Source organism: Pseudomonas sp. SIMBA_067 (assembly GCF_046534675.1).
Taxonomy (GTDB): Bacteria; Pseudomonadota; Gammaproteobacteria; order Pseudomonadales; family Pseudomonadaceae; genus Aquipseudomonas; species Aquipseudomonas putida.
In genome coordinates, this window is the sequence record NZ_JAWRYH010000003.1 from 57,179 (window position 1) to 114,646 (window position 57,468).

General features: G+C 62.5%; 51 protein-coding genes (2 of these 51 only partly in view). 35 read left to right on the forward strand and 16 right to left on the reverse strand.

What is annotated here, in order from left to right:
* Both SB765_RS08705 and pdeM read left to right on the forward strand, forming a co-directional pair.
* Nucleotides 1-421: the end of a ligase-associated DNA damage response DEXH box helicase gene (locus SB765_RS08705; RefSeq protein WP_410931201.1), read on the forward strand. Its footprint begins 2,033 nt before the window's first position; the window shows 421 of its 2,454 coding nt (coding positions 2,034-2,454); the start codon falls outside the window, past its left edge; it ends in the stop codon at nt 419-421.
* The gene (pdeM, locus tag SB765_RS08710; RefSeq protein ID WP_410910957.1) at nt 418-1,068 is read left to right on the forward strand and encodes a ligase-associated DNA damage response endonuclease PdeM; all 651 of its coding nucleotides are present in this window, start codon (nt 418-420) and stop codon (nt 1,066-1,068) included. The genes SB765_RS08705 and pdeM overlap by 4 nt, the downstream gene beginning before the upstream one ends.
* Nucleotides 1,069-1,074: 6 nt before the next feature.
* On the opposite strand, the gene SB765_RS08715 is transcribed toward pdeM, so the two are convergent.
* Both SB765_RS08715 and dcd read right to left on the reverse strand, forming a co-directional pair.
* The gene (locus SB765_RS08715; RefSeq protein ID WP_016498226.1) at nt 1,075-1,302 is read right to left on the reverse strand and encodes a hypothetical protein; all 228 of its coding nucleotides are present in this window, start codon (nt 1,300-1,302) and stop codon (nt 1,075-1,077) included.
* Between the two features lie 94 nt (nt 1,303-1,396).
* Nucleotides 1,397-1,963 (reverse strand): dCTP deaminase, encoded by a 567-nt coding sequence (gene dcd, locus SB765_RS08720; RefSeq protein WP_003258001.1) that lies wholly within the window; start codon nt 1,961-1,963, stop codon nt 1,397-1,399.
* Between the two features lie 328 nt (nt 1,964-2,291).
* Between dcd and SB765_RS08725 the strand changes: the two genes are divergently transcribed.
* On the forward strand, nt 2,292-2,501 hold the full coding sequence (locus SB765_RS08725) for a cold-shock protein (protein ID WP_012273869.1): 210 nt from the start codon (nt 2,292-2,294) through the stop codon (nt 2,499-2,501).
* A 185-nt stretch (nt 2,502-2,686) separates the two neighbouring features.
* Here SB765_RS08725 and apbC read toward each other — a convergent pair whose 3' ends face one another.
* Nucleotides 2,687-3,781: an iron-sulfur cluster carrier protein ApbC gene (gene apbC / locus SB765_RS08730; RefSeq protein ID WP_341796616.1), complete on the reverse strand. Its 1,095-nt coding sequence runs from the start codon at nt 3,779-3,781 to the stop codon at nt 2,687-2,689.
* Nucleotides 3,782-3,939: 158 nt separating this feature from the next.
* On the opposite strand from apbC, the gene metG reads away from it, so the two are divergent.
* The 7 genes from metG to SB765_RS08765 all read left to right on the forward strand — a co-directional run bounded on the left by metG (nt 3,940) and on the right by SB765_RS08765 (nt 9,627).
* On the forward strand, nt 3,940-5,979 hold the full coding sequence (metG, locus tag SB765_RS08735) for a methionine--tRNA ligase (RefSeq protein WP_410931202.1): 2,040 nt from the start codon (nt 3,940-3,942) through the stop codon (nt 5,977-5,979).
* Between the two features lie 88 nt (nt 5,980-6,067).
* Nucleotides 6,068-6,616 (forward strand): Rnf-Nqr domain containing protein, encoded by a 549-nt coding sequence (locus SB765_RS08740; protein WP_341796617.1) that lies wholly within the window; start codon nt 6,068-6,070, stop codon nt 6,614-6,616.
* Nucleotides 6,613-7,587, forward strand: a complete 975-nt coding sequence (locus SB765_RS08745) for an RnfABCDGE type electron transport complex subunit D (RefSeq protein WP_410931203.1) — start codon at nt 6,613-6,615, stop codon at nt 7,585-7,587. Before SB765_RS08740 ends, SB765_RS08745 begins: the two co-directional genes overlap by 4 nt.
* Nucleotides 7,584-8,186: an RnfABCDGE type electron transport complex subunit G gene (locus SB765_RS08750; RefSeq protein WP_410931204.1), complete on the forward strand. Its 603-nt coding sequence runs from the start codon at nt 7,584-7,586 to the stop codon at nt 8,184-8,186. The genes SB765_RS08745 and SB765_RS08750 overlap by 4 nt, the downstream gene beginning before the upstream one ends.
* Nucleotides 8,179-8,703, forward strand: coding sequence for an Rnf-Nqr domain containing protein (locus SB765_RS08755; RefSeq protein ID WP_410931205.1), 525 nt, complete (start codon nt 8,179-8,181; stop codon nt 8,701-8,703). The genes SB765_RS08750 and SB765_RS08755 overlap by 8 nt, the downstream gene beginning before the upstream one ends.
* Nucleotides 8,704-8,707: 4 nt before the next feature.
* Nucleotides 8,708-9,346, forward strand: a complete 639-nt coding sequence (gene nth, locus SB765_RS08760) for an endonuclease III (RefSeq protein WP_410931206.1) — start codon at nt 8,708-8,710, stop codon at nt 9,344-9,346.
* Nucleotides 9,347-9,450: 104 nt separating this feature from the next.
* Nucleotides 9,451-9,627, forward strand: coding sequence for a PA3496 family putative envelope integrity protein (locus tag SB765_RS08765; RefSeq protein ID WP_016498218.1), 177 nt, complete (start codon nt 9,451-9,453; stop codon nt 9,625-9,627).
* A 55-nt stretch (nt 9,628-9,682) separates the two neighbouring features.
* On the opposite strand, the gene SB765_RS08770 is transcribed toward SB765_RS08765, so the two are convergent.
* The gene (locus SB765_RS08770) at nt 9,683-10,306 is read right to left on the reverse strand and encodes a response regulator transcription factor (protein ID WP_016488774.1); all 624 of its coding nucleotides are present in this window, start codon (nt 10,304-10,306) and stop codon (nt 9,683-9,685) included.
* Between the two features lie 371 nt (nt 10,307-10,677).
* Between SB765_RS08770 and SB765_RS08775 the strand changes: the two genes are divergently transcribed.
* Complete coding sequence (locus SB765_RS08775) at nt 10,678-11,160, forward strand: hypothetical protein (protein WP_341796620.1); 483 nt, start codon at nt 10,678-10,680, stop codon at nt 11,158-11,160.
* A gap of 71 nt (nt 11,161-11,231) precedes the next feature.
* On the opposite strand, the gene SB765_RS08780 is transcribed toward SB765_RS08775, so the two are convergent.
* Nucleotides 11,232-12,449 carry an argininosuccinate synthase gene (locus SB765_RS08780; RefSeq protein ID WP_341796621.1) on the reverse strand — a complete coding sequence of 406 codons (1,218 nt, stop codon included), beginning with the start codon at nt 12,447-12,449 and terminating at the stop codon, nt 11,232-11,234.
* Between the two features lie 416 nt (nt 12,450-12,865).
* Nucleotides 12,866-13,825, reverse strand: coding sequence for a flagellar protein MotY (locus SB765_RS08785; RefSeq protein WP_410931207.1), 960 nt, complete (start codon nt 13,823-13,825; stop codon nt 12,866-12,868).
* Nucleotides 13,826-13,955: 130 nt separating this feature from the next.
* Here SB765_RS08785 and pyrC point away from each other — a divergent pair, with 130 nt between their 5' ends.
* Complete coding sequence (pyrC, locus tag SB765_RS08790) at nt 13,956-15,002, forward strand: dihydroorotase (protein WP_341796623.1); 1,047 nt, start codon at nt 13,956-13,958, stop codon at nt 15,000-15,002.
* A gap of 23 nt (nt 15,003-15,025) precedes the next feature.
* The gene (rnt, locus tag SB765_RS08795; protein WP_217435874.1) at nt 15,026-15,673 is read left to right on the forward strand and encodes a ribonuclease T; all 648 of its coding nucleotides are present in this window, start codon (nt 15,026-15,028) and stop codon (nt 15,671-15,673) included.
* Nucleotides 15,674-15,851: 178 nt separating this feature from the next.
* Here rnt and SB765_RS08800 read toward each other — a convergent pair whose 3' ends face one another.
* On the reverse strand, nt 15,852-16,454 hold the full coding sequence (locus tag SB765_RS08800) for a peroxiredoxin (RefSeq protein WP_012273884.1): 603 nt from the start codon (nt 16,452-16,454) through the stop codon (nt 15,852-15,854).
* 224 nt (nt 16,455-16,678) lie between these two features.
* Between SB765_RS08800 and SB765_RS08805 the strand changes: the two genes are divergently transcribed.
* Nucleotides 16,679-16,897, forward strand: coding sequence for a bacterioferritin-associated ferredoxin (locus SB765_RS08805; RefSeq protein ID WP_016488781.1), 219 nt, complete (start codon nt 16,679-16,681; stop codon nt 16,895-16,897).
* A 201-nt stretch (nt 16,898-17,098) separates the two neighbouring features.
* Nucleotides 17,099-17,572: a bacterioferritin gene (gene bfr / locus SB765_RS08810; protein ID WP_016498212.1), complete on the forward strand. Its 474-nt coding sequence runs from the start codon at nt 17,099-17,101 to the stop codon at nt 17,570-17,572.
* 57 nt (nt 17,573-17,629) lie between these two features.
* Here the strand turns inward: bfr and grxD are convergent, their stop codons facing one another.
* Both grxD and SB765_RS08820 read right to left on the reverse strand, forming a co-directional pair.
* Nucleotides 17,630-17,965 carry a Grx4 family monothiol glutaredoxin gene (gene grxD, locus SB765_RS08815; RefSeq protein ID WP_016498211.1) on the reverse strand — a complete coding sequence of 112 codons (336 nt, stop codon included), beginning with the start codon at nt 17,963-17,965 and terminating at the stop codon, nt 17,630-17,632.
* A gap of 91 nt (nt 17,966-18,056) precedes the next feature.
* Nucleotides 18,057-20,165 (reverse strand): molybdopterin-dependent oxidoreductase, encoded by a 2,109-nt coding sequence (locus SB765_RS08820; protein WP_410931288.1) that lies wholly within the window; start codon nt 20,163-20,165, stop codon nt 18,057-18,059.
* Nucleotides 20,166-20,539: 374 nt separating this feature from the next.
* On the opposite strand from SB765_RS08820, the gene argF reads away from it, so the two are divergent.
* Nucleotides 20,540-21,460: an ornithine carbamoyltransferase gene (gene argF, locus SB765_RS08825; protein ID WP_016498209.1), complete on the forward strand. Its 921-nt coding sequence runs from the start codon at nt 20,540-20,542 to the stop codon at nt 21,458-21,460.
* Nucleotides 21,457-22,566: an ABC transporter ATP-binding protein gene (locus SB765_RS08830; protein WP_016498208.1), complete on the forward strand. Its 1,110-nt coding sequence runs from the start codon at nt 21,457-21,459 to the stop codon at nt 22,564-22,566. Before argF ends, SB765_RS08830 begins: the two co-directional genes overlap by 4 nt.
* Before the next feature lie 48 nt (nt 22,567-22,614).
* Here the strand turns inward: SB765_RS08830 and ybaK are convergent, their stop codons facing one another.
* On the reverse strand, nt 22,615-23,085 hold the full coding sequence (gene ybaK, locus SB765_RS08835) for a Cys-tRNA(Pro) deacylase (protein ID WP_012273891.1): 471 nt from the start codon (nt 23,083-23,085) through the stop codon (nt 22,615-22,617).
* A 303-nt stretch (nt 23,086-23,388) separates the two neighbouring features.
* Between ybaK and SB765_RS08840 the strand changes: the two genes are divergently transcribed.
* From SB765_RS08840 to glpD, 4 genes are all read left to right on the forward strand, one after another.
* Complete coding sequence (locus SB765_RS08840) at nt 23,389-24,240, forward strand: MIP/aquaporin family protein (RefSeq protein WP_016498207.1); 852 nt, start codon at nt 23,389-23,391, stop codon at nt 24,238-24,240.
* Between the two features lie 51 nt (nt 24,241-24,291).
* The gene (glpK, locus tag SB765_RS08845) at nt 24,292-25,791 is read left to right on the forward strand and encodes a glycerol kinase GlpK (protein WP_341796625.1); all 1,500 of its coding nucleotides are present in this window, start codon (nt 24,292-24,294) and stop codon (nt 25,789-25,791) included.
* A 101-nt stretch (nt 25,792-25,892) separates the two neighbouring features.
* Nucleotides 25,893-26,648 carry a DNA-binding transcriptional repressor GlpR gene (gene glpR, locus SB765_RS08850; RefSeq protein ID WP_410931208.1) on the forward strand — a complete coding sequence of 252 codons (756 nt, stop codon included), beginning with the start codon at nt 25,893-25,895 and terminating at the stop codon, nt 26,646-26,648.
* Between the two features lie 199 nt (nt 26,649-26,847).
* Nucleotides 26,848-28,386 (forward strand): glycerol-3-phosphate dehydrogenase, encoded by a 1,539-nt coding sequence (gene glpD / locus SB765_RS08855; RefSeq protein WP_410910949.1) that lies wholly within the window; start codon nt 26,848-26,850, stop codon nt 28,384-28,386.
* A 27-nt stretch (nt 28,387-28,413) separates the two neighbouring features.
* Here the strand turns inward: glpD and SB765_RS08860 are convergent, their stop codons facing one another.
* A complete protein-coding gene (locus SB765_RS08860; RefSeq protein WP_410931209.1) occupies nt 28,414-32,736 on the reverse strand; it encodes an NEL-type E3 ubiquitin ligase domain-containing protein in 4,323 nt (1,440 codons plus the stop codon).
* Between the two features lie 335 nt (nt 32,737-33,071).
* Between SB765_RS08860 and SB765_RS08865 the strand changes: the two genes are divergently transcribed.
* The 7 genes from SB765_RS08865 (at nt 33,072) to SB765_RS08895 (ending at nt 39,941) form a co-directional block, all read left to right on the forward strand.
* Nucleotides 33,072-33,989: a glutamate/aspartate ABC transporter substrate-binding protein gene (locus tag SB765_RS08865; protein WP_049276558.1), complete on the forward strand. Its 918-nt coding sequence runs from the start codon at nt 33,072-33,074 to the stop codon at nt 33,987-33,989.
* 142 nt (nt 33,990-34,131) lie between these two features.
* On the forward strand, nt 34,132-34,878 hold the full coding sequence (locus SB765_RS08870) for an amino acid ABC transporter permease (RefSeq protein WP_016488794.1): 747 nt from the start codon (nt 34,132-34,134) through the stop codon (nt 34,876-34,878).
* On the forward strand, nt 34,879-35,550 hold the full coding sequence (locus SB765_RS08875) for an amino acid ABC transporter permease (protein WP_284364132.1): 672 nt from the start codon (nt 34,879-34,881) through the stop codon (nt 35,548-35,550).
* Complete coding sequence (locus SB765_RS08880; protein WP_016498201.1) at nt 35,547-36,281, forward strand: amino acid ABC transporter ATP-binding protein; 735 nt, start codon at nt 35,547-35,549, stop codon at nt 36,279-36,281. Before SB765_RS08875 ends, SB765_RS08880 begins: the two co-directional genes overlap by 4 nt.
* 69 nt (nt 36,282-36,350) lie before the next feature.
* The gene (locus SB765_RS08885; protein WP_341796628.1) at nt 36,351-38,255 is read left to right on the forward strand and encodes an ATP-binding protein; all 1,905 of its coding nucleotides are present in this window, start codon (nt 36,351-36,353) and stop codon (nt 38,253-38,255) included.
* Nucleotides 38,252-39,580, forward strand: coding sequence for a sigma-54-dependent transcriptional regulator (locus tag SB765_RS08890; protein ID WP_016498199.1), 1,329 nt, complete (start codon nt 38,252-38,254; stop codon nt 39,578-39,580). The genes SB765_RS08885 and SB765_RS08890 overlap by 4 nt, the downstream gene beginning before the upstream one ends.
* 25 nt (nt 39,581-39,605) lie before the next feature.
* Complete coding sequence (locus SB765_RS08895; RefSeq protein WP_410910945.1) at nt 39,606-39,941, forward strand: GlpM family protein; 336 nt, start codon at nt 39,606-39,608, stop codon at nt 39,939-39,941.
* 55 nt (nt 39,942-39,996) lie between these two features.
* Here SB765_RS08895 and SB765_RS08900 read toward each other — a convergent pair whose 3' ends face one another.
* Nucleotides 39,997-40,992, reverse strand: a complete 996-nt coding sequence (locus SB765_RS08900) for an alpha/beta fold hydrolase (protein ID WP_410931210.1) — start codon at nt 40,990-40,992, stop codon at nt 39,997-39,999.
* Between the two features lie 196 nt (nt 40,993-41,188).
* Here SB765_RS08900 and metR point away from each other — a divergent pair, with 196 nt between their 5' ends.
* Nucleotides 41,189-42,106, forward strand: a complete 918-nt coding sequence (gene metR, locus SB765_RS08905; RefSeq protein WP_410931211.1) for a transcriptional regulator MetR — start codon at nt 41,189-41,191, stop codon at nt 42,104-42,106.
* Here the strand turns inward: metR and SB765_RS08910 are convergent.
* Nucleotides 42,090-42,503: an NUDIX hydrolase gene (locus SB765_RS08910; RefSeq protein WP_049274817.1), complete on the reverse strand. Its 414-nt coding sequence runs from the start codon at nt 42,501-42,503 to the stop codon at nt 42,090-42,092. The two genes, metR and SB765_RS08910, sit on opposite strands and share 17 nt — an antisense overlap.
* 126 nt (nt 42,504-42,629) lie before the next feature.
* Between SB765_RS08910 and SB765_RS08915 the strand changes: the two genes are divergently transcribed.
* Nucleotides 42,630-46,910 (forward strand): DEAD/DEAH box helicase, encoded by a 4,281-nt coding sequence (locus tag SB765_RS08915; protein WP_410910942.1) that lies wholly within the window; start codon nt 42,630-42,632, stop codon nt 46,908-46,910.
* Between the two features lie 273 nt (nt 46,911-47,183).
* Nucleotides 47,184-48,803 carry an FMN-binding glutamate synthase family protein gene (locus SB765_RS08920; protein ID WP_341796632.1) on the forward strand — a complete coding sequence of 540 codons (1,620 nt, stop codon included), beginning with the start codon at nt 47,184-47,186 and terminating at the stop codon, nt 48,801-48,803.
* A gap of 40 nt (nt 48,804-48,843) precedes the next feature.
* Here SB765_RS08920 and SB765_RS08925 read toward each other — a convergent pair whose 3' ends face one another.
* The gene (locus SB765_RS08925; RefSeq protein ID WP_016498193.1) at nt 48,844-50,262 is read right to left on the reverse strand and encodes an amino acid permease; all 1,419 of its coding nucleotides are present in this window, start codon (nt 50,260-50,262) and stop codon (nt 48,844-48,846) included.
* Nucleotides 50,263-50,653: 391 nt separating this feature from the next.
* On the opposite strand from SB765_RS08925, the gene SB765_RS08930 reads away from it, so the two are divergent.
* From SB765_RS08930 to SB765_RS08940, 3 genes are all read left to right on the forward strand, one after another.
* Nucleotides 50,654-53,803, forward strand: coding sequence for a transglycosylase domain-containing protein (locus SB765_RS08930; protein ID WP_410931212.1), 3,150 nt, complete (start codon nt 50,654-50,656; stop codon nt 53,801-53,803).
* A gap of 89 nt (nt 53,804-53,892) precedes the next feature.
* Complete coding sequence (locus tag SB765_RS08935) at nt 53,893-54,438, forward strand: PadR family transcriptional regulator (RefSeq protein WP_410931213.1); 546 nt, start codon at nt 53,893-53,895, stop codon at nt 54,436-54,438.
* Nucleotides 54,431-55,192 carry a siderophore-interacting protein gene (locus SB765_RS08940; RefSeq protein WP_341796635.1) on the forward strand — a complete coding sequence of 254 codons (762 nt, stop codon included), beginning with the start codon at nt 54,431-54,433 and terminating at the stop codon, nt 55,190-55,192. The genes SB765_RS08935 and SB765_RS08940 overlap by 8 nt, the downstream gene beginning before the upstream one ends.
* A 119-nt stretch (nt 55,193-55,311) precedes the next feature.
* Here SB765_RS08940 and SB765_RS08945 read toward each other — a convergent pair whose 3' ends face one another.
* Nucleotides 55,312-55,947, reverse strand: a complete 636-nt coding sequence (locus SB765_RS08945; RefSeq protein ID WP_410931214.1) for a Pr6Pr family membrane protein — start codon at nt 55,945-55,947, stop codon at nt 55,312-55,314.
* A 1-nt stretch (nt 55,948) separates the two neighbouring features.
* Nucleotides 55,949-56,170 carry a VF530 family DNA-binding protein gene (locus SB765_RS08950; RefSeq protein WP_016498188.1) on the reverse strand — a complete coding sequence of 74 codons (222 nt, stop codon included), beginning with the start codon at nt 56,168-56,170 and terminating at the stop codon, nt 55,949-55,951.
* Nucleotides 56,171-56,334: 164 nt separating this feature from the next.
* Here SB765_RS08950 and SB765_RS08955 point away from each other — a divergent pair, with 164 nt between their 5' ends.
* A protein-coding gene (locus SB765_RS08955) for a TonB-dependent receptor (RefSeq protein WP_410931215.1) crosses the window boundary here: on the forward strand, nt 56,335-57,468 show its 5' portion. Its footprint extends 915 nt past the window's final position; 1,134 of the gene's 2,049 nt are visible here — the first part of the coding sequence; the start codon lies at nt 56,335-56,337; the stop codon falls past the right edge of the window.

Sequence of the window (57,468 nt, forward strand, 5' to 3'; positions counted from 1 at the left end):
GGAAGATGTGCTGGCCAGCCTGAATGCGGGAGAAATGGCGTTGCGGCGCTTTCGTGAGATCGCCCAGATTGCCGGACTGGTGTTTGGCGGGTACCCGGCGGCGCAAAAAAGCACCCGACAGATCCAGGCGTCCAGTGGGCTGTTCTACGAGGTTTTCCGCAAGCATGACGCCGGGAATCTGCTGCTGGGTCAGGCGCGGGATGAGGTGCTGAGCGAGGAGCTGGAAATCGAACGGCTGCATCGGCATTTGCTGAAAATGAACGGCCTGCAACTGGATTTGCGTATGTTGAAACGGCCAGGGCCGTTGGCGTTTGCCTTGCTGGTGGAGGGCATGCGCGAGACCCTGAGCACCGAAAAACTGGCGGACCGCATTGCCCGGATGGTCGCCGAGCTTGAACGCGCGGCAGGCGGGCCAGAATGACCCATCAGCCCATCGAGCACTGCGGTCAGACGCTTTGGCTGCTTGCCGACAAGGCCATCTACTGGCCTGCTCGCCGGGCCTTGCTGGTTGCCGACCTGCACATCGGCAAGGCCGCCAGCTATCGCGCCCTGCATCAACCAGTACCGCGCGGCACCACCGCAGCGACCCTCGCCCGCCTAGACGCCCTGCTGGCAGCGCACGACTGCGAGCAACTCATCGTCCTTGGCGACTTTCTCCATGCGCGCACCGCCCGCGCACCCGCAACGCTGGCCAGGCTTCAGGTGTGGCGGGAGCGGCATGAGCACCTGCATATCGTGCTGATACGCGGCAACCACGATCGCAACGCTGGCGATCCACCCGCCTCGCTGCGCATTGAAGTACAGGACGAACCCTGGATACTGGAGCCGTTTGCGCTACAGCACGAGCCCCGGCCCCACACGATGCACCCGGTGCTGGCAGGCCATGTACACCCGGCATTCGTCCTGCGCGGGAAGGCCCGTCAGCGCGTGCGATTGCCATGCTTCCTGATCGATGAAGGCGTCAGCCTGCTACCGGCATTCGGAGAATTCACCGGCGGCTGGACAATTGCACCCTGCGCAACCGGCCGGATATACCTGGCCGGCGCAGGGCGGGTCTGGGCGCTGTAACGGTGCTCAGGCTACAGGCGCTGGCGGCGGCTCGTCCGGCAACGTTGGCTCACCCGGCTCCATGGGTTGCGTTTCACCCGGTTCCGGTGGCTGTGGCGTATCGGGATCAGGCTGATGGGGCACGCCCCCCGCCTGCATCGGCAGCGGGTGCGCCAGCAGTGACCAGGGCAACAACCCGATGTGGTTTGGCTGCAGGCCTGCCAGCTTGGCACTGATTGCGGGATGGAGTTTCATTGGCGGCTCCTGACGAAGGCCGATGCACATCATGCGCACCGGCATTACTGCGTTGGAGTGCCAAAGGCACGGGGAATTCCCCGCGTTTGTCGGGTCAGGTACGTGGCAGGGTAACGCCGCGCTGGCCCTGGTATTTGCCGCCACGGTCCTTGTAGGACACTTCGCACTCTTCGTCAGACTGCAGGAACAGCATCTGTGCCACGCCTTCGTTGGCGTAAATTTTTGCCGGTAGCGTGGTGGTGTTGGAGAACTCCAGCGTCACATGGCCTTCCCACTCTGGCTCAAGCGGGGTGACGTTGACAATGATGCCGCAACGGGCATAGGTGCTCTTGCCCAGGCAGATGGTCAGCACGTCACGCGGAATGCGGAAGTACTCGACGGTGCGGGCCAGGGCGAAGGAGTTCGGCGGGATGATGCACACGTCGCTCTTGATATCGACGAAGCTGCCGGCATCGAAGTTCTTGGGGTCGACGGTGGCCGAGTTGATGTTGGTGAAAACCTTGAATTCGTCGGCGCAGCGCACGTCGTAGCCGTAGCTGGAGACACCGAAGGAAATGACCCGGCTGTCCTGTTCGCCGCGCACCTGGCGCTCGACGAACGGTTCGATCATGCCGTGTTCCTGCGCCATGCGGCGAATCCACTTGTCCGATTTGATGCTCATGGCGGGGGTGTCCTGAAGAGTTGCGTGGTAAAAATCGTGATCCGCATCTTACCGGTCCCGGCGCCCAGGTTAAAGTTCTATGCCGCATCCCGCGCCAAGCGGAGGCTGCAGCCACCGTCGATCCGAATTTGCCTAATGCATCCTCAGACCATTGGCAGGTTGCGGAAAGTGGGGTAAGGTGGCGCCACTGTGCTGCACGTGACACCGAGAATCTCTAGTTTGATGCACGATCCTGATCGGCCCATCGCTGAATTTTCTGCTCTCTTTGCGCTCAGTCCCGGGCAGGGTTTTTCCTGACCGTTCTTAAATTGTCCAAGGAGACAGAAAAATGTCCAACCGTCAAAACGGTACCGTTAAGTGGTTCAACGATGAAAAAGGCTACGGCTTCATCACCCCTCAGTCGGGCGACGACCTGTTCGTGCACTTCAAAGCCATCCAAGCTGACGGCTTCAAAACCCTGAAAGAAGGCCAGGCTGTTACTTTCGTCGCTACCCGCGGCCAGAAAGGCATGCAGGCTGAAGAAGTTCAGATCGCCTAAGTCGATCTCGCTTCCTGGCTTTCAAAAAAACCCGCCTTCTGGCGGGTTTTTTTATGCCTGTGTAGGAGCGACCTTGTGTCGCGAAGGGGGGCGAAGCACCCCCCAAGATATGTGATCCAACCAAATACTGCTGGGGCCGCTTTGCGGCCCTTTCGCGACACAAGGCCGCTCCCACAGGAAATGCGTCAGTCTTCGCTGATGGTAATGCTCGGCATCGCCGGTGCCGCCGCTTCTTGCAAGACGATCCGTGCACCCACCTGGCGGGCCAGTTCCTGATAGACCATGGCAATCTGGCTTTCCGGCTCGGCAATCGCCGTGGGCTTGCCGCTGTCGGCCTGCTCGCGGATCAGCATCGACAACGGCAACGATGCCAGCAGGTCGACGCCATACTGGCTCGCCAGCTTCTCACCACCGCCTTCGCCGAACAGATGCTCGGCATGACCACAGTTGGAACAGATATGCACGGCCATGTTCTCGACCACGCCGAGCACCGGGATGTTGACCTTGCGGAACATCTCCACACCTTTCTTGGCATCCAGCAATGCCAGATCCTGCGGGGTGGTAACGATCACAGAGCCGGCCACCGGCACCTTCTGCGCCAGGGTCAGCTGGATATCGCCGGTACCCGGCGGCATGTCGATCACCAGGTAATCCAGGTCGTCCCATGCGGTTTGGGTCACCAGTTGCAGCAGCGCACCAGAGACCATCGGGCCTCGCCAGACCATCGGCGTATTGTCGTCGGTGAGGAACGCCATGGACATGACTTCCACACCATGGGCCTTGATCGGCACAAACCACTTCTGGTCACGGATCTGTGGGCGGGTGCCTTCAGCAATACCGAACATCACGCCCTGGCTTGGGCCGTAGATGTCGGCATCGAGAATACCCACGCGCGCGCCTTCGCGGGCCAGCGCCAAGGCCAGGTTGGCCGCGGTGGTCGACTTGCCTACCCCACCCTTGCCCGAGGCCACGGCAATGATGTTCTTGACGTTGGCCATGGCCGGTACCTGGGCCTGGGCCTTGTGCGCGGCCACCTGGCAATCGATCGACACCTGGGCGCTGCTGACGCCCTCGAGGTTGCCGATGGCGGTCTGCAGCACCTGGGCCCAGCCGCTCTTGAACAGCCCGGCGGCATACCCCAACTGCAATTGCACGCTGACCTGCGCGCCCTGGATATCAATGGCGCGCACGCAACCGGCGCTGACCGGGTCCTGGTTCAGGTAGGGGTCGGTGTACTGGCGAAGCACGCCTTCGACGGCGGCACGGGTGACGGCACTCATGGAGACTCCCATTGGCAAACTTGATGTAGAACAGGCGCCTATCCTAACCCGTCAATCGTCAGCAGATGCGCATGCGGGGTGAAATATCTTCGCCGGCCCTTTATAGTGGCCGATCACCCTCATTTTTACCCCGTAGCCAGATAAGTAGCCGAGCCACCATGTCCGAGCCACGTCAGATTCTCGTCACCAGCGCCCTGCCCTATGCCAATGGATCCATCCATCTTGGCCATATGCTCGAGTACATCCAGACAGACATGTGGGTCCGCTTCCAGAAAATGCGCGGCAACCAGTGCATCTATGTCTGCGCCGACGACGCCCACGGCTCGGCCATCATGCTGCGTGCCGAAAAAGAAGGCATCACGCCGGAACAGCTGATCGCCAACGTCCAGGCCGAGCACAGCGGCGACTTCGCAGACTTCCTGGTGGAGTTCGACAACTTCCACTCCACCCACAGCGAAGAAAACCGCGAACTGTCGAGCATGATCTACACGCGCCTGCGTGAAGCCGGGCACATCGCCACCCGTTCGGTGACCCAGTATTTCGACCCGGAAAAGGGCATGTTCCTGGCCGACCGCTTCATCAAGGGTACCTGCCCCAAGTGCGCGGCCGAAGACCAGTACGGCGACAACTGTGAAAAATGCGGCGCCACCTACGCGCCTACCGAGCTGAAGAACCCAAAGTCGGCGATTTCCGGTGCCACCCCGGTACTGCGTGATTCGCAGCACTTCTTCTTCAAGCTGCCCGACTTCCAGGCCATGCTGCAGCAGTGGACCCGCAGCGGCACCCTGCAGGATGCGGTGGCCAACAAGCTGGCCGAATGGCTGGATTCCGGCCTGCAGGAGTGGGATATCTCCCGTGACGCGCCGTACTTCGGCTTCGAGATCCCGGGCGAACCGGGCAAGTACTTCTACGTGTGGCTGGACGCGCCAATCGGCTACATGGCCAGCTTCAAGAACCTGTGCGCACGCCGTCCCGAGCTGGACTTCGACGCCTTCTGGAAGGAAGACTCAAAGGCCGAGCTGTACCACTTCATCGGCAAGGACATCGTCAACTTCCACGCCCTGTTCTGGCCCGCCATGCTCGAAGGCGCCGGCTTCCGCAAGCCGACCGCGGTCAACGTGCACGGCTACCTGACCGTCAATGGCGCCAAGATGTCCAAGTCGCGCGGCACCTTCATCAAGGCCCGCACCTACCTTGACCACCTGCAGCCGGAATACCTGCGTTACTACTACGCAGCCAAGCTGGGCCGTGGTGTCGACGACCTGGACCTGAACCTGGAAGACTTCGTGCAGAAGGTCAACTCCGACCTGGTGGGCAAGGTAGTCAACATCGCCAGCCGCTGCGCCGGGTTCATCCACAAAGGCAATGAAGGCGTGATGGTGGCCGGCGATGCCGCACCGGAGCTGACCGAGGCCTTCCTGGCCGCTGCCCCGTCTATCGCCGAAGCCTACGAAGGCCGCGACTTCGGCCGCGCCATGCGCGAGATCATGGCGTTGGCCGACCGCGCCAACGCCTGGATCGCCGACAAGGCACCGTGGTCGCTGGCCAAGCAGGAAGGCAAGCAGGATGAAGTGCAGGCCATCTGCGCCCAGGGCATCAACCTGTTCCGTCAGCTGGTGATCTTCCTCAAGCCCGTGCTGCCCGTGCTGGCCGCCGACGCCGAGGCCTTCCTCAACGTTGCCCCGCTGGCCTGGAACGACCACCTGTCGCGCCTGGAAAACCACCAGCTGAACCCGTTCAAGGCACTGATGAGCCGCATCGAACCGGCCAAGGTCGAAGCCATGGTCGCAGCCAGCAAGGAAGACCTGCTGGCCGCCGAAGCCAAGGCCCCGGCCGGCAATGGCGAGCTGACCAAGGACCCGCTTTCGGCAGAAATCGAGTTCGACACATTCGCTGCCGTTGACCTGCGCGTGGCACTGATCGTCAAGGCCGAAGCCGTATCCGGCGCCGACAAGCTGCTGCAACTGACCCTGGATATCGGTGACGAGCGCCGCAACGTGTTCTCCGGCATCAAGTCGGCTTACCCCGACCCGTCCAAGCTGGAAGGCCGCCTGACCATGATGGTTGCCAACCTCAAGCCACGGAAGATGCGCTTTGGCGTGTCCGAGGGCATGGTCATGGCCGCCGGCCCTGGCGGTGAAGAAATCTACCTGCTGAGCCCGGACAGCGGCGCCAAGCCAGGCCAGCGCATCAAGTAACGCCCCTGCCCCGGCCCTCGTGCCGGGGCAGTTCCTTCTGCGCCTTGCTTGCCGGACAACCACCCTGATTCCCGGCTATCGTCATCTCATGAGCGACTACATCCTGGTCCTGATCAGCGCGGCGCTGGTCAATCACCTGTGCCTGCTAAAACCGTCAGCCCCCAGGCTGCACTTGCATGTGCACGGCCTGGCCTGCGCGCTGTGCATTGCGCTGGGCGTGATCGGTGCCCAGTTGCTGGTGCGAGGGGTGCTTGCCCCGTTGCACATCCAAGACCTTGCCCTGTTCGTGCTATTGCCCTGGCTGGCATTGCTGGCATGGGGTGTGCCGTGGCTGCTGGCCAAATGGCGCCCGACCTGGCCCGTGACGGGGTTGCCAGGCCTACTCTTGAGCAATGCCGTAGCGCTTGGGCTGGCGCTACAGCAGGCCAGCGACGACAGCACGTGGCCCGCCATTCTGCTGCAAGCCTTGCTGGCCGGTGGTGGCTTCTGGCTGGCGCTGGTCTTGTTCACTGACCTGCGCCAGCGCAGTGCCCATGCCGATATCCCCGGCGTGCTGCGCGGCCTGCCTATCGAATTGATCGGTGCCGGGGTAATGGCCATGGCATTTTCCGGCTTCAATGGGTTGTTTGCACAATGAACACCAGCCCCGACCCGCGACTACGCACCAGCATGGGCCTGGTCTTGCTGGCCTGCATACCTGGCCTGCTGACACTGCTGTGGCTGCACGGCTGGGGTTTGCTGGTAAACCTGTTGCTCTGCGCCAGTGCCGCCATACTGTGCGAAACCCTGCTGCTTGCAATGCGCGGGCAACCGCCGAAGCCGGCGCTGAGCGATGGCAGCGCACTGGTGACAGCCATCTTGCTGGCGTGCGCCCTGCCCACCCTCACCCCTTGGTGGTTACCTGTGGTCGCCACCAGCGTTGCCATCGGCATCGGCAAGCAAGCGTTTGGCGGTGTCGGGCGCAACCTGTTCAACCCGGCCATGGTAGGTTATGCCTTCGTATTGCTGAGCTTCCCGTTGCAGATGAACCATTGGCCAGGGCCTGCACCTGGCCTGCTGGAAAGCCTGCAGCAGGTGTTTACAGGTGGTCAGCACATTGATGCCTGGGCTCGGCCTACGCTGCTCGACGGCCTGCGCCACAATCGCAGCCTGACCATTGACGAGCTGTTCGCCAGTCATCCGGGCTTCGGCAGTATTGGCGGCAGGGGCAGTGAATGGGCCAACCTGGCGTTCCTGCTTGGCGGCCTGTTCCTGCTGCAGCGCAAGGTGATCAGCTGGCACGCGCCTGCGGGCTTGCTGGCAGGGCTATTCGTGTTCAGCCTGTTGGGCTGGAACGGTTCGGGGTCGGACTCCAACGGCTCCCCCTTGCTGCACCTGTTCTCTGGGTCAACCATGCTGGCGGCGTTCTTCATTGCTACCGAGCCCGTCTCCGGCCCCAAGAATGAATGGGCCAGGTTGTGCTTCGGCCTGGGAGCCGGGCTGCTGATCTACCTGATTCGCACCTGGGGCAACTACCCGGATGGCACGGCATTCGCCATCTTGCTGATGAACCTCATGGCACCGAGCCTTGAGCGCCTGGCCCTGCAGCGCCAGCAGGCCCCCCGATGAACCGCCTTGCGCGTGACGCAGGCCTGCTGCTGCTGACCGGGGCACTGGCTGTGTCTGCCACGCTGACCTGGCGACATTGGACCAGTACCGCCATCGTCAGCGCCGAGAAGCGACTGCAAAGCCGCCAGCGGCTGGCGGTGCTGCCTGAAGGCAGTTACGACAACCAGCCACTGGACAGCCCCCTGCCAAGGCCCGCCGCCCAGCGGCCAAACAGCCGGATCCTGGCAGCTTACCGGGCCACCCGAGCCGGCGAGCCCACCGCAATCATCCTGATCACCCAGGCCCAAGGTTATGTCGGGCCGATCGTGCTGAGCATCGCCATCGCCGCCGACGGCCGGCTGATCGGTAGCCAAGTGGTCGAGCAACAGGAAAGCCCGGGGTTGGGCGCACGCCTGGGAGACCCACAGGTGCACTGGCTGGAGCAGTTTGACAACCGTCAGTTGGGCGACCACTGGGCGCTGAAGCGGGACCAGGGCGACTTTGACCAACTGGCCGGCGCAACCGTGACCTCACGGGCCGTGATCACGGCACTACAGGAGGCCCTGAGCTACTTCGATGAGCAGCGCAGCACGCTGCTGGAGGTCACCCCGCATGAATAGCGTCTACTGGCTGGCAGCAAGCCTTGTGCCCATGCTCGGTGCCACCGTAACGCTGCGCGAGGGCGCCGCCATCGGCGTGTGCGCGATCGTGATGGTTAGCCTGCACCAGGTGTTGCTGGCACCCTTGCGCCAGCGGCTGGCCAACTGGGCGTACGTGCTGGCGAGCCTGTTGCTGTTGGCCGCCCTGGCAAGCTGCCTGCAACTGGCCTTGCGTGCGTGGCTGCTGCCACTGGCCATAGCCCTGGGCCACTATCCAGCGCTGCTTTGCCTGCCATGCCTGGCTTACGACCACCTGTTGCCTGATCAGGGCCGCTGGCGCCTGCTCGTCAGGCACCTTGGCGCTGTGCTTGGCATCTGCATGCTGCTCGGCGCCAGCCGCCAAGGGTTGGCTGAGCTGACCGGCCTGCACCTGGCCAGCCTGGCCCCCGGCGCGCTGCTACTGCTCGGACTGCTGCTGGCCTTGTACAATCGCCTGCGTCCGGGCCCTGCCCACCCACGTCGTCAAGGAAAGCTCTGATTTCATGAATGCCGCCAAACGCCTGGAGATCTTTCGCAGGCTGCACGAAGACAACCCCGACCCCAAGACAGAACTGGCCTACACCACCCCGTTCGAACTGCTGGTCGCCGTGACGTTGTCTGCGCAATCCACTGACGTCGGCGTCAACAAGGCCACCGCCCGCCTGTTCCCCGTCGCCAACACCCCCGAGGCCATCCATGCCCTGGGCGTTGAAGGCCTGAGCGAATACATCAAGACCATCGGCCTTTACAACAGCAAGGCCAAAAACGTCATCGAAGCCTGCCGGATGCTGATAGAGCAGCACGGCAGCGAGGTGCCGCAAACCCGCGAAGCGTTGGAGGCACTGCCCGGCGTGGGCCGCAAGACCGCCAACGTGGTGCTTAACACTGCCTTTCGCCAGCCGACCATGGCGGTGGATACCCATATATTCCGGGTCAGCAACCGCACGGGCATCGCGCCAGGCAAGACGGTGCTGGAGGTGGAGAAGAAACTGGTCAAGTTCGTGCCAAAGGATTACCTGCTCGACGCCCATCACTGGTTGATCCTGCATGGGCGCTATGTGTGCCAGGCCCGCAAGCCAAGGTGTGGCAGTTGCCGGATCGAAGACTTGTGCGAATACAACCACAAGACCAGTGACGATTGAGCCGATAGCTCAAAACCACTCGCGGCGATTGAAAAAATCTTTTTTACCAGCGTCTGCTTTCTGGTTATAAGGACGGCCAATGGCCCCTTGGCTTGGAGCGACTCATGAGCACCGATAAAGACGACCTGTCGATCGAAGATGATTTTGTTGCCACAGAGGATGAAGCGGAACCCCAGGTGGAAAGCGCCAAGACCAACCTGAGCAAACGCCGCACCATCGACAACATGCTGGAAGAACGGCGCCTGCAAAAGCAACTGGCCGATTTCGACTACGACCTGTAGCGCTGCTCGGGAGCCCTGGCAAAGCCTCCTGACGGGAGGCTTTGCGGCCTGGCAGTCAGTTAAGACCTTGCCGCTGCGCCAGTTCGATGAGGTCAACCAGCGACCGCGCATTGAGCTTGAGCAACAGCCGGGACTTGTAGGTACTGACCGTCTTGTTGCTGAGGAACATGCTGTCGGCAATTTCCTTGTTCGAGCGCCCCCGCGCCAACTGCTGCAACACGGTCATCTCGCGCGCTGAAAGACGGTTGACCATATCCGTCTCGCTCCCCCCTCCCCTGCCACGCGACGCATGCAAGGCCTGGTTGGGGAAGTAGCTATACCCTGACAACACGGCCTTGATGGCGCTGAGCAATTCGGTGAGTTCCTGCTGCTTGCACACGTAACCCGATGCCCCCGCCTGCATGCAGCGCATCGAGAAGTTGCCGGGGGCCTGCGACGTCAGTACCAGGACTTTGCTCCCCGGGCTGAACGTTGCCATGCGCGCGATCACCTCCAGGCCATCAAGCCTGGGGATGCCAATATCCAGTACCACGATATCCGGCAGGTGTTGCCGTGTGAGTTGCAGTGCAGCCACCCCGTTGTCGGTTTCCGCCACCACGTCATACCCATGCCGCTCCATCAGCATGCGCACGGCCAGGCGTATGACCGGATGATCATCCACGATAAGCACTTTATTCATGCGATATCCATTGATTCATTGTTTTTGCTTTGGCACGCCACGATAACCGACAGGGCGTCCGATGGCGCGGCGAATTCCCAGCGAAACTGATGAGCAGATGAAACTTACAAAACTTACGGAAATTTCCTACAAATAATTACTGCAGTTGTAATAACTAAATTCTTTATCACCAAACTGACGGTATCACCCGCCCGCAATTTCGCACCAGTTGAAAAACTGACGCCCACTTGAAGAAATCTCCAACTCAAACACGCTGAAAAATCAAGGCAACCAGGCTATTCGGCGATGAGTTCTCACCCGGAAACCAGTCCAGTCTTTAGTTGAGTTCAACGGTCAGGTATAGATGGGCAAAACCGCTGGAGACGGCCCAAATGACCCAAGCACAACCTGTCGCCCCGCTGACGATCATTGCCATCTTCGCGGGGATCATCGAAGCCTCCGCGCTCGCGACACTGCCGTTTCTCAGCGAGTCCAGCCAAAAACTCTACACCTGGTTTCTGGTGGGCTTCCCGTTTTTTCTCACAGCACTGTTCTTCCTGACGCTCAATTTCAACTACAAGTCGTTCTACAGCCCATCGCCCGGCAGAACGACGGATGACAACATGCCGATCCCCAACAACGTGGCCACTCCTGCCATGACCAACAGTCCCCACGAAGCGACCAAGGGCGAGCCAGTCACGTTCATGTTTTCCGGCCCCGACGCCAACCGCATGATGGAACAGCAACTCCTGTCTGCACTAGCCCACCCCCCCGTACCAGCGCGTACCTGGCGCTTTTGCAATCTGGACAGGCGGCAATGTGCGCAGCTGTCGATCAGCGCACTCGAGGGCAACGTCGTGAACGACGAGCGCTAAAAGCCCGGACGTTTCTGCAGCCAGAAAAAAACCCCGGCCTGAGCCGGGGTTTCTACGACACGTGCCAGCAATCAGAGCAGCGAACGGCCCTTGTTGGCAGCAATGCGCATGCGCAGTGCGTTCAGCTTGATGAAGCCGGCCGCGTCTGCCTGGTTGTAGGCGCCGCCATCTTCCTCGAAGGTCGCGATGTTGGCATCGAACAGCGAGTCGTCCGACTGGCGGCCGACCACGATCACGTTGCCTTTGTACAGCTTCAGGCGTACCACGCCATTCACGTTGACCTGCGAAGCGTCGATCATCTGTTGCAGCATCAGACGCTCCGGGCTCCACCAGTAGCCGGTGTAGATCAGGCTGGCGTACTTCGGCATCAGCTCATCTTTCAGGTGAGCGACTTCGCGGTCCAGGGTGATCGACTCGATGGCACGGTGGGCCTTGAGCATGATGGTGCCGCCTGGGGTCTCGTAGCAGCCACGCGACTTCATGCCGACGTAACGGTTCTCGACGATGTCCAGGCGGCCGATGCCGTTGGCACCGCCGATACGGTTCAGGTCGGCCAGGACGGTGGCCGGAGTCTTCTCGACGCCATCAATCGCAACGATGTCACCGTTACGGTAGGTGAGCTCGATGTAGGTCGCCTGGTCCGGGGCGTTCTCAGGCGAGACGCTCCAGCGCCACATGTCTTCTTCGTGCTCGGTCCAGGTATCTTCCAGGACACCGCCTTCGTAGGAGATGTGCAGCAGGTTGGCGTCCATCGAGTACGGCGACTTCTTCTTGCCGTGGCGCTCGATCGGGATGCCGTGCTTTTCGGCGTAGTCCATCAGTTTTTCGCGGGACAGCAGGTCCCACTCACGCCACGGGGCGATGACCTTGACGCCTGGTTTCAGGGCGTAGGCACCCAGCTCGAAACGCACCTGGTCGTTGCCTTTGCCGGTGGCGCCATGGGAAATGGCGTCAGCGCCGGTTTCGTTGGCGATTTCGATCAGACGCTTGGCGATCAGCGGGCGGGCGATGGAAGTACCCAGCAGGTACTCGCCTTCGTATACGGTGTTGGCGCGGAACATCGGGAACACGAAATCACGCACGAATTCTTCGCGCAGGTCGTCGATGTAGATCTCTTTAACACCCATTGCCTGGGCCTTGGCACGGGCCGGCTCGACCTCTTCGCCCTGACCCAGGTCAGCGGTGAAGGTCACCACTTCGCAGTTGTAGGTATCCTGCAGCCACTTGAGAATCACCGAAGTATCAAGGCCGCCGGAATACGCCAGTACGACCTTTTTTACGTCCGCCATGCCATCACTCCACGGGGTTGTACGGAAAGGGATCGATTCTAACGACCTTGCGGATAAATTTACAGTGGGGCGACAGCTTCTGACGACAAAGCGACAGGAACTGTCGGAAGGGCGACGGGTGTATGCATGACCATCTCTAGCGCCTGTGAGATCGAGCGCCGCCCGCGCGGCGCTTCGCAGCACAAGGCTGCTCCTACAGTTGTTTCCGGCCAGTCACGCCTGTGCCTGAGCACGCGAACGCCTTGTTCGCCTGGCACGATATCGATGTGGACGCCAAGGCGCAGCGCTGCAACTTCAGGAATAACTGGCCCGAAACAGATGTAGGAGCAGCCTCGTGCTGCGAAGCGCCGCGCGGGCGGCGCTCGATCTCACAGGCGCTGGAAATGTCGTGGCAAACACCTGGAGCCACACCGATCTCAGGGCGCCTTCGCCCCCGGCGCGGCAGCAGCCGGTTTGGCTGGGGCTGGGGCCGGGGCGGCAGGCGCCGCTGGCTCAGCCGGTTTTTCCACAGGTTTCTCAACCACCGAAACCCGATCCAGCTCGATATTCACCCGGCGATTGCGCGCCCGGTTGGCAGCGCTGTTGTTCTTCACCAACGGGTACTGCTCGCCATGGAAGCGCACCGTGATCTGGTCTTCAGCCAAGCCATGGGCCTTGAAGTAGTCAGCCACCGCCAGCGCGCGACGGCGCGACAGGTCACGATTGGTCAGGCGGTTGCCACTGTTGTCGGAGTGGCCGTTCAGCTCGATGTGGTTTACCGTCGGGTCGGCTTTCATGTAATCCAGGATCACATCCAGCCGTGCACGTGCCGACGCGTCCAGATCGGTGCCGCCACCCGGGAAGCCCACTTGGGTCTGGCGCACCTGATCGTAATTCATAGGCAGCAGCTTGCTGGCACAAACCTGGTAGTCGCTGTAGGCCTTGGCAAAGCTGACCGGCAGCACGCGCACTTCCATCGGCCTGCCGGCCTCACCGGTGTAGTTGCGCACCACTGTGCTGCGCCCGTCGAGCAAGCCGTTGATCAGGCGGCTGGCCTGGCCTTGGGAGGAACTGAACAGCACTCCGGTGCGGGCCATGCGCACACTGCCCAGGTTGATATCACCCCGCCCAGGCTGCCACGGCGCCGCCGCCGCCAGCAGGCTGGCCGTACCTGCACCCAGTACGTTGCTGTCCGAACGCAGCTGGAACACAGGTTGTTCACCTGCCCGACGCACGAACTCGCCGCTGCCAAAACCTTCTATTGGCTGGATAAGACGGCACTCGAACTGGTCACCCTCGACCTTCCAGGCAATGTTCTCCATGCGCGTCTGGAAAGTCAGTGCGCCGGCCGGCAGGCTGGCGAACAGGGTCAACAGGGTTAGGTAACGCTGGCGCACGGGCGGCTCCACTAATTCTGACGGCTTACCTGCAGGCTATCGGACGCCTGCCGGAAAACTTGATAGCCGTGCTCGCCCCAGGGTTTTCCGGTAGCATTGGGGCTTGAGTTCGACCCGCCTGGAATCCCCAATGTCCGATCGCCTGACCCTCCTGCGCCCCGACGACTGGCACATCCATCTGCGCGATGGTGCCGTCCTGCCCCACACCGTTGGCGACGTGGCGCGCACTTTTGCCCGTGCCATCATCATGCCTAACCTGGTTCCTCCGGTGCGTAATGCCGACGAGGCCGGCGCCTATCGTGAGCGCATCCTGGCCGCCCGCCCTGCCGGCAGCCGCTTCGAGCCGCTGATGGTGCTGTACCTCACCGACCGCACCAGCGCCGACGACATCCGCGAGGCCAAGGCCAGCGGCATCGTGTACGCCGCCAAACTGTACCCGGCCGGCGCTACCACCAACTCCGATTCGGGCGTGACCAGCATCGACAACATCTTCCCGGCCATCGAGGCGCTGGCGGAAGTTGGCATGCCGCTGCTGGTGCATGGCGAAGTGACCCGTAGCGAGATCGACGTCTTCGACCGCGAGAAGCGCTTCATCGACGAGCACATGCGTCGTCTGGTCGAGCGCTTCCCGACGCTGAAAGTGGTGTTCGAACACATCACCACCGGCGATGCCGCGCAGTTCGTTACCGAGGCTTCGGCCAACGTCGGCGCGACCATCACCGCGCAGCACCTGCTGTACAACCGCAACCACATGCTGGTTGGCGGCATTCGCCCGCACTTCTACTGCCTGCCGATCCTCAAGCGCAACACCCACCAGGTGGCGCTGCTGGACGCGGCCACCAGCGGTAACCCGAAGTTCTTCCTGGGCACCGACTCGGCACCGCACGCTCGTCACGCCAAGGAAGCCGCCTGCGGGTGCGCCGGTTGCTACACCGCCTACGCGGCCATCGAAATGTACGCCGAAGCGTTCGAGCAGCGTAACGCGCTGGACAAGCTGGAAGGCTTTGCCAGCCTGCACGGCCCGGCCTTCTACGGCCTGCCGGCGAACACCGACACCATTACCTTGGTGCGTGAAGAATGGACCGCCCCGGACAGCCTGCCATTTGGCGAGCAGACCGTAATCCCGCTGCGCGCCGGTGAAAAACTGCGCTGGCGCCTGCTGGAGGAAAACGCGTGAGCGAAGAACTCTACGAAGACGACATGGACACCCAAGGCAGCAGCGGTTCGCGCCACCCGATGGCCGAGCGCTTCCGCGGCTACCTGCCGGTAGTGGTGGATGTGGAGACAGGTGGTTTCAACAGCGCCACCGATGCCCTGCTGGAAATTGCCGCCGTCACTATCGGCATGGACGAGAAAGGCTTCCTGTTCCCCGAGCACACTTACTTCCACCGGGTAGAGCCGTTCGAGGGCGCCAACATCGAAGCCGCCGCGCTGGAGTTTACCGGCATCAAGCTGGACCACCCGCTGCGCATGGCCGTCAGCGAGGAAAGCGCGCTGACCGACATCTTCCGCGGCGTACGCAAGGCACTCAAGGCCAATGGCTGCAAGCGGGCGATCCTGGTCGGCCACAACAGCAGCTTCGACCTGGGCTTCCTCAATGCGGCGGTGGCGCGCAACGACCTGAAGCGCAACCCGTTCCACCCGTTTTCGAGCTTCGACACCGCTACCCTCGCGGGCCTGGCGTATGGCCAGACCGTGCTGGCGCGTGCCTGCCAGAGCGCGGACATCGACTTCGACGGGCGTGAGGCGCACTCGGCGCGGTACGACACCGAGAAGACGGCCGAGCTGTTCTGCGGCATCGTCAACCGCTGGAAAGAGATGGGCGGCTGGCGCGACTTCAACGATTGAGTTGAGTCCGGGGGCCGCGTTGCGGCCCTTTCGCGGCACAAGGCCGCTCCTCCAGGGTATGCGTACTCCCGCAGGAGCGGCCTTGTGCCGCGAAAGAGCCAGGACAGGCACTGAAAGCCCTGAAGTCCAGGCACAAAAAAACCGGCCACGAAGGCCGGTTTTTTTATGCGAGCGGCAATTACAGCTTGCCAGCGTTCTCGCTCAGGTAGGCTGCGACGCCTTCTGGCGAAGCGTTCATGCCTTTGTCGCCTTTTTTCCAGTTGGCAGGGCAGACTTCGCCGTGCTCTTCGTGGAACTGCAGGGCGTCAACCAGGCGCAGCAGCTCGTCCATGTTACGGCCCAGTGGCAGGTCGTTGATGATCTGCGAGCGGACAACACCGTTGGTGTCGATCAGGAAGGCGCCACGGAAGGCCACGCCGCCTTCGGACTCTACGTCGTAGGCTTTGCAGATTTCGTGAGTCATGTCGGCAGCCAGGGTGTACTTCACCTGACCGATGCCGCCGTTGTTGACCGGGGTGTTACGCCAGGCGTTGTGGGTGAAGTGCGAGTCGATCGACACGCCGATCACTTCGACGTTGCGCGCCTGGAAGTCCGGGATGCGGTTGTCCAGGGCGATCAGCTCGGACGGGCAGACGAAGGTGAAGTCCAGCGGGTAGAAGAACACCAGGCCGTACTTGCCCTTGATGGCCGAAGCCAGGTTGAAGCTGTCGACGATCTCGCCATTGCCCAGCACGGCTGGAACGGTGAAATCGGGGGCTTTCTTACCAACGAGTACGCTCATTGTAATCTCCTGATGAGGGTGAAAAACCGTTTGCCGGGCCAGACGGGCTTGCCCGACATCCAACAAAGGCAGACCATCATACACGGCTTCTGATGACAGGCCGAATCCATCAGGCAGGCAACCACCGGTCGCTCAAGCACAGCCTTTTCAGAAAGCACTTTGACAAGCATTCTCATTAACATTAAGCTCCAATCCATCGACTCAACCCGCGATGGTCAGCCCTTATGTATGTGTGTCTTTGTGTCGGCGTCACCGACGGACAGATCCGCGATGCGATCTATGAAGGATGCTGCAGTTACAAGGAAGTGCGAGCCGCGACCAATGTCGCAAGCCAGTGTGGCAAATGCGCCTGCCTGGCCAAGGAAGTGGTCCGTGAGACCCTGACCGAGCTTCAGGTCAGCCAGGCAGCCCTGCCCTATCCCGTGGAATTTACCGCGGCCTGAAACCCCAGAATTCAATGAACCGGACCCTGTGTCCGGTTTTTTTATGCCTTGAATTCAATAAGTTAGCGCTCCAACGCGGTTCACAAACATTCTTATTCCTATTAATTTTCACTTATTATTCAACAACTTAGGTTTGACACTACTAAGTATCGGGCTCAAACTTCACTGTATTGGCACACTTCTACAGGGCAGGAACCCGTAATGAAAGGCGACGTAAGCGTCATCCAGCATCTCAACAAGATCCTCGGAAACGAGCTGGTCGCGATCAACCAGTACTTCCTGCACGCACGCATGTACGAAGATTGGGGCCTGAACAAGCTCGGCAAGCACGAGTACAAGGAATCCATCGACGAGATGAAGCACGCTGACAAACTGATCAAGCGTATTCTCTTCCTCGAAGGCATCCCTAACGTTCAGGACCTGGGCAAGCTGCTGATCGGCGAGCACACCAAGGAAATGCTCGAGTGCGACCTGAAGCTTGAAAAGAAAGGCCTGGCCGACCTGAAGGCAGCCATCGCCCATTGCGAAACCGCTGGCGACTTCGGCTCGCGTGACATGCTTGAAGAGATCCTCGAATCCGAGGAAGAGCACATCGACTGGCTGGAAACCCAACTGGGGCTGATCGACAAGATCACTATCGAAAACTACCTGCAGTCGCAGATGGGCGAAGAATAATTATTCGCCGCATAAAAAAACCCGCTATCAGCGGGTTTTTTTATGCTTGCCGGAAGCTCAGGCTTCGGAAGCCTTGGCTTTGGCAGCAGCGTCCTTGATCAGGGTTTGCAACTCACCCTTCTCGAACATTTCCAGCATGATGTCGCTACCGCCAACCAGCTCACCGGCTACCCACAGCTGCGGGAAGGTCGGCCAGTTGGCATATTTTGGCAGGTTGGCACGGATTTCCGGGTTCTGCAGGATGTCGACGTAGGCGAACTTCTCGCCACAACCCATCACTGCTTGCGATGCCTTGGCCGAGAACCCGCATTGCGGGGCATTCGGCGAGCCTTTCATGTAAAGCAGAATGGTGTTGTTGGCAATCTGCTCTTTGATCGTTTCGATGATATCCATGTAGCACCTCGGCTTAACTTTGCGACGCTGTTGTCGGCACGGTGGCGCATTGTAACGGAAAGCCGAGCAGCGTGCTCGGCCTTGCTGTTCCTTACGCGGCCTCCACCTGCACGGGTACGCCATTGAGCGCAGCGTTGCCGGAAACCTGGTCCCGCAAGCGCTCGTCGGTCAGGTCATTGGCGCTCACCCCGGGCTGCGCCTGGGCGATCTGCATGTGCACGCCCTGACGACCGTGACCGAAGCCATGGGGCAGGCTGACCACACCGGGCATCATGTCCTCGCAGGCTTGCACCTCGACTTCGAGATCACCCGTGCGGGAGCGGATACGCACCCGCTGGCCGTCCTGCAACTGTCGCTGTTGCAGGTCTTGCGGGTGCATCAACAGATGATGGCGAGGCTTGCCTTTCACCAGGCGGTGGAAATTGTGCATCCATGAGTTGTTGCTGCGCACATGGCGGCGGCCGATCAGCAGCAGCTCACCCGGTACGGGCGGTGCCAGTTGCGTCAGGCGGTGAAGGTCGTCCAGCAACACCTGGTGTGCCGCTTCGACAGCCTTGCTGGTAGTCGCCAGGCGCGCAGCGAGGTTGCTGCGTAATGGCCCGAGGTCAAGCCCGTGTGGGTGCTCATCCAGCGTTGCCAGTGACAGCCGCCAAGGCGTTGCTTCACCATAGCGCCCCTTGCGCAAGGCCAGATCGATCATCTGCGCAGGTGCCCAGGTCGGTTTCAACTCAAGCTCGGTACGCCTGGCAAACGCCTGGGCGAGGCCGACGAAAATTTCCCAGTCGTGCAGCGCGCCGTCAGGCTTGGCCAGGATCGCCCGGTTGAAGCGGGTGACGTTGCGCACGGCCAGCAAGTTGAAGGTGCTGTCGTAGTGGTCGTTTTCCAGCGAGGAGGTGGAAGGCAGGATCAGGTCGGCATGCCGAGTGGTTTCGTTGATGTAGAGGTCGATGCTGAGCATGAATTCCAGGCCTTCCAGGGCCGCATCCAGCTGGCGACCGTTAGGCGTGGACAGCACCGGGTTGCCGGCCACTGTCACCAAGGCGCGTACTTGCCCTTCGCCAGGTGTCAGCATCTCTTCGGCCAGGGCCGCCACTGGCAGCTCGCCACCGTACTCGGGCAAACCCGACACCCGGCTCTGCCAGGCGTTGAAATGGCCGCCCGAGGTTGTGGCCACCAAGTCGACGGCGGGCTCGGTACACAAAGCGCCGCCTTCACGGTCGAGGTTGCCGGTCACCAGGTTGATCAGTTGCACCAGCCAGTGGCAGAGGGTGCCGAAGGTTTGGGTGGAAACGCCCATGCGGCCATAGCACACGGCCTTTTCTGCCGCAGCGAAGTCCCGTGCCAGCTGGCGGATCTGCGTAGCGGCAATGCCGCAATGCGGGCTCATGGCTTCGGCGCTGAGGGGGGCAAGGGCCTCACGCACCTGCTGCAGGCCGTTGATGGGTAAGTGCGAACCTTGCGCCAGGCCCTCCTCGAACAGGGTGTTGAGCATGCCGCACAACAAGGCTGCATCCCCACCCGGACGGATAAACAGGTGGGTATCGGCCATGGCCGCCGTTTCGCTGCGCCGAGGGTCCACCACCACCAGGCGCCCGCCCCGGCCAAGCAGGGCCTTGAGGCGCTTTTCCACATCGGGCACGGTCATGATGCTGCCGTTGGAGGCCAGCGGGTTGCCGCCAAGAATCAGCATGAAGTCGGCGTGGTCGATATCCGGAATCGGCAGCAGCAGGCCATGGCCGTACATCAGGTGGCTGACCAGGTGTTGTGGCAGCTGGTCCACCGAGGTGGCCGAGAAACGGTTGCGTGTCTTGAGCAAGCCGAGGAAGTAGTTGCTGTGGGTCATCAAACCGTAGTTGTGCACGCTTGGGTTGCCCTGGTAGACCGCCACGGCATTGCGCCCGTGGGCCTGCTGGACCGCCCACAACTTATCCGCGGCCAGAGCAAAGGCCTCGTCCCAGCCGATGGCCTGCCAACGCTCCCCTACCCGCTTGTGGGGCTGGCGCAGGCGGTCAGGGTCGTTCTGGATGTCCTGCAAGGCCACGGCCTTGGGGCAGACGTGGCCACGGCTGAACGGGTCCTGGGGGTCGCCTTTGATCGAGCTGATTAGCGCCCGCCCGTCGTCTTCATGGCTGACTTCGATGTTCAGCCCGCAGATTGCTTCGCACAGGTGACAGGCACGGTGATGCAGGGTCTTGGTCATGGCCGCCTCTGCCTTGTTGTTGTCGAACACTGACTATGCGCCCGCCCCCTGCCCCCGGCCAGCGCCCTTCGCCTCGTGAATCCACCGACATCAGGCACACGATTTGCGACAGCCATTTGCCAAATTGCCAGCAAGCCCTGTACAACCTCGTGTAGCAAATAAAAAACAGCACAGGCCGACGGGTGAAGACACCCTTTGCAACACCCTTTGCAATCAGGCCGCTGTTCCCCCTTGGCTTCAGGCGACATTTACTTATAGTATTGCGCCTTTCCCTATTTTCGTCCGCCCCGTGCGGCTTACGCCGCAGGTCAATCCCGTTGTCAAAAAAAACCATACGGTCGACCTGCATACCGTTGCAGATAAGGTAGTCAATCATGAGCGCTAGGCACTTTCTCTCCCTGCTGGACTTCACCACCGACGAATTGCTCGGGGTGATCCGCCGCGGCATCGAGCTGAAGGACCTGCGCAAACGAGGCGTGCTGTTCGAGCCTCTGAAGAACCGCGTGCTGGGCATGATCTTCGAGAAATCCTCGACCCGTACCCGCGTGTCGTTCGAGGCTGGCATGATCCAGCTGGGCGGCCAGGCCATCTTCCTGTCGCCACGCGACACCCAGCTGGGCCGTGGCGAGCCGATCGGTGACAGCGCCATCGTGCTGTCGAGCATGGTCGATGTGGTAATGATTCGTACCCACGCCCACAGCACGCTGACCGAATTCGCCGCCAAATCGCGCGTGCCGGTGATCAACGGCCTGTCCGACGAGTCGCACCCGTGCCAACTGCTGGCTGACATGCAGACCTTCCTCGAGCACCGCGGCTCGATCCAGGGCAAGACCGTGACCTGGATCGGCGACGGTTTCAACATGTGCAACTCCTATATCGAGGCCGCCAGGCAGTTCGATTTCCAGCTGCGCATCGCCTGCCCCGAAGGCTACGAGCCGGATCAGCGCTTCATGGCGCTGGGCGGTGACCGCGTGCAGATCATCCGCGATGCCAAGGAAGCCGTGCGTGATGCACACCTGGTGGTCACCGATGTCTGGACTTCCATGGGTCAGGAGGAGGAAACTGCACGGCGCCTGGCGCATTTCGCGCCTTACCAGGTCACCCGCGAACTGCTCGACCTGGCGGCACCCGATGTCCTCTTCATGCACTGCCTGCCCGCCCACCGTGGCGAGGAAATCAGCCAGGACCTGCTCGACGACCCACGTTCGGTCGCCTGGGACGAGGCTGAAAACCGCCTGCATGCACAGAAGGCGCTTCTCGAATTCCTTGTAGAACCGGCTTACCACCACGCATGAGTCAACCCCTACTGCTCAACCTGCGCAACCTCGCCTGCGGCTACGGCGACCAGCGCATCGTCCAGAACCTCAATCTGCACCTGAACGCAGGCGACATCGGTTGCCTGCTGGGTTCATCCGGTTGCGGGAAAACCACCACGCTGCGCGCCATTGCCGGTTTCGAACCGGTACACGAAGGCGAGATCCAGCTGGCCGGCGAGGTCATCTCCCGCGCCGGCTTCACCCTGGCCCCGGAAAAGCGCCGCATCGGCATGGTGTTCCAGGACTATGCGCTGTTCCCGCACCTGACCGTGGCGCAGAACATTGCCTTTGGCATCGCCAAGCACCCACGCCAGGCCGCCGTCATCGAAGAGATGCTCGAACTGGTCAAGCTTGGCGGTTTGGGCGGGCGTTACCCGCACGAATTGTCTGGCGGCCAGCAGCAACGGGTCGCCCTGGCCCGTGCGCTGGCGCCGGAGCCGCAGTTGCTGCTGCTCGACGAGCCATTCTCCAACCTTGACGTGGAGTTGCGCCGGCGCCTGAGCCATGAGGTTCGCGATATTCTCAAGAGCCGTGGCACCAGCGCCATCCTGGTTACCCATGACCAGGAAGAAGCCTTTGCCGTCAGCGATCAGGTCGGTGTGTTCAAGGAAGGCCGCCTGGAGCAGTGGGACACGCCCTACAACCTTTACCACGAACCACAGACGCCGTTCGTGGCCAGCTTCATTGGCCAGGGGTACTTCATCCGTGGGCAGATGAGCAGCCACGAGGCCGTCAATACCGAGCTGGGTGAACTGCGCGGCAACCGTGCCTACATCATGGCACCGGGCAGTTCGGTGGACGTGCTGCTGCGGCCCGACGATATCGTGTATGCACCGGGCAGCGCGCTACAGGCGAACATCGTTGGCAAGAGCTTCCTGGGGGCATCGACCCTGTACCGCCTGCAACTGCCGACTGGCAGCCAGCTGGAAGCGATCTTCCCTAGCCATAACGACCTTCAGGTCGGTGAAGATGTGGGGATTGCGGTGAAAGCCGATCACCTGGTGCTGTTCCCGGTGCCGGGTAGCGTTGCGGCGCAGTTGCCGCGGCAGGAGAATGGCGTGCGTCGGTACAGTTCCGCGACCTGATTGCTGATCCGTGGGGCCGCTTTGCGGCCCTTCGCGGGCTTGCCCGGCTCAGCCTCTGCCGATTCCGGCAAACTTGCCCTGGGTATGCTCGGCCAGCACCGCCGCCGCCAACTCCACTTCCAGCCCACGCCGTCCAGCGCTGACATGGATGGTTGCAAAATTCTGCGCTGATTCATCAATGAAGGTTCGCAAGCGCTTCTTCTGCCCCAAAGGGCTGATCCCCCCCACCAGATAACCCGTAGCCCGCTGCGCCGCCGCCGGGTCTGCCATTTCGCATTTCTTTACCCCGGCAGCATGGGCCAGGGCCTTGAGGTCCAGGGTGCCCACCACCGGCACCACCGCCACCAGCAACTCCCCTTTCTCGCTGCTCGCCAGCAAGGTCTTGAACACCTGCTGCGGGTCGAGCCCGAGCTTTTCCGCCGCCTCCAGACCGTAGGACGCCGACTTGGGGTCATGCTCATAACTGTGCACACGGTGCTCGGCGCGATGCTTCTTCAACAGGTCTAAGGCGGGGGTCATGCAAGGGCTCCGGTCTGGGACGGCTCGGCGGCTACTTTAGGACAATTCCCACAGCGCAGCCAGCACACCGCAATGGCGCACCTCTAGTACGCGGATTCGCAGCCAATTTTAGCGACCATTTCGTGACTGGTCGTTCACTTTCGACCTTTGACATCAGCGTTTCTTGTCTATATTTTTTCGCTTCTGAACAAATGGCGCACTTTTAAGGTGCGTTTCCTGTATTTGCCCGGGGTCAATGGGGATCGACACCGGGCTTTGCTGTCGAGCGCCACGCGCCTCACAACAAAAAAAACGAGGTCATACATGACGACTGCTCTACGCCAACCCACGCTGTCCAGCCAATGTCTGGCCGAGTTTCTCGGCACAGCCCTGCTCATTTTCTTCGGCACCGGCTGTGTTGCCGCGCTCAAGGTCGCCGGCGCCAGCTTCGGCCTGTGGGAAATCAGCATCATCTGGGGCGTCGGCGTGAGCATGGCGATCTACCTCACTGCCGGCATTTCCGGCGCGCACCTGAACCCGGCAGTGAGCATCGCCCTCACCCTGTTCGCCGGTTTCGACAAGCGCAAGCTGCCCTTCTACATGCTGGCCCAGGTATGCGGCGCGTTCTGCGGCGCGGCGCTGGTCTACACCCTGTACAGCAACCTGTTCTTCGATTTCGAACAGGCCCACGCCATGTTGCGCGGTAGCGAAGCCAGCCTGGAGCTGGCCTCGGTGTTCTCCACCTACCCACATCCCTCGCTGTCCACCGGCCAGGCGTTCCTGGTTGAAGTCGTCATCACGGCTATCCTGATGGCCGTGATCATGGCCCTGACCGACGACAACAACGGCCTGCCGCGCGGCGCCATGGCCCCGCTGCTGATCGGCCTGCTGATCGCGGTGATTGGCAGCGCCATGGGCCCGCTGACCGGCTTTGCCATGAACCCTGCTCGCGATTTCGGGCCAAAACTCATGACTTTCCTGGCCGGTTGGGGCGAAATCGCCTTCACTGGCGGACGGGACATACCGTATTTCCTGGTTCCGGTGTTTGCACCGATCCTTGGCGCTTGCCTGGGTGCCGCGACCTATCGCGGCCTGATTGCCCGCAACCTGCCAATGGCAGCTGCCGCGAACCCTGAGACAAATGACAATCGCCAGGGCGATACTCAAGCCAATTGATGCCGGCTACATGCCCAGCCCTGACCTCCTATTCTCGCAAGGCCTACGACCATGACAGACACCCAGGACAAGAACTACATCATCGCCCTGGACCAGGGCACCACCAGTTCGCGTGCCATCATTTTCGACCGCGACGCCAATGTGGTGGGCACCTCCCAGCGCGAGTTCGCCCAGCACTATCCGCAGGCGGGCTGGGTCGAGCACGACCCGATGGAAATCTTCGCCACGCAGAGCGCGACCATGGTCGAGGCCTTGGCACAGGCAGGCATCAGCCATGCCCAGGTAGCCGCAATCGGCATCACCAACCAACGCGAAACCACTGTGGTGTGGGACAAGGAAACCGGCCGCCCGGTTTACAATGCCATCGTCTGGCAGTGCCGCCGCAGCACCGAGATCTGCGCCCAGCTCAAGCGCGACGGCCATGAAGACTACATTCGCGACACCACCGGCCTGGTCACCGACCCGTACTTCTCCGGCACCAAGCTGAAGTGGATCCTCGACAACGTCGAGGGCGTCCGCGAACGCGCCGAACGTGGCGAACTGTTGTTCGGCACCATCGATACCTGGCTGATCTGGAAGTTCTCGGGCGGCAAGGTGCACGTCACCGACTACACCAATGCCTCGCGCACGCTGATGTTCAACATCCATAGCCTGGAGTGGGACGACAAGCTGCTGGAAATCCTCGGCATCCCGCGGCAGATGCTGCCCGAGGTTCGCTCTTCTTCAGAAGTGTACGGCCAGACAAAAAGCGGCATTGCCATTGCTGGCATCGCAGGTGACCAACAGTCGGCACTGTTCGGCCAGATGTGCGTAGAACCCGGCCAGGCCAAGAACACCTACGGCACCGGCTGCTTCCTGCTGATGAACACCGGCGAGCAGGCAGTAAAATCGTCCCATGGCCTGCTCACCACCATCGCCTGCGGCCCCCGTGGCGAGGTGGCCTATGCACTGGAAGGCGCGGTGTTCAACGGTGGCTCCACCGTTCAATGGCTGCGTGACGAGCTGAAGATCGTCAACGACGCCCTGGATACCGAATACTTCGCCAGCAAGGTCAAGGACAGCAACGGCGTCTATCTGGTGCCGGCATTCACCGGCCTGGGTGCCCCGTACTGGGACCCGTACGCCCGTGGCGCGCTGTTCGGCCTGACCCGTGGCGTGAAGGTGGACCACATCATCCGCGCCGCGCTGGAGTCGATCGCCTACCAGACCCGCGACGTGCTCGATGCCATGCAGCAGGACTGCGGCCAGCGCCTGTCCGAATTGCGTGTGGACGGTGGTGCAGTGGCCAACAACTTCCTCATGCAGTTCCAGGCCGACATCCTCGGCACGTGCGTGGAGCGCCCGCAAATGCGCGAAACCACAGCCCTGGGCGCCGCCTACCTGGCCGGCCTGGCTTGCGGCTTCTGGAGCGGCCTGGACGAACTGCGCGACAAGGCAATCATCGAGCGCGAGTTCAGCCCGCAGCTGGATGAAACGCAGAAAGAGAAGCTGTATGCCGGCTGGAAGAAAGCCGTCGAACGTACCCGTGACTGGGAAGAGCACGAGGCGTAAAACACATTGGGGCCGCCACGCGGCCCCAATCGTCCACTGGCCGTCATCCCCTTCCTACGGCATCATTGCAGAATTTGTCCGGCTGCCCCAAAGGACCGCCCATGAATCTGCCCCCCCGCCAACAACAAATCCTCGAACTGGTGCGCGAGCGCGGTTACGTCAGTATCGAAGAAATGGCGCAGCTGTTCGTCGTGACGCCGCAGACCATCCGTCGAGATATCAACCAGCTTGCCGAGCTCAACCTGCTTCGCCGCTACCACGGTGGCGCGGCCTATGACTCGAGTATCGAGAATACGGCCTACGCCATGCGTGCCGACCAGATGCGCGATGAAAAGCAGCGTATCGCTGACGCCGTGGCCCGGCAGATTCCCGACCATGCCTCGGTGTTCATCAACATCGGCACCACTACCGAATCCATCGCCCGCGCACTGCTCAACCACAACCACCTGAAGGTCATCACCAACAACTTGCACGTGGCGGCGATCCTGGCTGCCAAGGACGATTTCGAAGTGCTGGTGGCCGGTGGCACGGTGCGCCGGGATGGTGGAGTGGTGGGCCAGGCCAGTGTCGACTTCATCAACCAGTTCAAGGTCGATTTCGCCCTGGTGGGTATCAGCGGCATCGACGAGGACGGCAGCCTGCTCGACTTCGACTACCAGGAAGTACGGGTATCCCAGGCGATCATCGCCAATGCCCGGCAGGTGATCCTTGCCGCCGACTCCAGCAAGTTCGGGCGCAACGCCATGGTGCGCCTGGGCTCGATCAGCCTGGTCGACTGCCTGGTGACCGATCAGGCGCCTACCCCCACCCTCACTCAGTTGCTGAACCACTACAAGATCCGCCTCGACGTGGTTTAGAGGGTGGCGGGTGCTTGCCGCAACCGGTGTGGCATACAGACCGCCCAGCCGAAATTTTCGAAAATGTTCACTTTATTGTCATCTGATCAGTTTTTTCTATAAAGACTGGCTGGCTACGGGCGTTCTGTTGCGCTAGTATTTTCGCAAACGAACATTAATGTTCACTTTCGATGTGAACAGCTCCCAGGAGGCCTTGCCCGTGTCCCAGCCCGTTTCGTCACAGCCACCACTTGCCGACTGCTATGACCTCGCCGTGATCGGCGGTGGCATCAATGGCGTGGGCATCGCTGCCGACGCCGCCGGGCGGGGTCTGAAAGTATTCCTTTGCGAAAAGGACGACCTGGCCCAGCACACGTCATCAGCCAGCAGCAAGCTGATTCACGGTGGCCTGCGCTACCTTGAACACTACGAATTCCGTCTGGTACGCGAAGCCTTGGCCGAACGCGAAGTGCTGCTAGCCAAGGCGCCGCATATCGTCAAACCGATGCGTTTCGTGCTGCCGCACCGCCCACACCTGCGCCCGGCGTGGATGATCCGCGCCGGCCTGTTCCTGTATGACCATCTGGGCAAACGCAAGCGCCTGGGTGCCTCGCGCAGCCTGCGCTTTGGCCCGGGTTACCCGCTAAAGCCAGCGATCACGCGCGGTTTCGAATACGCCGACTGCGCGGTAGACGACGCGCGGCTGGTGGTGCTCAATGCCATGGCCGCCCGTGAGCACGGCGCGCACATCCACACCCGCACCCGCTGCCTGCGCGCAGAGCGCGTGGACGGCCTGTGGCAGGTCGAGTTGCAGCATGCCGATGGCAGCCTGCAGAGCATTCGCGCCCGCGCACTGGTCAACGCCGCTGGCCCGTGGGTCGCCAGCTTCATCAAGGACGACCTCAAGCTGGATGCGCCGTACGGCATCCGCCTGATCCAGGGCAGCCACCTCATCGTGCCGCGCCTGTACGAAGGGGAACATGCCTTCATCCTGCAGAACGAAGACCAGCGCATCGTCTTCTGCATCCCTTACCTGGACCGCTTCACCCTGATAGGCACCACTGACCGCGAGTACAGCGGCGACCCTGCCAAGGTAGCGATCACTGAGCAGGAAACCGACTACCTGCTGAAGGTCGTCAACGAGCACTTCAACCATCAACTGAGCCAAGCCGACATCCTGCATACCTACTCCGGGGTGCGGCCGTTGTGCAACGATGAGTCGGACAACCCTTCGGCAGTGACCCGCGACTACACCCTCGCCCTCTCCGCACAAACAGGCCAGGCGCCGCTCCTGTCAGTGTTCGGCGGCAAGCTCACCACCTACCGCAAGCTGGCCGAATCGGCCATGGCTGAACTGAAGCCCTTCTTTACCCAGATGCGCGGCAGCTGGACTGCCGACGCGCCACTGCCAGGCGCCGAGGGGATGACCACGGTGCCGGCGCTGATCGATGCCGTACTGGCACGTTGTGGCTGGCTGCCTGCCGACATCGCCAAACGCTGGGTGCTCACCTACGGCAGCCGGGTGTGGCGGCTGCTCGATGGCATTGATGGGCCCGAGGGGTTGGGACAGGCTATCGGGGCCGGGCTGTTCACCCGCGAGGTAGATTACCTGCTGAAGGAAGAATGGGCCGTGCAAGCCGCTGATATCCTCTGGCGTCGTACCAAGCTGGGCCTGTCGCTGACCGCGCAGGAGCAGATGGCTCTGGAGGCGTACTTGCAGCAAGCCCGCAAGCTGCGCGCCAATAGCCGCGCAGCCTGACAGTGACCATGAAGCCCTCTTGATGGGTCAAGAGGGCTTACCCGGCCAGCGCTCATGGGCTTCGCGCGCCAACCGCAACAGCAATGCCCGCTCGCTGCGATCGTAATCAGTCCTCAGTGCTTCACAGCGCTGAAGGAATTCGCTTTCGTTGATCACTTGTTCATCCACCTGAGCCTGCAAGGCCTCCATGCGCTCGTGCAGTGGTTGCACCAAGTCTTCAAAGCGCTGCGCATAAAACTCCCGCGCGTATCGCCCCCAGAAAGGCCGCTGCGCCAACGCTGCAATCAAGGCATCGGTCGTTTCATTCTGCAACACCGTGTCCTGCGCTCGCAGCAGGTCACTGGTGCTGATGTTTGCAAAACCGGGAAAATGCATTTCGTCGATCTCGATGGGCAGGCCCAGCGGGTGGGCCAGCCGCTGCCGATAGAAAAGCCTGGTCTCGATCTCATCGATGAGTGGGGCGTGCTCGGCACGCATGCGCTGCACGTGCAGCGTCGCCAGGCGGTCGACCTCGTCCAGTCGAAACAACCCGCGCCCAAGGTTCAGCAAACGGGCTTCGATCTGGTTGCCATGGCTATCTTCGACGGCACGCACTACCAGAACGCCAAGCTCCATCTGCTCCAGCAAAATCAGTAACCGGTCTATACAGCTGCGTGGGCCAGAGGCCTCGAGAAACAACTGTTGGCGCAACCGTTCGTGCTGTTCGCATGCTTCCAGAATCCGCCAGATCCGGCTGCGATAATGCCCAGGGTGCTGTTCGAAGTCCTCGGTAATGGCGAAGTCCGCCAAAAACTGGAACAACCCTCCCGACTCCGGTTCCCCACGCAGCGCTGTCCATATTGCTTGCTGGCGATCACGTTCACTGTCGCCTGCACGGTTGGCCCAGTTGTCGAAGAGATCGCTGTCGATTGCACGGTGGCGCGCGGACGCTGACCCCCAACTTCCCGGCGTCACACCGCGCGCCTCATCCAGCAGCAATCTGTCAGCTTCGCTCAGTGGATTGTCATGCAAGGACAAATGGTTCACCTGCAAGCGCAACTGGTGCAACTCCTGGCGCAGTGCGCGGATGTTGTTGTTACGCAAGTCCACATGGGCACGAAACGAAATCCGCTCAGGCAACGCTTCCAGGTTCGCAGCGCGCAGGTTGACTTCACGCAGATTGCCGAGGCGAGTGAGGACCGGCGCCCTTCCCAGCGGGTTGTGGCTCAGGTCCAGGTGCCGCAGGGCGGCACTCCCGGCCAGACGCAATTCACCGGCCTCGTCCATCACCAGCCTGTTGCGGCTCAGGTTCAAATGGCGCAGATGGGACAACCGTTCAATGCCCTGAGGAACAGCAGTCAAGCGATTGCCGGACAGGTCGAGCTCAACCAGATTGGGAAAGCGCCGAAGAAAATCCTGATTGATTTCACCAAGGCCCAGGTCGCTGAGGATCAGCCGTCGCACATGAACAAAGCTCACCCCCTCCGGTAAATGGGGCAGGCTACCGATACGCTCCCCGGTGATGATCAGCGCGTGGTCCCCGGCCTCGTCGGTTATCTTGCGCCGCCAACTGCGCCTTATGGCAGTAGCGACCCGGCGGCGGCGTAGAACCTCCAGCGGGTTACTGGCGTCCCTACGCCACTGACGCAGGCCTTCACGCAGGCGCGTGAGCTGATCCATGAGCTGGCCATAGTGCTCCCACAACCCGACCCGCCGTTCCATGAGGTCGAGCAGGTAGGCTTGCAGTTCCCCGTCAGTCATTGTCGGAAACACTTGGTGAATACCCCGGCCAATGGCACGTCGGCTGCTTTCACCTCGCCCACTCAAGACATAACCGATACGCCCATCCCCCAAACGGCCCGGGGGGCGCAGGCCCACGCCCAGCCGGGGCATGCCACAGAGCTCGGCCGCCTGGGTACGGTCGCTGGCAGCGGCCTCGATCAGCAACGTGCCCAAGGCGTCAGGACTGGCAGCTGCGTCGCCAAGATCGGCTGTCTGCGTCTCATCCAGAGCAGCCAACAACGCCGCAAGATATGAACCGGTCGTGTTTTGGCCGGCATAGTGGTAGCCGTCGCTGCGGCGTACGATACACCGTACGTCCTGCGCAGCCTCGGCGCCCATGCCGGCCAAGTACCGCCCACCCGGGCTACCGTCGCGCACTTCGATGCGTAAGTCGTCCGGCCAATTCACTTGACGCTTCAGTAAGCCCAAGGCCAGGCGTTCAGTGTCGGGATTGACGCAACGCGGCAGACGCAAGCCAGCGCATGCCCTGTCCAGACGGCTCTCGCGCAGTGACCACCGTGCACGCTCGGCCACCGCCAAAGGAATCCGCTGCATGGCGCTGAGAGTATCGAGCTGCGCCCCGCTGCAGTGCTGCAGCAGCTCATGCGTACAGCGTGCCGACAGGCCTGGGAAAGTACGCTGCAACAGCCGCTCGATGCCGTTGGGCCGTACTTGCCGGGCAGCAACGTGTTGCGCCAGTTGTGGTGCGCTGAAGTCCGGGTGGCGCTCATGTGCCTGATAAAGCTCCAGGGCATCGAGCAACCGTGCAGGTGCGCCCGTGTGTTCGACATGCAAACGGCGAACCTGTGCTTCACTCAGCCCAGTCACCTGCAGCAGGTAATCACAAGCCTGCGCCGGTAGCTCTGCCAGCGGTGTACTCAAGCGGCGGACCAGATTGGCCCGCCCTTCCCAGCTCTGGGGAGCTTCGAGTTCATGACGCCAGCCGCCGGCTCCGTTCTGTTCGATCACCGGCCGGTAGGCACTGGGACGGCGAGGGTGCAGGATCCTGGAGCGGCCATCGTGCGGATCCTCCATCACCCTGTAACCCCCCTCATCAAGGTGCCAGAGCCATTCCTGCGCGCCGACGCCACGCAACGGTTGGGCATCGTAACCTGACAGATCCGTGGCCATGAGCTTGACCTTGCCAGCAGCGTGGCGCACCGGCGCCAAGTCATCCACGAAGGCCACACGCTCCAGGGCGCGCAGGGCGATGTGGCTGCCGGCGGCGATCATCCCGCCTACCACAACGTTTTCGGCAACGTCGAACAGGTGGTTCAACGCCCCTTCGCGATCCCCGATGCGCCAATCTTGGTACCCTTCATACACTTCATCAGCCAGCTGTACCGCATTGGCCACCAGCAACACTTCACCCAGCACTGGCACGAAGAACCCCGCCACGTTCAGCAAGTCCATACCCAGTTCTTTGTAGCCCCGCATGCGCGCTTCGCGGTCTTCATCATCCTCGACATCGGTGGGCACGGCGAGCACTTTGGCGTCGTCCCTGACCTTGGCGATGAATTGCCGGCGCAGGTGTGCGAACGGCGCATCAGTGATCGTTGCAGAACGAGCGTCAAGTTCAACCCCGGCCGCATGCGCCTGTGCGACCCGTTCGTTCAATACGCGATAGAAATTGACCCGCTCTCGCTCGGTAATGAAGCGTGCGAAAAAGCGCCGATATGCCGGCTTGCGAAAACGTTTTCCGAGGTAGGTGTCGAGTGCGTCCCAGCTGACGTGTTGGGAGACAGGCTCAAGTGGGTCACCGGGTATCCAAAGCACCACCGACTCTACTGCGCCATCCGCCGAAGGGCGCATTTCCAGCGTCAGTACACCTTGAATGGGGCGGCCCAGCAGGTACAACTGTCGGGGTACAACAGTGCCAACCAGCACAGGCACCACCGGTTTTTCGGCGATAAGGGGCAACAGCAACCAATACGTGCGCTCGTCAATTTCGCCTTTGAACGCAGCAACCCGCATCGCCACCTCGAAATTGGCCCTGAAACTCCCCTCGAACTGCCCGTGCAAGCGAGCGATGGCCTGGCCCGGCTCATCCTGGGGGCCATCCTCAGGCTGCAGGTGCTGGGTGAGCAACGCCTGATACTTGCCACCGGCATCTATTTCACGACACGCCGAGGCAAACGCATGGAAGCTCATTGGCAGGCGTTTGCCGTCGCCATCGACCAGTTCACCCTTGAGCATGTGCCCGGGGCGCGTCTCCTTGCGATGATAGTTATGCAGCGCCGCCGCCAGCAAAGATCGCCCGGAGCGACGAACATAGGTTGGCCGCAGCAGAACAGGCGAAGCGCTGGGCAGCAATAACCGCTGCGAGATCCGCACCTTGCAACCAGTCACATCCGGGTTGCTGATGCCGCTCTTGCGCAGTTTGGTTGTGAGCAATTCAGCTGCGTAGTCCTGCAGTGAAGGGATGGCCTGAAGGATCGGGCCGAGCCGAGCCTCGCAGTTCGCCTGTCGGCGCAAAGCACTACGTAACGCATCGAGCCTTTCCGGTTGCGCATGATCGACGAGCCATCGGGGCAGGTTTTGGGCAATCAGGCTATCGATGGAATCGTGCGGGGGCTGGGGCGGTGACATCTGCGGAGCTCTCCAGGCAAAGTGGACAGCTCACCACGCCTGAGCCCGAACCGGGCAATGCATAGTTACAGCAAGCACTTTCATGGAAGGTGTCGCAGCACCATACGTTCGGATAACCGAACGGTAAAAATGAATTCATTCGGTCAAACGAACTCTGCAGGGAGCTCTAGTCTGTCAAGCGCGAGCAATACAGGTGGTTTAGGGTCGACGCATGGCTTGGCACGAGTCATGCTCTACACTTGGAAGCCGAATGCACTCGCTTCTTGCTGTATTCGTTGAACGAAAGAGTCCGCCAACGGCTCCATAAAAAAAACAAACACGTCGAGGAAAATTTGATGCGTATCGTTCGTCAATTGCTGGGCGCCGCCATCGCGGCCGCTGTGATCGCTTCGCCGGCCATGGCCGAAGAACTGACTGGCACCCTGAAGAAGATCAAGGAATCGGGCACCATCACCCTGGGCCACCGCGACTCCTCCATCCCGTTTTCCTACCTGGCCGGCAAACCCGAGCCCGTGGGCTACTCGCATGACATCCAGCTGGCTGTCGTCGACGCCCTGAAGAAGCAACTGGGTACGGACATCAAGGTCCGTTACAACCTGGTCACCTCCCAGACCCGCATCCCGCTGGTGCAGAACGGCACCGTCGACCTTGAGTGCGGTTCCACCACCAACAACGTCGAGCGCCAGCAGCAAGTCGGTTTCTCGGTCGGCATCTTCGAAGTCGGCACCCGCCTGTTGACCAAGGTCAAGGACGGTGCGCCTGCATACAAAGACTTCCCGGACCTGGCCGGCAAGAACGTGGTGACCACCGCCGGTACCACCTCCGAGCGCATCCTCAAGGCGATGAACGCCGACAAGCAGATGAAGATGAACGTGATTTCCGCCAAGGACCACGGTGAAGCCTTCAACATGCTCGAAAGCGGCCGCGCCGTGGCCTTCATGATGGACGACGCGCTGTTGGCCGGTGAAATGGCCAAGGCGCGCAAGCCATCCGACTGGGTCATCACCGGTACCCCGCAATCGTACGAAATCTACGGCTGCATGGTGCGCAAGGAAGATGCTGCGTTCAAGAAAGCGGTCGATGACGCCATCGTGGGCTACTTCAAGTCGGGCGAGGTCAACAAGAGCTACGACAAGTGGTTCAATCAGCCGATCCCGCCAAAAGGCCTGAACCTGCAGTTCCCGATGAGCGACGAGCTGAAAAAGCTGATCGCCGAGCCGACCGACAAGGCTGCGGACGAGAAGAAGTCCTGATCCTCAGATAGTGGCCTGGTGCTCAACAGCACGAATCAATTCTGCAGGCCACTCATTAGTGTCTAACCTTTCATCCGAGGGCGCCAAGCGCCCCCGGATGCTCGAAGGTGCCCGTGAAACAACCGTCTGAGGGGAAATCCCGATGAATTACAACTGGGACTGGGGCGTGTTCTTCAAGTCCACCGGCGTGGGCAGCGAAACCTATCTGGACTGGTACATCACCGGCCTGGGCTGGACCATCGCCATCGCCATCACCGCCTGGATCATTGCGCTGCTGCTGGGGTCACTCCTCGGTGTCATGCGTACCGTGCCGAACCGCCTGGTATCGGGCATCGCTACCGCCTACGTGGAACTGTTCCGCAACGTGCCACTGCTGGTGCAGCTGTTCATCTGGTACTTCCTGGTACCGGACCTGCTGCCGGAAGGCTTGCAGGAATGGTTCAAGCAGGACCTCAACCCGACCACCTCGGCGCTGATCAGCGTGGTCGTCTGCCTGGGCCTGTTCACCGCCGCCCGCGTCTGCGAACAGGTGCGTACCGGTATTCAGGCGCTGCCCAAAGGCCAGGAAGCCGCCGCGCGTGCCATGGGGTTCAGCCTCCCGCAAATCTATAACAACGTGCTGCTGCCGCAGGCTTACCGGATCATCATTCCGCCGCTCACCTCCGAGTTCCTCAACGTCTTCAAGAACTCCTCGGTGGCGTCGCTGATCGGCCTGATGGAGCTGCTGGCGCAGACCAAGCAGACCGCCGAGTTCTCCGCCAACCTGTTCGAGGCGTTCACCCTGGCCACGCTGATCTACTTCACCCTGAACATGGGCCTGATGCTGCTGATGCGCATGGTCGAGAAGAAAGTCGCCGTGCCTGGCCTGATTTCCGTGGGGGGCAAGTAAATGGACATGGATTTCAGCGAAATCATCCCGGCCCTGCCTGCCCTGTGGGAAGGCATGGTCATGACCCTGCAGCTGATGGTCATGGGCGTTGTCGGTGGTATTGCACTGGGCACCCTCCTGGCCCTGATGCGCCTGTCGTCGAGCAAGCTGCTGTCACGTGTGGCAGGGGCCTACGTCAACTACTTCCGCTCGATCCCGCTGCTGCTTGTAATTACCTGGTTCTACCTGGCGGTGCCGTTCGTGCTGCGCTGGATTACCGGCGAAGACACGCCAGTGGGTGCGTTCACGTCTTGCGTGGTGGCCTTCATGATGTTCGAGGCCGCGTACTTCTGCGAAATCGTGCGTGCTGGCGTGCAGTCGATTTCCAAAGGCCAGATGGGCGCCGCGCAGGCGCTGGGCATGAACTACGCGCAAACCATGCGCCTGATCATCCTGCCCCAGGCCTTCCGCAAGATGACCCCGCTGCTGCTGCAGCAAAGCATCATCCTGTTCCAGGACACCTCGCTGGTGTACACCGTGGGCCTGGTGGACTTCCTCAACTCGGCACGTTCCAACGGCGATATCATCGGGCGCTCCCATGAGTTCCTGATCTTCGCCGGCGTCGTCTACTTCATCATCAGCTTCTCCGCTTCGTGGCTGGTCAAGCGCCTGCAAAAAAGGATCACCGTATGATTTCCATCAAGAACGTCAACAAGTGGTACGGCGACTTCCAGGTACTGACCGATTGCAACACCGAGGTCAAGAAAGGTGAAGTGGTGGTAGTCTGCGGCCCGTCGGGCTCGGGCAAGTCCACCCTGATCAAATGCGTCAACGCGCTGGAGCCGTTCCAGAAGGGCGACATCGTGGTCGACGGCACGTCGATCTCCGACCCGAAAACCAACCTGCCGAAGCTGCGTTCGCGGGTGGGCATGGTGTTCCAGCACTTCGAACTGTTCCCGCACCTGACCATCACCGAGAACCTGACCATCGCGCAGATCAAGGTACTGGGCCGGAGCAAGGAAGAAGCCACCAAGAAGGGCCTCGCCCTGCTTGAGCGGGTGGGCTTGTCAGCGCATGCGCACAAGCACCCTGGCCAGCTTTCCGGCGGCCAGCAGCAGCGAGTGGCCATCGCCCGTGCGCTGTCAATGGACCCGATCGTCATGCTGTTCGACGAACCCACCTCGGCACTGGACCCGGAAATGGTCAGCGAGGTGCTGGACGTAATGGTGCAACTGGCCCACGAAGGCATGACCATGATGTGCGTGACCCATGAAATGGGCTTTGCCCGCAAGGTCGCCAACCGGGTCATCTTCATGGACAAGGGCAGCATCATCGAAGACTGCACCAAGGAAGAGTTCTTCGGCGATCAGAGTGCCCGCGACCAGCGCACCCAGCACTTCCTCAGCAAGATCCTGCAGCACTGATCCGGCCACAGCATCCGCTGCCACGGGACCCACCGGGCAGCGGATGCTGGTCGTGACAAGGCCACTGTGATGAAATGCGACCCCTCGCTACTTCGCCCTGCCAAGCCTGCCGTGAAATCCCGTCTGATCCGTCAATTGCTGTTACCGCCACTGATCATCCTGCTGATGGTCGGCTTAGGGCTGGCTGGCTACCTGATCAGCGAGAGCAACGGCATCCGCACCCTCAGCGAAAACGGCGAACGCCAGCTGGAGCTGCATGCGCGCACGGTCGAAAGCGAAATCAGCAAATACACCTACCTGCCGAGCCTGCTGGAGCTGGAAGACAGTGTCTCGCACCTGCTCACCGACCCGGACGGCGGCTCCCGCCAGGCGGTCAACGAATACCTCGAAGGCCTGAACAGGCGCAGCCGCAGCCGCGCCATTTTCGTCCTCGATACCAATGGCCGGGTACAGGCCACCAGCAACTGGCGCGACGCTGACTCGTTCCTCGGTGAAGACCTGTCGTTCCGCGCCTACTTCCAGACGGCTGTGCGCGGCGAGCCCGGGCGTTTCTACGGCATCGGCAGCACCACGGGCGAGGCCGGCTATTACCTGGCCCATGGGCTTGAAGAGCACGGCAAGATCATTGGCGTGGCAGTGATCAAGGTGCGCCTGGACACCCTCGAAGAGCGCTGGCAGCGTGCCCGCCTGGAGGCGTTCGTCAGCGACGAAAACGGCATCATCATCCTTTCCAGTGACCCGGCCCGGCGCCTGAAATCGGTGCGCCCGCTGACCCCGCAAATCAAGGAGCGCCTGGCGCGCAGCCTGCAATACTACTGGTGGCCGCTTAACGAACTGCAGCCACTGGCCCGGGAAACCCTGGCCGATGGCGTGGAAAAACTGACCTTCCCGGCAAACAGCGAAACTGCCCAGGGCAAGCCGCACGAAGTCGCCTACCTGGCCCAGACCCGGCGCCTGGCCGACACGCCTTGGCACTTTACCCTGCTGACCCCGCTGCAGGACCTGCGCCGCGAATCCATGGTGCAGGGCATCCTGGTGGGCGTGGCATTTGCCTTGCTGGCAATACTCGGCATTGCCTGGAACGAGCGACGCAAGGTCATCGCCACTCGCTTGGCGGCCCGCGAGGCCCTTGAGGAAGCCAACAGCCAGCTGGAACGGCGCATTGCCGAACGCACGGCAGACCTGCGCGCCAGCAACGAACGCCTGAAAGGCCAGATTCGCGAGCGCCGGCATGCCGAGCAGACCTTGCGCCAAGCCCAGGATGAGCTGGTGCAGGCTGGCAAGCTGGCCGCCATCGGGCAGATGTCCACCAGCATTGCCCATGAGCTGAACCAGCCGCTGGCCGCGCTGCGCACGTTGTCTGGCAACACCGTGCGCTTCCTCGAACGCGGGGCACTGGAAACCGCCAGCACCAACCTGCGCACCATGAACGACCTGATCGACCGCATGGGGCGTATCACCGCCAGCCTGCGCTCGTTCGCCCGGCGTGGTGACGACAGCGGCCAGGCCTCGCTGGCCAAGGCAGTTGAAGCCACCTTGCAGGTGCTGGCCAACCGCATCAGCGCCTGCCATTTGCAGTTGCACCACCAGTTCGAGGACCAGCAACTGGCCATCGACCAAACCCGCCTGGAGCAGATCCTGGTCAACCTGATCGGCAACGCCCTCGATGCCATGGCCGCGCAACCGTTGCCCGAGCTGTGGCTGGAAGGCGAGCTGCAAGGCGACAAGTACCGCCTGCAGGTGCGCGACAATGGCCACGGCATCGACGCCGAGGCGCGCAAGCACCTGTTCGAACCGTTCTTCACCACCAAACCGGGCGAACATGGCCTGGGCCTGGGCCTGACCCTGTCGGCGAGCCTTGCCGCCGCCGCCAAGGGCAGCCTCAACGTCGAGCACCCCGTCACCGGCGGCACGGCCTTCGTCCTGGCCCTGCCCCTGGTCTCCCCCCCTAGCGAATCGGCAGAGCACCCATGAACCAAGCGCCTCTTACCGTCCTGATCGTCGAAGACGACCCGCATGTGCTGCTCGGCTGCCAGCAGGCCCTGGCCCTGGAGGATATCGCCTGTGAAGGCGTGGGCAGCGCCGAACAAGCGCTGGAACGCATCGGCGACGATTTCGCCGGCATCGTCGTCAGCGATATCCGCCTGCCGGGCATCGATGGCCTGGAGCTGCTCAACCGCCTGAAGGCCCGTGACCGCAGCCTGCCGGTGGTGTTGATCACCGGCCACGGTGATATCGACATGGCGGTCGGCGCCATGCGTAATGGTGCCTACGACTTCATGGAAAAACCGTTCTCCCCCGAGCGCCTGGTCGACGTGGTGCGCCGCGCCCTCGAACATCGCGGGCTGTCGCGCGAAGTGGTGGCCCTGCGCCGCCAACTGGCCGAGCAGAGCAGCCTGGAGGGGCGCATCATCGGTCGTTCGTCGGCCATGGAACACTTGCGCGAACTGATTGCCAACGTCGCCGATACGTCGGCCAACGTGCTGATCGAAGGCGAGACCGGCACCGGCAAGGAACTGGTCGCCCGCTGCCTGCACGATTTCAGCCGGCGCCAGGGCCAGCCCTTTGTCGCGCTGAACTGTGGCGGCCTGCCGGAGAACCTGTTCGAAAGCGAAATTTTCGGCCACGAGGCCAACGCGTTCACCGGCGCCGGCAAACGCCGTATCGGCAAGATCGAACACGCCAATGGTGGCACGCTGTTCCTCGATGAAGTGGAGAGCATGCCGATCAACCTGCAGATCAAGCTGCTGCGCGTACTGCAGGAACGCACGCTGGAGCGGCTAGGTTCGAACCAAAGCATCCCGGTGGACTGCCGGGTAATCGCCGCGACCAAAGCCGACCTCGACAGCATGGGCCAGAGCGGCCAGTTCCGCAGCGACCTGTACTACCGCCTGAACGTGGTGACCCTCGAGCTGCCCCCCCTGCGCGAGCGCCGCGAAGACATCACGCAGCTGTTCGAGCACTTCCTCCAGCAGTCCGCACTGCGCTTCGACCGTGAAGCACCGGCGCTGGACAGCCAGATCCTCTCACGCCTGATGGCCCACGACTGGCCGGGCAACGTGCGCGAGTTGCGCAACGTGGCTGAACGCCATGCCCTTGGCCTGCCAGCCTTCAAGAAAGGCCCCAGCGGCGGCGCCAGCCAGGGCCTGGGCTTTGCCGAAGCGGTGGAAGCATTCGAACGCAACCTGCTCGGCGATGCCCTGCAACGCACGGGGGGCAACCTGAGCCAGGCCAGCCAGGAGCTGGGCATGGCCAAGACCACGCTGTTCGACAAAGTGAAAAAGTACGGCCTCGGCTGACCTCAACCTGAACTGGAAAGACAACGTGGATCTGGTATTCAAAGCTGCCTTGGGCGCTGGCGTGGTGCTGCTGCTGGCGGTGCTTTCGAAGACGCGCAACTACTATATCGCCGGGCTGGTGCCGCTGTTTCCCACCTTTGCCCTGATTGCCCACTACATCGTTGGCAAGGGGCGCAGCATTGCCGACCTGAAGACCACCATCCTGTTCGGCATGTGGTCGATCATTCCGTATTTCGTGTACCTGGCGACCCTGTACGTGCTGGTCGACCGCCTGCGCCTGGAGGCGTCGTTGGCGCTGGCCACAGTAGCGTGGCTGATAGCCGCGACCGTGCTGGTGACCTTGTGGGTGCGGATGCACTGATCAAAATTCGCGCTGGCTTCTTCGCGGGCTTGCCCGCGAAGAAGCCAGCGCGGAGTCACAGCCCTGCGATGTGCTTGACCTCTTGCCTATGCGCCTGCAAATAAGGCAATACGGCCCCCAGCAGCGGCGCCTTGAACGGCTCCTGAAAGCGGTGCGCCAGCCCCGGTATCAGCCGCAGCTGGCTGCCTTGAATGTGCGCCGCCAGGTGCACACCGTGCATAACCGGCAACAACGGGTCGGCCGTGCCATGCACCACCAGGGTCGGCACACGAAGCTGATTCAAAAGCTCGACACGGCTCGGTTCGGCCAGTATCGCCATGATCTGGCGCTTGGCCCCGTCGGGGTTGAACGCCCGGTCATAGGCGACTGCCGCCTGGTGCAGCAACACAGCGCGGTTGTCCCGCACCTCGGGGCTGCCCAGGGCCGCCAGCAGGTCGGCCTGCTGCTCGATGGCCACTTCGCGGTTGGGCGCGCTGCGCCGGGCCAGCAACTGCACCAATGCCGGATCCGGCGCCGGCAGCCCAGCCGCCCCTGAACTGGACATGACCAAGGTCAGGCTGCGCACGCGCTCGGGTGCCACGGCCGCCAGATGCTGGGCGATCATGCCGCCCATGCTCACGCCCAGTACATGAAACTGGCGCACGCCCAGCGCGTCCATCAGGCGCAAGCCATCATCGGCCATGTCCGTCAGCGTATAGGGCGCCGCCACCGGCAGGCCCAGCTTATAACGTAACAGCTCGACCGTCAGGTTGGCCGACGGAGGCATCTGGTTCCAGCGCGACAGGCCAACATCGCGGTTGTCATAACGGATCACCCGAAAGCCCTGGCGGCACAAGGCCTCGACCACATCGTCCGGCCAATGGATCAGTTGCCCGCCCAGGCCCATGACCAGCAGCAAGGCCGGGTCACCAGGCGCCCCAACGCTCTGGTACACCAGGCTGACCGCACCCAGTTCGGCACGCTGCACCGGTACCTGGGCGTCACAACGCTGTTCGGCGAAACTCGCAGGTACGCTGAATATCAAGAAAAGAAAAAGCCAAAAAGCCCGCATGGAAGAAACACCAGAATGCAGATCCCCAGTAGAGCGCGAGTCTGATGAATTCTGTTCGGGCGCGCTGCCACAGTTCGGTGACAGTTTCATGACTCCCGCCAGGCGGTGCGGCCGAACGCCCAGTCGACAGCTGCGTCAACATGAGAGAAACTCAACTCATTCCCTGTTTCTTCAAACCTACACCCCGGAGTCAGCAGTGCTGGAGATCCGTCACCTGAAAACCCTTCATGCCCTGCGCGAAGCCGACAGCCTGGTGGAGGCCGCCGAACGCCTGCACCTGACCCAGTCGGCGCTGTCGCACCAGTTCAAGGAGCTGGAAGAGCGCTTGGGCCTGCCCATTTTCGTGCGCAAGACCAAGCCGATCCGCTTCACCAGCGCCGGGCTGCGCCTGCTGCAACTGGCCGATGCCACCCTGCCACTGCTGCGCGGCGCCGAGCGTGACATCGCACGCCTGGCCGGTGGCACTGCCGGGCGCCTGCACATGGCCATCGAATGCCACAGCTGCTTCCAGTGGCTGATGCCGACCATCGACCAGTTCCGCGATGCCTGGCCGGAAGTTGAGCTGGACCTGGCCTCCGGCTTTGCCTTCGCCCCCCTGCCAGCACTGGCCCGCGGTGACCTGGACCTGGTGGTGACCTCCGACCCGGTGGACCTGGCAGGCATCACGTACGTGCCGCTGTTCACCTACGAGGCAATGCTGGCAGTGGCCAACCAGCATGCGCTGGCCAGCAAGCCCTACATCGTGCCACAAGACTTGCTTGACCAGACGCTGATCACCTACCCGGTGGAGCGCGACCGCCTGGACATCTTCACCCGCTTCCTGGAGCCGGCCGACATTGAGCCGGCCGCCGTACGCACCTCGGAGCTGACGGTAATGATGATGCAGCTGGTAGCCAGCGGCCGTGGGGTATGCGGCATGCCGCACTGGGCACTGCACGAGTACAGCTCGCGCGGCTATGTGAAGGGCAAACGCCTGGGTGAGAAAGGCCTGTTCGCCACCCTTTATGCCGCCGTGCGCACCGACATGCTCGATGCGCCTTACATGCGCGACTTTTTGCTGACCGCCAAAGACACCTCGTTCGCCACCCTCGATGGGGTCAGCGCGGTGCGTTGAGTGCCTGGCGGTACAGCGGCAGGATCAGGTCGCGGGTCAGCGGCGCCAGTTGCATGACGGGCGCCTGGTCAGCGGCCAGCCAGACAACCTCTTCGATCTCCGCAGCCGGGACCACGGCTGCGGCGCTGTCGACACGGAACAGCTCGGCCTGCACTTCGAAGCCTGGCTCGTTGGCGGCTGGGGCACTGAACTGGCCCAGGTGCACGGCCTGGGCCGGGTCGATGTGCAAGCCCAGCTCCTCGTGCAACTCGCGCACCAGTGCCTGCACCGGCGTTTCACCGGCATCGATCTTGCCGCCTGGCTGCATGAAAGCGCCGGTGCCGCGCTTGCGCACCAGCAGGGTTCGGCCCTGAGGGTCGATCAGCAGGGCGGCGGCGATGCGGATTATGTTCGGCATGGATCAGCTCACTTAATAAATCAAAGAAGATATCGCCTGCGCCGGCTCTATCGCCGGCGCAGGCAACATAGCATCCGCGACGAACGGCCTCTTGCCAACCCGCCGCATACCCTCCATAACCAACACATGAACCTGCCCGCCAAACACCACCCGGTGCTCGAGCTGTTCCATCCTGCCGTGCGCACCTGGTTCCGTCGCCATTTCGCCACGGTCACTGAAGCCCAGGCACAAGCCTGGCCGCTGATCCACGCCGGCCAGTCGATGCTGCTCGCCGCGCCGACTGGCTCGGGCAAAACCCTCAGTGCTTTCCTGGCGGTGCTCGACGAACTGTTCCGTGAAGGCCTGGAGCACCAAGGCGAACTGCCCGCGCAAACCCAGGTGATCTACGTTTCGCCGCTGAAGGCCTTGTCCAACGACATCCGCCTCAACCTGCAAGCCCCGCTCGAAGGCATCAGCCAGGCCCTCGCAGACCAAGGCCTGAAAGCCCCACGCATCACCACGGCCGTACGCACGGGCGACACGCCTCAAAAGGAACGTGCCGCCATGCGCAAGCTGGCCCCGCACATTCTGGTGACAACCCCCGAATCGCTGTACGTGTTGATGGGCTCTGCTTCAGGCCGTGAAGGCCTGGGTAACGTGCATACGGTAATCGTCGACGAAATCCACGCCCTGGCCGGCAACAAGCGGGGCGCCCATCTGGCGCTGACGTTGGAACGCCTGCAAGCCTTGTGCAAACGGCCACTGCGGCGCATCGGGCTGTCCGCCACACAACGCCCGGTCGAGCGGGTGGCAGAGTTTCTGGCCGGCAGCGGGCGCCCCTGCGCCATCGTCGATGTAGGCCATGCGCGCCAGCGCGATCTGGCCATCGAAGTGCCGCCGGTGCCACTGGGCGCGGTGATGGCCAACGATGTCTGGGGCCTGGTCTACGACCGCTTGGCGACCCTGGCGCGCGAACACCGCACCACGCTGGTATTCGTCAACACCCGGCGCCTTGCCGAGCGCATCACCCGTCACCTCAGCGACCGGCTGGGCAAGGAGGCGGTAGCCGCGCACCATGGCAGCCTGTCCAAGGAGTTGCGCCTGAACGCAGAACAGCGGCTCAAGAGCGGCCATTTGCAGGTGCTGGTAGCCACCGCTTCGCTGGAGCTGGGCATTGATATTGGCGATATCGACCTGGTGTGCCAAATCGCCTCGCCGGGTTCGATTGCCGCCTTCCTGCAACGGGTTGGCCGCGCCGGCCACCAGGTTGACGGTGTGCCTAAGGGGCGCCTGTTCCCCACCTCACGCGATGACCTGATCGAATGCGTGGCCCTGCTGGACTGCGTGCGCCAAGGCGAACTGGACGAGTTGCACATACCCCGGGCACCGCTGGACGTACTGGCCCAGCAGATTGTCGCCGAAGCCAGCAACCAGGACTGGCACGAACAAGCCCTGTTCGACTGCCTGCGCCAGGCCACCCCCTATGCCGAGCTCGACCAGCGCCACTACCAGGCGCTGCTCACCATGCTCGCCGAGGGCTATAACGGCCGCCAGGGCATCCGCAGCGCCTATTTGCACCGCGATGCGGTCAGCGGCACGCTGCGCGGCCGTCGCGGCAGCCAACTGACGGCGCTGACCAGCGGCGGCACCATCCCTGACAACGCCGACTACACCGTGCTGCTGGAACCGCAGGCGCTGAACATCGGCAGCGTCAATGAAGACTTTGCCGTGGAGAGCATTGCCGGCGATATCTTCCAGCTGGGCAACGCCTCTTATCGCATCCTGCGCGTCGAGCCGGGCCGCGTACGGGTGGAAGATGCCCATGGCCTGCCGCCGACCATTCCGTTCTGGCTGGGTGAAGCGCCGGGGCGCAGTGACGAGCTGTCTGCCGCCGTAGCCCGGCTGCAGGCGAGAATCGACCAGCAACTGGATCAGGCTGACGGCGACAGGCTGAAGGTACTCGCCTGGGTGCAGGCTACCTTTGAACTGGGCGAAGACAGCGCCAGCCAGTTGCTCGACTATCTGGCCCGCACCCGCGAGGTGCTTGGCGCCCTGCCTTCGCAGGACACGCTGGTGATGGAGCGCTTTTTCGATGAGTCGGGCGGGACCCAGCTGATCATCCATTCACCCTACGGCAGCCGCATCAACCGCGCGTGGGGCCTTGCCTTGCGCAAGCGCTTCTGCCGCACCTTCAACTTCGAGCTGCAGGCTGCCGCCAGCGAAGATGCCATCGTACTTTCACTGTCGACCAGCCACAGCTTCGAGCTGGACGAGGTGTGGCGTTACCTGAACAGCCGCAGCGCCGAGCCGATCCTCGTCCAGGCCCTGCTGGATGCACCGCTGTTTGGCGTGCGCTGGCGCTGGAACGCTGGCGTGGCCATGGCGCTGCCACGCTTCGTGGGCGGGCGCAAGGTAGCGCCGCAGATCCAGCGCATGAAGAGCGAAGACCTGGTGGCCGCCGTGTTCCCAGACCAGATCGCCTGCCTGGAGAACATTGCCGGCGAACGGCAGATACCCGATCACCCGTTGGTCGAACAAACACTCGACGACTGCCTGCACGAGGCGATGGACAGCGAAGGTTGGCTGGCCCTGTTGCGACGCATGGAAAGCGGGGCGGTACGCCTGCTGTGCCGCGACCTGCCCGCCCCTTCGCCACTGGCGTCGGCCATTCTCAACGCCAGGCCGTACGCTTTTCTGGACGATGCCCCGCTGGAAGAACGGCGCACCCAGGCTGTGCTCAACCGACGCTGGAGCGAAGTGCGCAGTGGCGACGACCTAGGCGCCCTGGACGCTGATGCCATTGCCGCCGTCGCGGCCGAGGCCTGGCCGCAACCGGGCAATGCCGACGAAATGCACGAAGCGCTGATGGGCCTGGGCGCGATCAGCCAAGCTGAAGTGCAAGGCAATGCCAGCTGGGACCTGCTGCTCAGGCAACTGGCCAAGAACGGGCGGGCCTTGCGCCTGGCGGACGAAAAACTGTGGTTGGCGCGTGAGCGACTGGGCCTGCTGAGGGTGCTGTATTCGGATGCTCTACTGGAGCCTGCGTTGCAGGTGTTGCCAGGGTTTGATCAGGCCATCGACCCGGACCTTGCCCTGGGTGAACTGTTACGTGCCCGCCTGAGTGGCCATGGCCCCAGGACCGCGACACAGATTGCGGCACCGCTTGGCAAGCCGTTGCAAGCAATCGAACAGGCGCTGGCCCGCCTGGAAGCCGAAGGCTATGTGCTGCGCGGGCATTTCAGCCCTGGTGCCACCGACCTGCAATGGTGCGAACGCCATTTGCTGGCGCGCATTCACCGCTACACGGTCAAGCGCCTGCGCCGCGAGATCGAACCGGTCAGCCTGCAGGACTTCATGCGCTTTCTGTTCGACTGGCAGCACCTGGCGCCCGACGAGCATCTGCGTGGCCCGCAGGCGGTGGCCGAAGTACTGGGCCAGTTGCAGGGGTTCCCCAGCGCCGCCGGTGCGTGGGAGGCGGAACTGCTGCCTTCGCGCATCAAAGACTACAGCCCGCACTGGCTGGACGATGCCTGCCGCAGCGGCCAGTTCGCCTGGAGCCGGCTGGCGGCAACGGTGGCGAGCAGCACCCTATCGAGTACCCCAGTGGTGCTGCTGCCGCGCGACCAGCTGAACACATGGCGCAGCCTGGCGCCCGCACCAACGGTGGATGCCCTTGGCCTGCGTGCGCAACGTGTGTACGAAGCGCTGAAAACCCAGGGGGCGCTGTTCTTCGATGAACTGGCGCAGGAGGCGCACCTGCTGCCCACCGAACTGGAAACCGCGCTGCAGGAACTGGTGGGCTCGGGCCTGGTCGGCGCTGACAGTTTCACCGGCTTGCGCAGCCTGATCACGCCTGCGGCCAAGCGCAGTTCACGTAATAGCCGCCGAGGTCACCCGCCGCTTTCCAGCAGCATGGCGCATGCCGGGCGCTGGGCACTGCTGCGCCGCAGCGATACGCCGCCGGATCACGACCAGCGCCTGGAGGACGTTGCTCGCACCCTGCTGCGCCGCTATGGGGTGATCTGCTGGCGGCTGCTTGAGCGCGAGAGTGATGTGCTGCCGCCCTGGCGTGAACTGCTGCGCTGCTATCACCGGCTGGAGGCGCGTGGCGAGATCCGTGGCGGGCGCTTCATTGCCGGGCTGGCGGGTGAACAGTTCGCCTTGCCGGAGGCGGTGGGGTTGCTGCGGCAGGTGCGCCGCCGCGACCCGGACGGGACGTTGCTGGTAGTGAGTGCCAGTGACCCGCTGAACCTGATCGGCTCGTTGCTGCCCGGGGCGAAAGTGCCGGCGGTGGGTGGTAACCGCTTGTTGTATCGCGACGGGGTACCGGTGGCGGTACGGGTGGCCGGGCGTTACACGTATCTGGTCGAGGCGCCCGCACAAGAGCAGGAAATCTGGCACCGGAAGCTACTGCGCAACACGCTCTGAAAAGCAGCACCATCACTCAGGCTACCGCATAAACCTGTAGGAGCAGCCTTGTGCTGCGGAGAGGCCGGTAAGGCGGAAGATTGTCTTTGGCTGCAATGGCCTCTTCGCAGCACAAGGCTGCTCCTACAGGATAAGTGCCACGGCGCAGGTCTTGCCCGATTCGAGAATGATTTTCGCTACCCCGATTTTAATTTGCAGGGCCCTGCAACTTGGCTATGGTCGGGGTTTGCCCACCAGGCCCTGAGCCTGACCGCGCCATCGCAAGGACCCTGTATGAGCCTGTCACTTCTCAGTCGCTACGCCTTCTTCGCCGCCTGTGTACTGTTCACCCTGGCGAGCTTGCCCTTCACCCACCACGAATGGCTGTGGCCGTTCACCCTGACCACTGGCATCCTCAGCCTGATCGGCCTGTTCGACCTGCTGCAGCAACGCCATGCCGTACGTCGCAACTACCCGATCCTGGGCAACATCCGCTATCTGGTCGAGGCCATTCGCCCGGAAATCCGCCAGTACCTGCTGGAGTCCGACAGCGACGCCCTGCCATTCTCCCGCGCCCAGCGTTCGCTGGTGTATGCCCGGGCGAAGAACGAAGCCTCGGACAAACCGTTCGGCACCCTGATCGACGTGTACGAGTCCGGCTTCGAGTTCATCGGCCATTCCATGCGCCCGGCGCCGCTGGTCGACCCGGCCAGCTTCCGCGTCATTGTCGGCGGGCCGCAGTGCAGCCAGCCGTACTCGGCCTCGATCTTCAACATTTCGGCCATGAGCTTCGGCTCGCTCAGCGCCAATGCCATCCGCGCCCTCAACCAGGGCGCCAAGCTGGGCAACTTCCACCATGACACCGGCGAAGGCAGCATCAGCCCCTATCACCGCGAGCATGGTGGCGACCTGGTCTGGGAGCTGGGCAGCGGCTACTTCGGTTGCCGCACGGCGGACGGGCGCTTCGACCCCGAACGTTTCGCCGCCCAGGCGCGCAGCCCACAGGTGCGCATGATCGAAATCAAGATGAGCCAGGGCGCCAAGCCTGGGCACGGCGGCATCCTGCCCAAACACAAGGTCACCCAGGAAATCGCCGAGACCCGCGGCGTGCTGATGGGCGAAGACTGCATTTCGCCGTCGCGCCACAGCGCTTTCTCCACGCCGATCGAGATGATGCAGTTCATTGCCCAGCTGCGTGAGCTGTCCGGCGGCAAACCGGTCGGCTTCAAATTCTGCCTGGGCCACCCGTGGGAGTTCATGGGCATCGCCAAGGCCATGCTGGAAACCGGCATCCTGCCCGACTTCATCGTCGTCGATGGCAAGGAAGGCGGTACCGGCGCCGCACCGGTGGAGTTCACCGACCATATCGGCGTACCGCTGCGCGAAGGCCTGCTGTTTGTGCACAACACGCTGGTTGGCCTGAACCTGCGTGACAAGATCAAGCTAGGGGCCAGCGGCAAGATCGTCAGCGCCTTCGACATCGCCAGCGTGCTGGCCATCGGTGCCGACTGGGCCAACTCGGCGCGCGGCTTCATGTTCGCCATTGGCTGCATCCAGTCGCAGAGCTGCCACACCAACAAGTGCCCGACCGGCGTGGCCACGCAAGACCCGCTGCGCCAGCGCGCCCTGGTGGTGCCGGACAAGGCCCAACGGGTGCTGAACTTTCACCACAACACCTTGCGTGCCCTGGCCGAAATGCTGGCGGCGGCGGGCCTGGAGCACCCTGCGCAGCTGGAGGCCAAGCACCTGGTGCGGCGCGTCTCGGCCACCGAGATCAAGCTGTTCTCGCAGATGCATGTGTTCTTGAAGCCGGGGGAGTTGCTGACCGGCGAGGTGGATGGGCAATTCTATTCGCGCATGTGGCAGCTCGCCCGGGCCGACAGCTTTGAGCCGCACAGCGAAGTGGCGGCCTGATAGAGCCCTGGGGCCGCAAAGCGGCCCCAGAGGTTTCAGATCAGGAAGCAGTACTGGCTACACCTTGCACGTCTTTCGGCGCCAGACGGAACGCGTAGTACAGCACCGTCAGCAGCACCAGGAACGCCGGGCCGATGTACAGGGCCACACGGGTATCCTCGAAGTACGCCATCAAGCCAACCACCAGCACCAGGAAACCCAGCGCCAGGTATGAGCTCAGCGGCCACAGCCACATGCGGTACTTCAGCGCCTTGCGCTCGGCGGTAGTCAGGCCGGCACGGAACTTGAGCTGCGCCAGCAGGATCATCACCCAGGTCCAGATCGCACCGAAGGTGGCAATCGACGTGACCCACACAAACACCTTTTCCGGCACCAGGTAGTTGGCCAGCACGCCCAGCAGCAGCGCGCCAATCGACAGCAGCAGCGCATTGCGCGGTACGCCGTTTTTCGAGGTGCGGGCGAAGGCCGCCGGGGCCTGGCCGTTCTGCGCCAGGCTGTAGAGCATGCGCCCGGTGCTGAAGATGCCGCCGTTGCACGACGACAGCGCCGCGGTGATGACCACGAAGTTGATGATGCCGGCGGCGGTCTTGATGCCAAGGCGCTCGAAGGTCATGACGAACGGGCTGCCCTGGCTGCCGATTTCGTTCCACGGGTAGATCGACAGGATCACGAACAACGCGCCGACGTAGAACAACAAGATGCGCCAGAACACCGAGCCAATGGCCTGCGGGATGGTCTTTTGCGGGTTGCGTGCTTCGCCGGCGGTGAGGCCGATCATTTCCACACCCAGGTAGGCGAACATCACCATCTGCAGCGACATCAGCACGCCGGTCACGCCATTGGGCATGAAACCGCCGTTGCTCCACAGATTGGAGATACCCAACGCCACACCGTCATTGCCGAAGCCGAAGGCAATGACGCCGATGCCGCCAAGGACCATGGCGATGATGGTGACGATCTTGATCAGGGCGAACCAGAACTCGAATTCGCCAAAGGCCTTAACCGCCACCAGGTTGACCGCGCCCATGCTGCCCAAGGCCGCCAGGGCCCAGATCCAGCGCGGTACGTCGGGGAACCAGATGCCCATGTAGATGGCCACTGCGGTGATTTCGGCAACGCAGGTCACCAGCCACAGGAACCAGTAGTTCCAGCCGGTGAGAAAGCCCGCCAGCGGGCCGAGGTAGTCTTGGGCGTAGCGGCTGAACGACCCGGCGACCGGGTTATGCACGGCCATTTCGCCAAGGGCGCGCATGATCACCAGGATGGCCAGGCCACCGATGATGTAGGACAGCATGATGGCAGGGCCGGCCATTTCGATGGCTTTGGCCGAACCGAGGAAAAGACCGACGCCGATACAGGCGCCCAGCGCCATCAGGCGGATGTGCCGTTCGCCCAGTTCACGCTTGAGCGGGCCGCCTTCATTGGCCTGGCCATGGGCAGAGTGGTTGCCGACTGGCATAGCAATACAACCTCATTTTGTTATTGGATTTGACCTTCGTGCAGCACCGGCCATGCCGATAGGCGTGACGTAGGCTTGCCAGGCTGGCCTCGTGGGCCGGCCCGTGTGCCGGGGTAGAGCGCCCGGCGGGGCGAAGGGGCCGAGCAGTATAGGAAGACCGTTGCAGGGAATTTCGCTGTATATACAGGAATAATCAGCAAGTTTTCTGGCGGGTGCAGCGGCCCTGAAAGCTGCCCCGGCACCATAGCAACATCTCCGTATCAAGAAACCCACACCAAAGCCGCATATCCCTACCCCGCTTTTCTCCACCTCCTACAAAATTTTCACCTCACCCGCTCAACGTCTAAGCTTCAGTCAAGCAAGACGAAAACACCTGGCCGGATTGAAGACTATGGGCGCACTGTGGCAATCGGAACCAAGCAGAACGGAAGCACCCGAGATACCTCCGGCCGAGACGCCACAACCGAAGTCCCCCCGTCAGCGTCGGCTATGGTGGCGGCTGATCATCCTCATCCTGCTGGTGGCGCTGGTGGCCATCGGCTTCGCTGCATATGACGAATTCCGCACCTCCGAACTGCAATCACGCGAGTTCAGCAAACTGGCCGGTACCCTGACCTACTCGCTGGAGCCCGGCCCTAGTGATGCAATCATCTACCCCGGTGACGGGCCGTTCGACAGACGCCTTGGCTACAGTGCCCTGGGCGAATTCCTGCCACGCCTGCTCAAGCGCGACTACCTCATCACTGAGCAGGTAAAGTTCTCACCCGCGCTGATGAACTACGTCGATCATGGGCTGTTCGCACCCTATATCGAGAAGATTCAGGCCGGCCTGTCGATCACCGACTGCCGCGGCGACACGCTGTACCAGTACAACTACCCGCAGCACCTGTACCCGGACTTTGCCGCGATCCCGCCGGTGATGGTCAACAGCCTGCTGTTCATCGAGAACCGCGACCTGCTCGATACCCAGGACCCGCGCAACAATCCGGCCGTGGACTGGCCCCGCTTTGCCAAGGCCGCCTACAGCCAGGTGGCCAAGTACCTGGCTTTGCCCGGTCAGTCTGCGGGCGGTAGCACGTTGGCGACGCAGCTGGAAAAGTACCGCCACTCACCGGACGGCCTGACCGTGTCGGGTGCCGAGAAAATCCGCCAGATGATTTCTGCCAGCGTGCGTGCCTACCAGGGCGGCCCGGATACCACCGAAGCACGCCAGCGCATCGTGCGCGACTACCTCAACAGTGTGCCGCTGTCGGCCGTGCCTGGGCACGGCGAAGTGCACGGCATGGCCGAAGGCTTGCGGGTGTGGTATGGCGCCGACTTCGACCAGGTCAACCAGGCCCTGAATTCCACCGCCAGTGACGCTCAAAGCATGGCCGCACGCGGCCTTGCCCTGCGCCAGGTGCTGTCGCTGATGATTGCCCAGCGCCGCCCGTCCCACTACCTGACCAAGGGCCGGGTCGAGTTGGCCGAACTCACCGATTCGCACATCCGCGTGCTCGCCGCCAACAAAGTGATCGAGCAGCCACTGGCCGATGCCGCACTGGCCAGCAAGGCGGTCTATCGCGACTGGGTAGCGCAACCAACCATCGTGCCGATCGTTACCAACAAGGGCATCAGCCTGGCGCGCAACCGTCTGGCAGCCATGCTCAATCGCCCGCTGTACGACCTCGACCGCCTCGATGTGTCGGCCACCAGTACCCTGCAGGCCGACCTGCAACTGCAGGTCAGCCAGTACCTGAAGAACCTTGCCGACCCGGAATTTGCCGCGCAGATGGGGTTGATCGGCGAGCGCCTGCTCACCTCCAAGACCACCGACCAGGTCAGCTACAGCTTCACCCTGTTCGAGCGCACCGCCGACGGCTCGCGGGTGCGGGTGCAGACCGACAGCACCAACCAGCCTTTCGACATCAACGAGGGCAGCAAGCTGGAACTGGGCTCCACCGCCAAGTTGCGGGTGCTGACCACGTACCTGGAGATCATCGCCGAACTGCACGACAAGTACGCCGGCAAACCCGCTGCCGAGCTGAAGAAGGTCGATGTCGCCGAACTCGACCGCATCACCCAGTGGTCGCTGGAATGGCTGACGCAGAACAGCAAGAACCAGAGCCTGGACGCCATGCTCGACGCCGCGCTGGAGCGCAAGTACTCCGCCAATACCGGTGAAGCCTTCTTCACAGGCGGCGGCATGCACGTGTTCAACAACTTCCGCAAGGAAGACAACAGCCGCAACCCGACGCTCAAGGATGCGCTGCGCGAATCGATCAACCTGCCGTTCATTCGCCTGATGCGCGACCTGGTGCGCTACGTGACCTACCAGCAGCCGTACAACCGCGTGCCGCTGCTCAAGGACGACGCCGACCCTCGCCGCCAGGAATACCTGGCCCGCTTCGCCGACAAGGAAGGCACCAACTACCTGATGCGCTTCTGGAAGAAATACCAGCGCAAGACCTCGCAACAGCGCCTGGACACCTTCCTGGACAGCATGCGCGTGACCCCGCAGCGGCTGGCGGCGGTGCACCGCTACCTGTTCCCCGAAGCAGGCCAGGAAACTTTCAATGCCTTCGTACGTGCCCACATCAAGGGCGACAAAGCTGCCCTGGGCAAGCTGACTGACGGCCGTCTGTCAGAGATGTATGACGCCTATGGCCCGGGCAAATACGACCTGCCCGACCAAGGCTACATTGCCAAGGTCCACCCGCTCGACCTTTGGCTGCTCGGCTACCTGCTGAAGAACCCGAGCTCGACCTTGACCGAAATGGTCAACGCCAGCCGCTTCGAACGCCAGGAGGTGTACAGCTGGCTGTTCAAGAGCCGCCACCAAGGGGCCCGCGATAGCCGCATCCGCACCATGGTCGAGATCGAAGCCTTCCTCGACATCCACCAGCGCTGGAAACGCGTGGGCTATCCATTCGACCACCTAGTGCCCTCGCTGGCCACCGCCATCGGCAGTTCGGGCGACCGCCCCGCCGCCCTCTCCGAACTGGTCGGCATCATCCAGAACGACGGCATACGCCTGCCTACCTTGCGTATCGACACCCTGCACTTTGCAGCCAACACACCTTATGAAACCAAGTTGATCACCGACCCGGACCGGGGGGTGCGGATTCTGCCGGTGGAAGTGGCACGCGCACTCAAAGGCGCCATGTCGCAGGTGGTCGATGCAGGCACTGCGCGGCGTATTTCCGGCAGTTTCAAGCTGCAGGACGGCACGCCACTGGTGATGGGGGGCAAGACCGGTACCGGTGACAACCGCATCGAAAGCTTCGGCGCCGGCGGTCGGCTGATTGGCTCGCGCTCGCTGAACCGCACTGCCACCTTCGTGTTCTTCCTGGGCGACAACCACTTCGGCACCCTCACTGCCTTTGTGCCAGGGCGCTCGGCAGAAGCGTTCAAATTCACCTCGGCGCTGCCGGTGCAGGTGCTCAAGGGCATGGCCCCGATCCTCATGCCATACCTGCAGCCGGGCAATCCGAATGAATGCAAACCGCCGCAGGCTGCGGTACATACGCCACCGCCGGCAGGGAACGTATCGAATGACTAGATGATAATCATCTGCATTAAAGGGGTTGTCTTTAGATATATCTTGAGTAATATCTTAAGATATATCGCAAACGACGGAGCCCTGCCCCCATGCGTGAACACACCCCCCATGACCCCTTCGAGCGGCGCCCCGCCCGCGGCGAGCGCGGCCCACGCGTCTTCGCCCCCGGTGACCTCAAGCTGCTGATGCTGGACCTGCTCGCCGAGCAGCCCGGCCACGGTTACGACCTGATCCGCCAGATCGAAAACCTGTTCGACGGCAGCTACAGCCCTAGCCCAGGGGTGATCTACCCCACGCTGAATTTTCTTGAAGAGGCCGAGCTGATCAGCGGCCAGGTGCAGGGCAGCAAACGCCTCTATGCCATCACCGACGCCGGGCGCAGCGCCCTGGCCGAGCAAGCTGTCGCGCTGGACGGCGTGCGCATGCGCATCGAAGTCAGCAAACGCGCCCTGCGCGGCCACGACCGCCCGCCAGAAATCCATGAAGCGGTCGGCAACCTGCGCCACGCACTGCACATGCACAGCGGCCGCTGGACACCGGAAGAAATCCAACGGGTCCGCGACTTGCTCAACCATACCGCCAAGGCCATCGCCTCCGGGCCGGCCGAACCTGTCGGGGAGACTTCCCATGAGTGACACCATCCACCGCGTCAACCACGAGATCCGCCAACGCCGTCTGCAGGTAATGCGCGTCACCGAGCTGACCCCACGCATGCGCCGCATCACCCTCGGCGGTGCCGAACTGCAAGGTTTCAGCAGCGTCGGCAGTGACGACCATATCAAGCTGCTGTTCGCCGAAACGCCGGAGCAACAACAGGCCATCGAGGCCCGTAATATGGGCCGGGACGGTGGCGCACGGCCCACCATGCGCGAGTACACGCCACGGCGCATCGACCTGGTGGCCAATGAACTGGACATCGACTTCGTGCTGCACGGTGACGGCCCAGCCTCCACCTGGGCCGCCCAGGCCACCCCGGGGCAAACCCTGGACATCGCCGGGCCACGGGCATCGATGGTGGTGCCGGATATTTTCGACAGCTACCTGCTGATCGGTGACGAAACCGCCATTCCGGCAATTGGCCGCCGGTTGGACGAACTGCCGGCTGGCCGCCAAGTGCTGGCGGTGATCCAGATCGAAGACGAGCAGGAGCGCCAGCCGCTGCCAAGCAAGGCGCAAGTCGAAGTTATCTGGGTGCGCCGCCGGCAGGAAGATTTGCTGGCCTTGGTGAAGAACCTGACCTTGCCGCAAGGCCGGTTGTATGGCTGGGTGGCGCTGGAAAAAGCCCTGACCCGCCAGGCCAAGGCGCTATTGCTGGAAAAAGGGGTGCCTGAGGATGCGCTGAAGGCTGCGGCCTACTGGCGTGCCGACGGAGCTGCGGACGACGAGTGATCTTGGTTGCCTACACCGGCCCCATCGCCGGCAAGCCCGCTCCCACAGGTACTCCACTGCCCTAAAGGTTTGTGAAGTACCTGTGGGAGCGGGTTTACCCGCGAAGAGGCCAGCACAGGCTATGCAAATTTCCGCACCCCGCGCCACCGATCCAGCCCTAGCAGCACCAACCCGATCCCCCAGAACCCCGCCAGCACCCCCAGGGCATTGAGCATCACCTGCCCATATCCCAGGCTCGCCACATCGATGAACGGGTAGGCGTATACGCCAATCTCGCTTCCCCGCCACAGCGCATAGGCGAAGTACACCGCCGGGTACATCGCCCACACTGCCAGGTGCCATAGCCGCAGGCTGCCCTTGGGCACCTCGCACCACCAGTACAAGGCATACAGCAGCGGCATCACATCGTGCAGCAACTCGTCCGCCAGCCACTGCCAGCCTTGCGGGTGCCACAAGTGGCGCAGCAACACGCTGTAGGCCAGCGCCACCAGCACGATGCTGGCTGCCACTGCAGCACTCACCGACGGCGACAGGAAGAAGCGCCTGGCGCGGCCTTCACAACCGAACGCTGCATAACTGAGCACCGTCGCCACCAAGGTGTTGGTCAGCACGGTGAAATAGCCGAACACATTGATCAGGCCGCCAATCAGGCTGGCCTGTTCCTGCCAGCGCGCCAGCAGCACCAGGTATACCTGCACGGTCAGGCCGAACCAGCCCAGCACGGCCATGCCGGTCAGCCAGGGGCGGCGCGGCATATCAGGCCTTGCGCTGCAGCTTCACGTACAACTGCTCGACCTTTTCTCGCGCCCACGGCGTCTTGCGCAAAAAGGCCAGGCTCGACTTGATGCTGGGGTTGCTCTTGAAGCAACGCACATCAATGCGCTCGGCCAGGCCCTGCCATTGGTAGTGCGCCACCAGCTCGGTGAGGATCTGTTCAAGGGTCTTGCCGTGCAGCGCGTTGTGTTGGGCCGTGCTCATGCTGTGCTCCGTAGGAAAGATGCGCACCTTACACGAGTGTAGTGGCGGGTGGGATGCGTCAAGCCCACAGAAAAAATGCTGGCCAGGGGCAAAACCTCTGTGCTGAAATAGTTATGTTATGTTGTAACACTATAAAAGCATCTGCCAAGGAACGCCCCATCCCCATGCTGTACTCACCGCTTCGCCTCTCTCCCCTTGCCGTCGCGCTCTGGCTGGCTGCGTCGCCCAGCCAGGCCGTGGAACTCGAACCCCAGGTCATCACCGCCAACCCATTGGGCAACCGCCAGTTGGCCGCCCCCAGCACCGTGCTCGAAGGCGACAACCTGCTGCAGCAACAGCACGGTAGCCTCGGTGAAACCCTCAACAAGCAGCCCGGTGTCGCCTCGACCTGGTTCGGCCCGGGCGCCAGCCGCCCGGTAATCCGCGGCCTGGACGGCGACCGCATTCGCATCCTGCGCAATGGCGTCGGCGCGCTGGATGCCTCGTCGCTGTCCTATGACCACGCCGTGCCGCTGGACCCGGTCACTGTCGACCGCGTCGAGATCGTCCGTGGCCCGGCCGCCCTGCTCTACGGCGGCAACGCCATCGGTGGCGTGGTCAACACCTTCGACAACCGCATCCCGGATGCACCGATCGAAGGCATCCACGGTGCCGGTGAGTTGCGCTACGGTGGCGCCGACACCACGCGCAGCAGCGCCGGCAAGCTGGAGGCAGGTAACGGTGCCTTCGCCCTGCACCTGGATGCCAACAGCCGTCAGTTCAACGACCTGCGCATCCCCGGCTACGCCCGCAGTTCCAAGGTGCGTGACGCCGATGAGCCCGGCAGCAAACACCGCCTGGAAAACAGCGACGGCCGCCAGGACGGCGGTGCAGTCGGTGGTGCCTATCACTGGGATCATGGTTACGCCGGCCTGTCGTACAGCGGCTACGACAGCAATTACGGCTCGGTGGCAGAGTCCGGTGTGCGCCTGGACATGAAACAGGACCACTACGCCTTCGCCTCCGAGCTGCGCGACCTGGACGGCCCGTTCAGCTCCGTCAAGGTCGATGCTGGCTATACAGATTACGAACACAGCGAGATCGAAGAAGGCGAGGTGCACACCACCTTCAAGAACAAGGGCTACGAAGCACGTATCGAAGCCCGCCATCAACCGCTCGGGCCGGTGGAGGGGGTGATCGGTGCCCAGGTCAGCCGCAACGAATTCTCTGCCCTCGGCGAGGAAGCCTTTGTCCCACACACCAACACCGACAGCCTGGCGCTGTTCATGCTGGAGCAATGGCAGGCCACAGAGCGGCTG

Bases quoted from the DNA above. Each gene is read 5' to 3' on its own strand.
- argF (WP_016498209.1), top strand. From the start codon at position 20,540: ATGAGCGCTAGGCACTTTCTCTCCCTGCTGGACTTCACCACCGACGAA.
- SB765_RS08860 (WP_410931209.1), bottom strand. From the start codon at position 32,736: ATGTCACCGCCCCAGCCCCCGCACGATTCCATCGATAGCCTGATTGCC.
- ybaK (WP_012273891.1), bottom strand. From the start codon at position 23,085: ATGACCCCCGCCTTAGACCTGTTGAAGAAGCATCGCGCCGAGCACCGT.
- SB765_RS08740 (WP_341796617.1), top strand. From the start codon at position 6,068: ATGAGCGACTACATCCTGGTCCTGATCAGCGCGGCGCTGGTCAATCAC.
- SB765_RS08775 (WP_341796620.1), top strand. From the start codon at position 10,678: ATGACCCAAGCACAACCTGTCGCCCCGCTGACGATCATTGCCATCTTC.
- SB765_RS08945 (WP_410931214.1), bottom strand. From the start codon at position 55,947: ATGCCGCGCCGCCCCTGGCTGACCGGCATGGCCGTGCTGGGCTGGTTC.
- SB765_RS08910 (WP_049274817.1), bottom strand. From the start codon at position 42,503: ATGCCGAACATAATCCGCATCGCCGCCGCCCTGCTGATCGACCCTCAG.
- metG (WP_410931202.1), top strand. From the start codon at position 3,940: ATGTCCGAGCCACGTCAGATTCTCGTCACCAGCGCCCTGCCCTATGCC.
- grxD (WP_016498211.1), bottom strand. From the start codon at position 17,965: ATGGATATCATCGAAACGATCAAAGAGCAGATTGCCAACAACACCATT.
- SB765_RS08865 (WP_049276558.1), top strand. From the start codon at position 33,072: ATGCGTATCGTTCGTCAATTGCTGGGCGCCGCCATCGCGGCCGCTGTG.
- dcd (WP_003258001.1), bottom strand. From the start codon at position 1,963: ATGAGCATCAAATCGGACAAGTGGATTCGCCGCATGGCGCAGGAACAC.
- SB765_RS08755 (WP_410931205.1), top strand. From the start codon at position 8,179: ATGAATAGCGTCTACTGGCTGGCAGCAAGCCTTGTGCCCATGCTCGGT.
- SB765_RS08925 (WP_016498193.1), bottom strand. From the start codon at position 50,262: ATGCCAGTCGGCAACCACTCTGCCCATGGCCAGGCCAATGAAGGCGGC.
- SB765_RS08900 (WP_410931210.1), bottom strand. From the start codon at position 40,992: ATGCGGGCTTTTTGGCTTTTTCTTTTCTTGATATTCAGCGTACCTGCG.
- SB765_RS08800 (WP_012273884.1), bottom strand. From the start codon at position 16,454: ATGAGCGTACTCGTTGGTAAGAAAGCCCCCGATTTCACCGTTCCAGCC.
- SB765_RS08890 (WP_016498199.1), top strand. From the start codon at position 38,252: ATGAACCAAGCGCCTCTTACCGTCCTGATCGTCGAAGACGACCCGCAT.
- SB765_RS08875 (WP_284364132.1), top strand. From the start codon at position 34,879: ATGGACATGGATTTCAGCGAAATCATCCCGGCCCTGCCTGCCCTGTGG.
- pdeM (WP_410910957.1), top strand. From the start codon at position 418: ATGACCCATCAGCCCATCGAGCACTGCGGTCAGACGCTTTGGCTGCTT.
- bfr (WP_016498212.1), top strand. From the start codon at position 17,099: ATGAAAGGCGACGTAAGCGTCATCCAGCATCTCAACAAGATCCTCGGA.
- nth (WP_410931206.1), top strand. From the start codon at position 8,708: ATGAATGCCGCCAAACGCCTGGAGATCTTTCGCAGGCTGCACGAAGAC.
- SB765_RS08805 (WP_016488781.1), top strand. From the start codon at position 16,679: ATGTATGTGTGTCTTTGTGTCGGCGTCACCGACGGACAGATCCGCGAT.
- SB765_RS08715 (WP_016498226.1), bottom strand. From the start codon at position 1,302: ATGAAACTCCATCCCGCAATCAGTGCCAAGCTGGCAGGCCTGCAGCCA.
- SB765_RS08840 (WP_016498207.1), top strand. From the start codon at position 23,389: ATGACGACTGCTCTACGCCAACCCACGCTGTCCAGCCAATGTCTGGCC.
- SB765_RS08870 (WP_016488794.1), top strand. From the start codon at position 34,132: ATGAATTACAACTGGGACTGGGGCGTGTTCTTCAAGTCCACCGGCGTG.
- glpR (WP_410931208.1), top strand. From the start codon at position 25,893: ATGAATCTGCCCCCCCGCCAACAACAAATCCTCGAACTGGTGCGCGAG.
- SB765_RS08725 (WP_012273869.1), top strand. From the start codon at position 2,292: ATGTCCAACCGTCAAAACGGTACCGTTAAGTGGTTCAACGATGAAAAA.
- SB765_RS08915 (WP_410910942.1), top strand. From the start codon at position 42,630: ATGAACCTGCCCGCCAAACACCACCCGGTGCTCGAGCTGTTCCATCCT.
- SB765_RS08940 (WP_341796635.1), top strand. From the start codon at position 54,431: ATGAGTGACACCATCCACCGCGTCAACCACGAGATCCGCCAACGCCGT.
- SB765_RS08880 (WP_016498201.1), top strand. From the start codon at position 35,547: ATGATTTCCATCAAGAACGTCAACAAGTGGTACGGCGACTTCCAGGTA.
- SB765_RS08765 (WP_016498218.1), top strand. From the start codon at position 9,451: ATGAGCACCGATAAAGACGACCTGTCGATCGAAGATGATTTTGTTGCC.
- SB765_RS08885 (WP_341796628.1), top strand. From the start codon at position 36,351: ATGAAATGCGACCCCTCGCTACTTCGCCCTGCCAAGCCTGCCGTGAAA.
- glpK (WP_341796625.1), top strand. From the start codon at position 24,292: ATGACAGACACCCAGGACAAGAACTACATCATCGCCCTGGACCAGGGC.
- SB765_RS08745 (WP_410931203.1), top strand. From the start codon at position 6,613: ATGAACACCAGCCCCGACCCGCGACTACGCACCAGCATGGGCCTGGTC.
- apbC (WP_341796616.1), bottom strand. From the start codon at position 3,781: ATGAGTGCCGTCACCCGTGCCGCCGTCGAAGGCGTGCTTCGCCAGTAC.
- SB765_RS08770 (WP_016488774.1), bottom strand. From the start codon at position 10,306: ATGAATAAAGTGCTTATCGTGGATGATCATCCGGTCATACGCCTGGCC.
- SB765_RS08780 (WP_341796621.1), bottom strand. From the start codon at position 12,449: ATGGCGGACGTAAAAAAGGTCGTACTGGCGTATTCCGGCGGCCTTGAT.
- SB765_RS08930 (WP_410931212.1), top strand. From the start codon at position 50,654: ATGGGCGCACTGTGGCAATCGGAACCAAGCAGAACGGAAGCACCCGAG.
- SB765_RS08750 (WP_410931204.1), top strand. From the start codon at position 7,584: ATGAACCGCCTTGCGCGTGACGCAGGCCTGCTGCTGCTGACCGGGGCA.
- SB765_RS08820 (WP_410931288.1), bottom strand. From the start codon at position 20,165: ATGACCAAGACCCTGCATCACCGTGCCTGTCACCTGTGCGAAGCAATC.
- SB765_RS08830 (WP_016498208.1), top strand. From the start codon at position 21,457: ATGAGTCAACCCCTACTGCTCAACCTGCGCAACCTCGCCTGCGGCTAC.
- rnt (WP_217435874.1), top strand. From the start codon at position 15,026: ATGGACACCCAAGGCAGCAGCGGTTCGCGCCACCCGATGGCCGAGCGC.
- SB765_RS08950 (WP_016498188.1), bottom strand. From the start codon at position 56,170: ATGAGCACGGCCCAACACAACGCGCTGCACGGCAAGACCCTTGAACAG.
- SB765_RS08935 (WP_410931213.1), top strand. From the start codon at position 53,893: ATGCGTGAACACACCCCCCATGACCCCTTCGAGCGGCGCCCCGCCCGC.
- SB765_RS08920 (WP_341796632.1), top strand. From the start codon at position 47,184: ATGAGCCTGTCACTTCTCAGTCGCTACGCCTTCTTCGCCGCCTGTGTA.
- pyrC (WP_341796623.1), top strand. From the start codon at position 13,956: ATGTCCGATCGCCTGACCCTCCTGCGCCCCGACGACTGGCACATCCAT.